This window comes from Cereibacter johrii (assembly GCF_001720585.1).
Lineage (GTDB): Bacteria > Pseudomonadota > Alphaproteobacteria > Rhodobacterales > Rhodobacteraceae > Cereibacter_A > Cereibacter_A johrii.
Genome location: NZ_MABH01000225.1, coordinates 1 through 44,286 on the forward strand (window position 1 = coordinate 1; position 44,286 = coordinate 44,286).

53 protein-coding genes, 1 tRNA gene and 1 pseudogene are annotated in these 44,286 nt (G+C 69.3%); 23 read left to right on the plus strand and 32 right to left on the minus strand.

All coding sequences use genetic code 11. The features are described 5' to 3' along the window. The 3 genes from A9O63_RS18575 to A9O63_RS18585 all read left to right on the plus strand — a co-directional run. The coding region (locus tag A9O63_RS18575) for a methylated-DNA--[protein]-cysteine S-methyltransferase (protein WP_141703126.1) at window positions 1-363 on the plus strand (363 nt) is incomplete at its 5' end. Window positions 364-477: 114 nt separating this feature from the next. Then, a complete protein-coding gene (locus A9O63_RS18580) occupies window positions 478-1,164 on the plus strand; it encodes an OmpA family protein (protein WP_069333247.1) in 687 nt (228 codons plus the stop codon). A gap of 206 nt (window positions 1,165-1,370) precedes the next feature. Further along, entirely contained in the window at window positions 1,371-2,138 is a 768-nt protein-coding gene (locus tag A9O63_RS18585; protein WP_069333248.1) for a FadR/GntR family transcriptional regulator, read from the plus strand. A gap of 126 nt (window positions 2,139-2,264) precedes the next feature. Here the strand turns inward: A9O63_RS18585 and A9O63_RS18590 are convergent, their stop codons facing one another. The 5 genes from A9O63_RS18590 to A9O63_RS18610 form a co-directional block, all read right to left on the minus strand. Next, window positions 2,265-2,819, minus strand: a complete 555-nt coding sequence (locus A9O63_RS18590) for a F0F1 ATP synthase subunit B (protein ID WP_069333249.1) — start codon at window positions 2,817-2,819, stop codon at window positions 2,265-2,267. Window positions 2,820-2,824: 5 nt separating this feature from the next. Next, a complete protein-coding gene (locus tag A9O63_RS18595) occupies window positions 2,825-3,367 on the minus strand; it encodes a F0F1 ATP synthase subunit B' (RefSeq protein ID WP_069333250.1) in 543 nt (180 codons plus the stop codon). A gap of 69 nt (window positions 3,368-3,436) precedes the next feature. After that, complete coding sequence (locus A9O63_RS18600) at window positions 3,437-3,673, minus strand: F0F1 ATP synthase subunit C (RefSeq protein ID WP_002721372.1); 237 nt, start codon at window positions 3,671-3,673, stop codon at window positions 3,437-3,439. A gap of 52 nt (window positions 3,674-3,725) precedes the next feature. Then, complete coding sequence (locus A9O63_RS18605) at window positions 3,726-4,511, minus strand: F0F1 ATP synthase subunit A (RefSeq protein ID WP_009563085.1); 786 nt, start codon at window positions 4,509-4,511, stop codon at window positions 3,726-3,728. Between the two features lie 3 nt (window positions 4,512-4,514). Beyond that, window positions 4,515-4,850 carry an AtpZ/AtpI family protein gene (locus A9O63_RS18610; RefSeq protein WP_002721377.1) on the minus strand — a complete coding sequence of 112 codons (336 nt, stop codon included), beginning with the start codon at window positions 4,848-4,850 and terminating at the stop codon, window positions 4,515-4,517. Window positions 4,851-5,057: 207 nt separating this feature from the next. On the opposite strand from A9O63_RS18610, the gene A9O63_RS18615 reads away from it, so the two are divergent. After that, window positions 5,058-5,411, plus strand: coding sequence for an ArsR/SmtB family transcription factor (locus A9O63_RS18615; RefSeq protein WP_011841832.1), 354 nt, complete (start codon window positions 5,058-5,060; stop codon window positions 5,409-5,411). Between the two features lie 34 nt (window positions 5,412-5,445). On the opposite strand, the gene A9O63_RS18620 is transcribed toward A9O63_RS18615, so the two are convergent. From A9O63_RS18620 to A9O63_RS18685, 14 genes are all read right to left on the minus strand, one after another. Continuing rightward, window positions 5,446-6,951, minus strand: coding sequence for a malonate--CoA ligase (locus tag A9O63_RS18620; protein WP_069333251.1), 1,506 nt, complete (start codon window positions 6,949-6,951; stop codon window positions 5,446-5,448). Between the two features lie 27 nt (window positions 6,952-6,978). Beyond that, a complete protein-coding gene (locus A9O63_RS18625; RefSeq protein ID WP_069333252.1) occupies window positions 6,979-7,788 on the minus strand; it encodes a division plane positioning ATPase MipZ in 810 nt (269 codons plus the stop codon). 212 nt (window positions 7,789-8,000) lie between these two features. Further along, entirely contained in the window at window positions 8,001-8,222 is a 222-nt protein-coding gene (gene rpmE / locus A9O63_RS18630; protein WP_002721385.1) for a 50S ribosomal protein L31, read from the minus strand. A 12-nt stretch (window positions 8,223-8,234) separates the two neighbouring features. Next, window positions 8,235-8,609: a 50S ribosomal protein L19 gene (rplS, locus tag A9O63_RS18635; protein WP_002721387.1), complete on the minus strand. Its 375-nt coding sequence runs from the start codon at window positions 8,607-8,609 to the stop codon at window positions 8,235-8,237. 48 nt (window positions 8,610-8,657) lie between these two features. After that, the gene (gene trmD, locus A9O63_RS18640) at window positions 8,658-9,494 is read right to left on the minus strand and encodes a tRNA (guanosine(37)-N1)-methyltransferase TrmD (RefSeq protein WP_084296052.1); all 837 of its coding nucleotides are present in this window, start codon (window positions 9,492-9,494) and stop codon (window positions 8,658-8,660) included. A 61-nt stretch (window positions 9,495-9,555) separates the two neighbouring features. Beyond that, window positions 9,556-10,422, minus strand: coding sequence for a hypothetical protein (locus A9O63_RS18645; RefSeq protein WP_069333253.1), 867 nt, complete (start codon window positions 10,420-10,422; stop codon window positions 9,556-9,558). Window positions 10,423-10,575: 153 nt separating this feature from the next. Continuing rightward, on the minus strand, window positions 10,576-11,085 hold the full coding sequence (rimM, locus tag A9O63_RS18650) for a ribosome maturation factor RimM (protein WP_002721394.1): 510 nt from the start codon (window positions 11,083-11,085) through the stop codon (window positions 10,576-10,578). 101 nt (window positions 11,086-11,186) lie between these two features. Continuing rightward, complete coding sequence (gene rpsP, locus A9O63_RS18655; RefSeq protein ID WP_009563092.1) at window positions 11,187-11,537, minus strand: 30S ribosomal protein S16; 351 nt, start codon at window positions 11,535-11,537, stop codon at window positions 11,187-11,189. 39 nt (window positions 11,538-11,576) lie between these two features. Then, window positions 11,577-11,876 (minus strand): chorismate mutase, encoded by a 300-nt coding sequence (locus A9O63_RS18660; RefSeq protein WP_009563093.1) that lies wholly within the window; start codon window positions 11,874-11,876, stop codon window positions 11,577-11,579. A gap of 38 nt (window positions 11,877-11,914) precedes the next feature. After that, window positions 11,915-12,475, minus strand: a complete 561-nt coding sequence (locus tag A9O63_RS18665; protein ID WP_069333254.1) for a GNAT family N-acetyltransferase — start codon at window positions 12,473-12,475, stop codon at window positions 11,915-11,917. Further along, the gene (locus A9O63_RS18670; RefSeq protein ID WP_069333255.1) at window positions 12,472-13,002 is read right to left on the minus strand and encodes a GNAT family N-acetyltransferase; all 531 of its coding nucleotides are present in this window, start codon (window positions 13,000-13,002) and stop codon (window positions 12,472-12,474) included. The genes A9O63_RS18665 and A9O63_RS18670 overlap by 4 nt, the downstream gene beginning before the upstream one ends. Continuing rightward, on the minus strand, window positions 12,999-13,535 hold the full coding sequence (locus tag A9O63_RS18675) for a GNAT family N-acetyltransferase (RefSeq protein WP_069333256.1): 537 nt from the start codon (window positions 13,533-13,535) through the stop codon (window positions 12,999-13,001). The genes A9O63_RS18670 and A9O63_RS18675 overlap by 4 nt, the downstream gene beginning before the upstream one ends. Before the next feature lie 76 nt (window positions 13,536-13,611). After that, on the minus strand, window positions 13,612-15,129 hold the full coding sequence (gene ffh, locus A9O63_RS18680; protein WP_009563096.1) for a signal recognition particle protein: 1,518 nt from the start codon (window positions 15,127-15,129) through the stop codon (window positions 13,612-13,614). Between the two features lie 280 nt (window positions 15,130-15,409). Then, window positions 15,410-15,910: a hypothetical protein gene (locus A9O63_RS18685; RefSeq protein WP_069333257.1), complete on the minus strand. Its 501-nt coding sequence runs from the start codon at window positions 15,908-15,910 to the stop codon at window positions 15,410-15,412. Window positions 15,911-16,124: 214 nt separating this feature from the next. On the opposite strand from A9O63_RS18685, the gene A9O63_RS18690 reads away from it, so the two are divergent. Then, window positions 16,125-17,003: a LysR family transcriptional regulator gene (locus A9O63_RS18690; protein WP_069333258.1), complete on the plus strand. Its 879-nt coding sequence runs from the start codon at window positions 16,125-16,127 to the stop codon at window positions 17,001-17,003. Window positions 17,004-17,087: 84 nt separating this feature from the next. Here A9O63_RS18690 and A9O63_RS18695 read toward each other — a convergent pair. From A9O63_RS18695 to A9O63_RS18710, 4 genes are all read right to left on the minus strand, one after another. After that, window positions 17,088-17,164 (minus strand) — tRNA-Arg (locus A9O63_RS18695). 381 nt (window positions 17,165-17,545) lie between these two features. Next, window positions 17,546-18,946 carry a sensor histidine kinase gene (locus A9O63_RS18700; RefSeq protein WP_069333259.1) on the minus strand — a complete coding sequence of 467 codons (1,401 nt, stop codon included), beginning with the start codon at window positions 18,944-18,946 and terminating at the stop codon, window positions 17,546-17,548. A gap of 57 nt (window positions 18,947-19,003) precedes the next feature. Continuing rightward, entirely contained in the window at window positions 19,004-20,416 is a 1,413-nt protein-coding gene (locus A9O63_RS18705; protein ID WP_069333260.1) for a dihydrolipoyl dehydrogenase family protein, read from the minus strand. Next, the gene (locus A9O63_RS18710; RefSeq protein WP_069333261.1) at window positions 20,417-21,145 is read right to left on the minus strand and encodes a TVP38/TMEM64 family protein; all 729 of its coding nucleotides are present in this window, start codon (window positions 21,143-21,145) and stop codon (window positions 20,417-20,419) included. 182 nt (window positions 21,146-21,327) lie between these two features. On the opposite strand from A9O63_RS18710, the gene rpmH reads away from it, so the two are divergent. From rpmH to yihA, 8 genes are all read left to right on the plus strand, one after another. Then, on the plus strand, window positions 21,328-21,462 hold the full coding sequence (rpmH, locus tag A9O63_RS18715) for a 50S ribosomal protein L34 (protein WP_002721419.1): 135 nt from the start codon (window positions 21,328-21,330) through the stop codon (window positions 21,460-21,462). A gap of 22 nt (window positions 21,463-21,484) precedes the next feature. Continuing rightward, window positions 21,485-21,898 (plus strand): ribonuclease P protein component, encoded by a 414-nt coding sequence (gene rnpA / locus A9O63_RS18720; RefSeq protein WP_069333262.1) that lies wholly within the window; start codon window positions 21,485-21,487, stop codon window positions 21,896-21,898. Next, entirely contained in the window at window positions 21,895-22,149 is a 255-nt protein-coding gene (yidD, locus tag A9O63_RS18725) for a membrane protein insertion efficiency factor YidD (RefSeq protein WP_002721423.1), read from the plus strand. Before rnpA ends, yidD begins: the two co-directional genes overlap by 4 nt. A gap of 26 nt (window positions 22,150-22,175) precedes the next feature. Beyond that, a complete protein-coding gene (gene ttcA / locus A9O63_RS18730) occupies window positions 22,176-23,054 on the plus strand; it encodes a tRNA 2-thiocytidine(32) synthetase TtcA (protein WP_069333263.1) in 879 nt (292 codons plus the stop codon). Window positions 23,055-23,123: 69 nt separating this feature from the next. Further along, window positions 23,124-24,650, plus strand: a complete 1,527-nt coding sequence (locus tag A9O63_RS18735; RefSeq protein WP_069333264.1) for a putative bifunctional diguanylate cyclase/phosphodiesterase — start codon at window positions 23,124-23,126, stop codon at window positions 24,648-24,650. Window positions 24,651-24,759: 109 nt separating this feature from the next. After that, window positions 24,760-26,631 carry a membrane protein insertase YidC gene (yidC, locus tag A9O63_RS18740; protein ID WP_069333265.1) on the plus strand — a complete coding sequence of 624 codons (1,872 nt, stop codon included), beginning with the start codon at window positions 24,760-24,762 and terminating at the stop codon, window positions 26,629-26,631. Continuing rightward, a complete protein-coding gene (locus A9O63_RS18745; protein WP_069333266.1) occupies window positions 26,628-27,371 on the plus strand; it encodes an MOSC domain-containing protein in 744 nt (247 codons plus the stop codon). Before yidC ends, A9O63_RS18745 begins: the two co-directional genes overlap by 4 nt. Then, entirely contained in the window at window positions 27,368-28,021 is a 654-nt protein-coding gene (yihA, locus tag A9O63_RS18750; RefSeq protein ID WP_069333267.1) for a ribosome biogenesis GTP-binding protein YihA/YsxC, read from the plus strand. Before A9O63_RS18745 ends, yihA begins: the two co-directional genes overlap by 4 nt. Before the next feature lie 3 nt (window positions 28,022-28,024). Here the strand turns inward: yihA and A9O63_RS18755 are convergent, their stop codons facing one another. After that, window positions 28,025-28,756, minus strand: coding sequence for an SDR family NAD(P)-dependent oxidoreductase (locus A9O63_RS18755; RefSeq protein ID WP_069333268.1), 732 nt, complete (start codon window positions 28,754-28,756; stop codon window positions 28,025-28,027). A 132-nt stretch (window positions 28,757-28,888) separates the two neighbouring features. Here A9O63_RS18755 and argB point away from each other — a divergent pair, with 132 nt between their 5' ends. Genes argB through A9O63_RS18770 form a run of 3 tightly spaced genes read left to right on the plus strand, consistent with a single transcriptional unit; the run spans window position 28,889 to window position 30,917 of the window. Then, complete coding sequence (gene argB, locus A9O63_RS18760; RefSeq protein ID WP_002721433.1) at window positions 28,889-29,770, plus strand: acetylglutamate kinase; 882 nt, start codon at window positions 28,889-28,891, stop codon at window positions 29,768-29,770. Further along, window positions 29,770-30,414 (plus strand): ferredoxin, encoded by a 645-nt coding sequence (locus A9O63_RS18765; RefSeq protein WP_069333269.1) that lies wholly within the window; start codon window positions 29,770-29,772, stop codon window positions 30,412-30,414. The genes argB and A9O63_RS18765 overlap by 1 nt, the downstream gene beginning before the upstream one ends. Further along, window positions 30,411-30,917, plus strand: a complete 507-nt coding sequence (locus A9O63_RS18770; RefSeq protein ID WP_069333270.1) for a SixA phosphatase family protein — start codon at window positions 30,411-30,413, stop codon at window positions 30,915-30,917. Before A9O63_RS18765 ends, A9O63_RS18770 begins: the two co-directional genes overlap by 4 nt. 83 nt (window positions 30,918-31,000) lie before the next feature. Here A9O63_RS18770 and A9O63_RS18775 read toward each other — a convergent pair whose 3' ends face one another. From A9O63_RS18775 to A9O63_RS18805, 7 genes are all read right to left on the minus strand, one after another. Further along, complete coding sequence (locus A9O63_RS18775; RefSeq protein WP_069333271.1) at window positions 31,001-31,441, minus strand: molybdenum cofactor biosynthesis protein MoaE; 441 nt, start codon at window positions 31,439-31,441, stop codon at window positions 31,001-31,003. 1 nt (window position 31,442) lies between these two features. Beyond that, on the minus strand, window positions 31,443-31,691 hold the full coding sequence (gene moaD / locus A9O63_RS18780) for a molybdopterin converting factor subunit 1 (protein WP_069333272.1): 249 nt from the start codon (window positions 31,689-31,691) through the stop codon (window positions 31,443-31,445). After that, window positions 31,688-32,353: a CDP-diacylglycerol--glycerol-3-phosphate 3-phosphatidyltransferase gene (pgsA, locus tag A9O63_RS18785; protein ID WP_069333273.1), complete on the minus strand. Its 666-nt coding sequence runs from the start codon at window positions 32,351-32,353 to the stop codon at window positions 31,688-31,690. The genes moaD and pgsA overlap by 4 nt, the downstream gene beginning before the upstream one ends. Before the next feature lie 80 nt (window positions 32,354-32,433). After that, window positions 32,434-34,305, minus strand: a complete 1,872-nt coding sequence (uvrC, locus tag A9O63_RS18790) for an excinuclease ABC subunit UvrC (RefSeq protein ID WP_069333274.1) — start codon at window positions 34,303-34,305, stop codon at window positions 32,434-32,436. Window positions 34,306-34,607: 302 nt separating this feature from the next. Further along, window positions 34,608-35,381 carry an SDR family oxidoreductase gene (locus A9O63_RS18795; RefSeq protein WP_069333275.1) on the minus strand — a complete coding sequence of 258 codons (774 nt, stop codon included), beginning with the start codon at window positions 35,379-35,381 and terminating at the stop codon, window positions 34,608-34,610. After that, on the minus strand, window positions 35,381-35,563 hold the full coding sequence (locus A9O63_RS18800; protein WP_069333276.1) for a hypothetical protein: 183 nt from the start codon (window positions 35,561-35,563) through the stop codon (window positions 35,381-35,383). Before A9O63_RS18800 ends, A9O63_RS18795 begins: the two co-directional genes overlap by 1 nt. After that, window positions 35,563-36,360: a S49 family peptidase gene (locus tag A9O63_RS18805; protein ID WP_069333277.1), complete on the minus strand. Its 798-nt coding sequence runs from the start codon at window positions 36,358-36,360 to the stop codon at window positions 35,563-35,565. The genes A9O63_RS18800 and A9O63_RS18805 overlap by 1 nt, the downstream gene beginning before the upstream one ends. Before the next feature lie 324 nt (window positions 36,361-36,684). Here A9O63_RS18805 and A9O63_RS18810 point away from each other — a divergent pair, with 324 nt between their 5' ends. The 6 genes from A9O63_RS18810 to A9O63_RS18835 all read left to right on the plus strand — a co-directional run bounded on the left by A9O63_RS18810 (window position 36,685) and on the right by A9O63_RS18835 (window position 43,577). Beyond that, window positions 36,685-37,575 carry a LysR family transcriptional regulator gene (locus A9O63_RS18810; RefSeq protein WP_069333278.1) on the plus strand — a complete coding sequence of 297 codons (891 nt, stop codon included), beginning with the start codon at window positions 36,685-36,687 and terminating at the stop codon, window positions 37,573-37,575. 100 nt (window positions 37,576-37,675) lie between these two features. Next, window positions 37,676-38,149 carry a formate dehydrogenase subunit gamma gene (locus A9O63_RS18815; RefSeq protein ID WP_069333279.1) on the plus strand — a complete coding sequence of 158 codons (474 nt, stop codon included), beginning with the start codon at window positions 37,676-37,678 and terminating at the stop codon, window positions 38,147-38,149. Further along, window positions 38,146-39,675, plus strand: a complete 1,530-nt coding sequence (locus A9O63_RS18820) for a formate dehydrogenase beta subunit (RefSeq protein ID WP_069333280.1) — start codon at window positions 38,146-38,148, stop codon at window positions 39,673-39,675. Before A9O63_RS18815 ends, A9O63_RS18820 begins: the two co-directional genes overlap by 4 nt. Further along, window positions 39,672-42,554 (plus strand): formate dehydrogenase subunit alpha, encoded by a 2,883-nt coding sequence (gene fdhF / locus A9O63_RS18825; protein ID WP_069333281.1) that lies wholly within the window; start codon window positions 39,672-39,674, stop codon window positions 42,552-42,554. The genes A9O63_RS18820 and fdhF overlap by 4 nt, the downstream gene beginning before the upstream one ends. Continuing rightward, window positions 42,551-43,366: a formate dehydrogenase accessory sulfurtransferase FdhD gene (gene fdhD, locus A9O63_RS18830; RefSeq protein WP_069333282.1), complete on the plus strand. Its 816-nt coding sequence runs from the start codon at window positions 42,551-42,553 to the stop codon at window positions 43,364-43,366. The genes fdhF and fdhD overlap by 4 nt, the downstream gene beginning before the upstream one ends. Continuing rightward, the gene (locus A9O63_RS18835) at window positions 43,356-43,577 is read left to right on the plus strand and encodes a formate dehydrogenase subunit delta (protein ID WP_069333283.1); all 222 of its coding nucleotides are present in this window, start codon (window positions 43,356-43,358) and stop codon (window positions 43,575-43,577) included. The genes fdhD and A9O63_RS18835 overlap by 11 nt, the downstream gene beginning before the upstream one ends. A 22-nt stretch (window positions 43,578-43,599) precedes the next feature. On the opposite strand, the gene A9O63_RS18840 is transcribed toward A9O63_RS18835, so the two are convergent. After that, window positions 43,600-43,809: a hypothetical protein gene (locus A9O63_RS18840; protein WP_069333285.1), complete on the minus strand. Its 210-nt coding sequence runs from the start codon at window positions 43,807-43,809 to the stop codon at window positions 43,600-43,602. Window positions 43,810-44,025: 216 nt separating this feature from the next. On the opposite strand from A9O63_RS18840, the pseudogene A9O63_RS18845 reads away from it, so the two are divergent. Next, window positions 44,026-44,286 (plus strand): annotated as a pseudogene (locus A9O63_RS18845) (colanic acid biosynthesis glycosyltransferase WcaL); the annotation flags it as partial.

The following is a 44,286-nucleotide window of genomic DNA, read 5'->3' on the forward strand; positions in this document are numbered from 1 at the left end:
TGGCCGGCCGCGCGGCTGACCGAGGACCGCGACCGCGTGGCCCCGCTCGCCGAGGCGGCCTTCGGCGGCGCGGGGACGGATCTGCATCTGATCGGGGCGCCGTTCCAGATCAAGGTCTGGGAGGCCTTGCTGCGCATCCCCTCGGGCCATGTCACCACCTACTCCGAGATCGCCCAGTCGATCGGCCATCCCACGGCGGTGCGGGCCGTGGGCACGGCGGTGGGGCGCAACCCGATCTCGTTCCTGATCCCCTGCCACCGGGCGCTTCGCAAGTCGGGCGGGCTCGGCGGCTACCACTGGGGCCTGCCCGTCAAGCGCGCCATGCTGGCGTGGGAGGCGGCCCGCGCGGACGCAATCGCGTGATCTCGGCAGCTTTTCGCCATATCCGCCCCCGGAACCCTCTCCCCCGCGCGACGCTTGTGCAATATGCAGGGATGCACCCATCCCCGGGAGCCAAGGACAATTCGTGAGGCGGCAATGAAGATCGTGAAATCCCCCTTTGTGCTGATGACGGCCGGCGTCGTGCTTCTGGCAGGCTGCGACCCTTACGCAACCGGCGGCAACCCCGGCATGGGCGCGCCCGGCAGCTACACCCGTGAAAACCCCCGCGCCTCCACCGGCATCGCCACCGGTGCGATCCTCGGTGGTCTCGTCGGCGCCTCGGCCAGCGACAACAAGCTCGAGAAGGCGGTCGTGGGCGCGGCCGTGGGCGGCATCCTCGGCGGCGCCGTGGGCTCGGCGCTCGACCGTCAGGCGGCCGATCTCCGCAACTCCATCGGCAACAGCCAGGTGAGCGTCACCAACACCGGCTCCGAGCTGGTGGTGACCATGCCGCAGGACATCCTCTTCGCGACCGACAGCGCCAACCTGCGCCCGGACCTGCAGCGCGACCTTGGCGCCGTCGCGCAGAACCTGCTGCGCTACCCGAACTCGAACATCGCGGTCGTCGGCCACACCGACAGCACCGGATCGGCGGCCTACAACCAGGACCTGTCGATGCGCCGCGCCCAGTCGGTGGCGGGCGTGCTGATCGGCAATGGCGTGCCGTCCTACCGCGTCTCGGCCATCGGCCGCGGCGAAGACCAGCCCATCGCCTCGAACCTGACGCCCGAGGGCCGCGCCCAGAACCGTCGCGTGGACATCATCATCCGCCCGACCTCGTGATCCGGACGGGCGGGCCTCTGGCCCGCCCTCCGCCGGAGGCCGCGTGCCGGCCTCCGGCCGCCCCTCTCGGACGACAACCGCCGGGCACAGGACGCACCCTGGCGTAGCGGCTCCGGCCTCCACCGGCGGGCAGGCCCCGCGCCGCCTTTGCCGTTGAGCTTCCGCCCCCGCGGTCATAGATTCTGACCAGTTCGAGGGGAGCTCCGATGCCGTTCCAGAAGATCCAGTCCGAGAAGCTGTCGCAGAGCGTCATGCGGCAGATCGAGCTTCTGATCCTGCGCGGCATCCTGCGGCCGGGAGAGCGGCTGCCCTCCGAGCGCGACCTGTCCGAGCGGCTGGGGGTCTCGCGCCCCTCGCTCCGCGACGCCATTGCCGAGTTGCAGGAGCGCGGGCTTCTCGTCTCGCGGCCGGGCTCGGGCATTTTCGTGGCCGAGGTGCTGGGATCGGCCTTCGCCCCCGCCCTCGTCGAGCTTTTCGCAAGCCACGAAGAGGCGGTGTTCGACTATATCGACTTCCGCCGGGATCTCGAGAGCCTCTCGGCCGAGCGGGCGGCCGTGCGCGCCTCCGACACCGACCTTCAGGTGATCGACACGATCTTCCGCAAGATGGAAGCCGCGCATCTGAAGCGCGATCCCTCCGACGAGGCGGCGCTCGATGCACAGTTCCACATGGCGATCATCGAGGCGAGCCACAATGTCGTCATGCTGCACATGATGCGCTCGATGTTCGACCTGCTGCGGAACGGGGTCTTCTACAATCGACAGATGATGTTCCGGCAGCGCACGACGCGCGAGTCGCTGCTCGACCAGCACCGGCGCATCAATGCGGCGCTGCAGGCGCGCGACCCGCAGGAGGCCCGGGCGGCGGTCGAGACGCATCTGTCCTATGTGGAGAAGGCAGTGACCGAGGGCCTGCGGTCGGAGCGGCACGAAGCCGTCGCGCGCCAGCGGCTGGAGCACGAGCGGAACCGCTGAGGCCTCTCCGGCACCGCGCGGTCCGGGCGCAAGCCTTCGGCGGCCTTCCTCGCCCTAGCGGCCTGCGAGCCATGACAAAGGCCCGGTCCTCGCGGACCGGGCCCTGTCTTTTCTGACGCAAGGCGCTCAGTGGAAGCGGGCTTCCACTTCCTTGATCGACTCGTCGATGGAGGCCGAGGCCGCCGCCGGGGTCATCTGGCGCGAGAGCAGGTCGGCTGCGGCCGCCACGGCCACCGACACGGCCTGCTCGCGGATCGCCCGCACCGCGCCGGCTTCGGCCGAAGCGATCTGGTCCTCGGCCGCGGCGACGCGCCGGGCGATCGAGGCCCGGAGATCGGCCTTGGCCTGTTCGGCCGCCGCCTGCGCCTCGTCCCGTGCCGAAGCGACGATGCGCGCCGCCTGCTCCTGCACTTCCTTCTGCTTGCGGTCGTAGGAGGCGAGGATGGTGCGCGCTTCCTCACGGAGCGCGCGGGCCTCTTCCAGCTCGGTGCGGATCTGCACCGACCGCTTGTCCAGCATCCCGAGGATGCGTCCCGGAACCTTGGCGTAGAGAAGGATCCCCATGAAGAGGAGGAAGGATAGCGTGACGATGAAGTTGGTGTTCGACAGCGACAGGAACGGCCCCGTGGCCGCCATCGCCGGCGACGCGGCCAGCGCCGCGAGGATCGAGAGCTTCTTCATCCCGCTCACCCCTTCATCCGCGCAGCGACAGCCGCATCCACGCCAGCCGGGTCGGACTTGCCGCCCAGAGCCGCCACGAGCGCCTCGGCCGTGTCCTTCGCCACTTCCGTGACGCTCTGCAGCGCACCGGCCCGGATCTCGGCGATACGCGCCTCCGACTCCGCCGATTTGGCAGAGATCTCGGCATCCGCCTTCGCCGTGGCCTCGTCCAGCTCGGCCTGAATGGCCGCGCGGGTTTCGGCAACGATGGCCTGCGCTTCGGCACGGGCCTTCGCCAGCGCCTCGTTATAGGCTTTCTCGGCCAGAACGGCCTTCTGCTTCAGCTCTTCGGCCGCGGCCAGATCGTTGGTGATCGTGCCACGACGTTCGGCGAGAACGGCCCCGATCCGGGGCAGAGCCACCCGCGTCAGCAGGAAATAGATCGCGACCAGCGTGACCAGAAGCCAGAAGATCTGGTTCGGCCAGTAGTCGAAGTTGAGCTGCGGCATGCCGACGGCTTGCCCAGCGTGGCCGGCCGCACCCGCCGCTTCATGCACTTCGGTTTCCATCTCGTTCTCCTGCAGCCCCGATGCTCCGGCCGGAAGGGCACGAGGCCCGCCCGGCCGGGTTCGCCGTCATCAGACGGCGAACATCAGCAGGAGCGCGATCAGGAACGAGAAGATGCCGAGAGCTTCCGCGAAGGCGATGCCGACGAAGAGGTTCGCCATCTGGCCCGGAGCGGCCGACGGGTTGCGGAGGGCGCCGGCGAGGAAGTTGCCAGCAACGTGGCCCACGCCGATCCCAGCGCCGCCGAGGCCGATGGTGGCCAGGCCCGCGCCGATGAATTTGCCCATTTCTGCGATATCGCCTTCCATAGCATTCAGCTCCTTGGTGGAATGGTCAATTGAGGGTTTTCGGGGTCCGACCTCAGTGGTGGGCGTCGCCCACCGCGTCACGAAGATAGACGCAGGTCAGGATGGTGAAGACATAGGCCTGGACGACGGCGACCAGCAGCTCGAGCGCATAGATCGCGGTCACGGCGCCCACGACGACCGGCGAGACCACCACGATCGAGGCGAAGCCCGCGATCACCTTGATCACCGCGTGGCCGGCCATCATGTTGCCGGCAAGTCGGATCGAGTGGCTGACGGGGCGCACGAAGTAGGAGATCACCTCGATCACGGCCAGAACCGGACGGATGGCGAGCGGCGCCGAGGTCACCCAGAACATCTTGAGGAAGCCCGGGCCGTTCTTCATGAAGCCGAGCGCGGTCACGCCGACGAAGACCATGAGCGCGAGCGGCACGGTGACGGCCATGTGGCTCGTGGTGGTGAAGGAGAGCGGCAGCAGGCCCAGCACGTTCCCGCAGAGCACGAAGAGGAACAGCGTCATCACATAGGGGAAGTATTTCACGCCCTCGTGGCCGGTCACTTCCTCGACCATGTTGTGGATGAAGCCGTAGAGAAGCTCGGCGACCGACTGGCTGCGCGAGGGGACGATCGCCCGCCGCCGGGTCCCGAGCACGAGGATCGCCGCGATCACCAGCACCGCGATCGCCATCCACATGGTGACATTGGTGATGTCATACCAGTGGATGTTGGTGGTGCATTCGTTCATCGGGGCGGTGCTCTCCGTGTGGCAGAAGAGCTTCTTCACGATGAACTGGTCCATCGGGTGAATGGCCAACCCGGTGTGCTCGGCTTCCGTTTCCACGCGTCAATCCCCTTTTGCAGACGTGTCTGCCGTTCTGTCCCGATTCGACGCCTGAAGCTGCTGCGCGGTCCGCAGCATCGTCTTCACCCCGGCGACGAACCCCAGCAGGGCGAAGATCATCAGGAAGATGGGCATCGTGCCGAACACCCAGTCCAGCCCGTAGCCGATCGCGAGGCCCAGCAGCATGCCGGAGACCAGCTCGATCACCATCCGCCAGGCGACTTCACCCTGCGAAAATCCCTTGCCTGCGCCGGAACGCTTGATCTGGCGGCCCGAATGCGCCTTCGCGATCCGCTCTTCCAGCGCCCGCAGCCGGTCGGGATCGGGCTCGTCCGCCATTCTGAGCGTCCCTTCAACAGTCCCGGCTTTCCTAAGCAGGGGGGGCAACTGAGTCAAGCAACCATTTACCCAGACTTACCCATTGAATTTACTTCATTTTGTGAGCGGGGCCCGAGGGCCTTCGGCCCGGTTTGGGCGCTAACGGAGGCCTCCGGCACATTCAACCCGGAGGTTGACGATGCCGCGGCCCCGCGTCACATGAAGGTCATGGCCTGCACGCTCGACATCATCTTCTCGGCCCTGGCCGACCCGACGCGGCGGGCGATCCTGACGATGCTGCTCGAGGACGACATGGCCGTGACCGACGTGGCCGAGCCCTTCGACATGTCGCTGGCCGCGATCTCGAAGCATCTTCAGGTGCTGGCCGAGGCGGGGCTCATCACGCAGGAAAAGCGCGGCCGGGTGAAATGGTGCAAGCTCGAGCCGGATGCGCTGAAGGCCGCCTCGGTCTGGATGCAGGGCTTCGGCCAGTTCGAGCCGGTGAACCTCGACGCCTTCGAACGGTTCCTCGCGCGCGAACTGGAGGAGCCGCCGGAGCTGCCCGACGCGGCCGCCTCCTGACGGGCCCCTCGCCGCCGGCTACGGGCTCCGGCCCTCAGGCAAAGAGACCCGCATAGCGCGCACGCAGAAGGGTCTTCTGCACCTTGCCCATCGTGTTCCGCGGCAGCTCCTCGACCAGCACGGCCGCGCGGGGCTGCTTGAACCGCGCGAGCCGGCCCGCGAGCGCCTCCAGAACCGCCTGCGGCTCCAGCGTCACGCCCGGCCGCGGCACCAGCACCGCCAGCGCCGCCTCGCCCAGATCGGGATGGGGCAGCCCCACCACCGCGCTTTCCAGCACGCCCGGCTGTTCGTCGAGCAAAAGCTCCACCTCCTTGGGGTAGATGTTGTAGCCGCCCGAGATGATGAGGTCCTTCTGGCGGCCGACGATCTGCACATACCCTTCGCCGTCGCGGCAGCCGAGATCGCCCGTGAGGAAGAAGCCGTCGGGGCGCAGCTCCTCGGCGGTCTTCTCGGGCATCTGCCAGTAGCCCTGGAAGACGTTGGGCCCCCGCACCTCGATCACGCCGATCTCGCCCGGCGCCACCTCGCGACCCTCGGCGAGGATCCGGAGATCGACCCCCGGCAGCGGGAAGCCCACCGTGCCCGCCCGCCGCTCGCCCTCGTAGGGGTTCGAGGTGGACATGTTGGTCTCGGTCATGCCGTAGCGTTCGAGGATGCGGTGGCCGGTGCGGGCCTCGAATTCGGCATGGGTGTCGGCCAGAAGCGGGGCCGAGCCGGAGACGAAGAGCCTCATGTTGGCTGCAAGCGCGCGCGTCAGACGCGGGTCGCTTAGAAGCCGCGTGTAGAAGGTGGGCACGCCCATCAGCGCCGTGGCCTCGGGCATCCAGCGCAGGATCGCCTCGGGATCGAAGCCCGGCAGGAAGACCATCGAGCCGCCGGTCAGGAGCGTCACGTTCGAGGCGACGAAGAGGCCGTGGGTGTGAAAGATCGGCAGCGCATGGATCAGCACGTCGCGCTCGGTGAAGCGCCAGAGGTGGGCCAGAGTCTCCGCGTTCGACAACAGGTTGCGCTGGCTCAGCATCGCGCCCTTCGAGCGGCCCGTCGTCCCCGACGTATAGAGAAGCGCCGCCAGATCCTCGGCGCCCCGCGGCCGGGCGGCCATCTCTTCGGGCTGGCCCCTCATCCTCTGCGCGAGATCGCCCGATCCGTCCGCGTCGAGCGTGAGGAGCCGCGCCCCGTGCCGCTCGGCCACCGGCGTGAGTTCCGGGGCCTGCGCGCTGTCGCACAGGAAGATCCGCGGCGTGGCATCCCCGAGGAAATAGTCCACCTCGGCCGGCGTATAGGCGGTGTTCAGCGGCAGGAAGACCGCGCCCAGCGCCACCGCCGCGCCATAGACGGCCAGCGCCTCGGGGCTCTTGGCGACCTGCACGGCGATCCGGTCGCCCGGGCCCAGCCCCTCCGCCCGCAGCGCATGGGCCGTCCGGGCGAGGAGGCGGAAGAAGGCGTCGCCGCTCAGCCGCGTGCCGTCCTTCAGGATCATGAGATCGCTCGTCCGCCCTTCCAGCGGGGCGAACAGCGCATCGAACAACGGATTGGCCATTGGGTCCTCCCTCCCTTGGGCCGGGGATCAGAAGTCCGGCTTCACCCCCGGCAGCTTCAGCTCGATCAGCAGGTCACGCACCTCCTGCCGCGCCGCGATGTTGGAGAGGCTAAGCTGCTCCACCCCCGTGTCGCGCAGGTCGAGAAGCGTCAGCCCGCGCGGAAAGAGCTCGCGGAAGATCACCCGCTCGGAGAAGCCCGCGGCCACCCGGAAGCCGATCCGGCGCGAGAGATCCTCGAGCGCCGCCCCCACCTTCTTCTTGTTGTGCATCTGCTGCGCGCCGAGGCGGTTGCGCAGCACGATCCAGTCGATGGGCTTCAGCCCGGCCTGTGCCCGGAACTGGCGCGCGCTCCAGACCATCTCGGCATAGATCGAGGGACCCTTGACCTTGCCGGTCTCGGGATCGATCCGGGCCAGAAGGTCGAAATCGACGAAGCTGTCGTTCAGGGGCGTCACCAGCGTGTCGGCCAGCGAATGGGCCACCTGGCTCAGCCGCGTGTGCGAGCCGGGGCAGTCGATCAGGATGAAGTCCGAGACCGGCTCGAGCGCGGCCATGGCCTTGGCCATCCGCACGTCGAGCGGGTTCTCGCCCTCGGGCACCTCGCTCTCCTCCGCCTCGGGCAGCACGCGATAGTCCGGCATCGGCAGGGAGAGGCCCGAGCTTTCCGCGAAGGCCAGCCGGTTCTCGACATAGCGGCCGAAGCTGCGCTGGCGGAGGTCGAGGTCGAGCGCCCCCACCCGGAAGCCCAGCCGCACCAGCGCGGTCGCCACATGCATGCAGGTGGTGGATTTGCCCGAGCCGCCCTTCTCGTTGCCCACCACGATGATATGCGCCACGGGAAGCCCTCATTCTTGCCCTGTGTCCGCGACTAGCCGCTGTCCGGCATCGGCGCAAGGGCGCCGCGGGACGCGGCCCCATTCCCGCCCGCCGCCATGGCGCGAAGAGCGCAGCGGAGGGGGCAGGATCCGGGCGCGGCCCCGCCCGATGCCCCCCAATGCAAAAGGGCGCGCCCGAGGCGCGCCCTTCGCGAAAAAACTGGGATCCGGGCTCAGAAGCCGAGGCCCGCGTATTTGTTCTTGAACTTCGACACGCGGCCCCCGGTGTCCATCAGCTTGGCGGTGCCGCCGGTCCAGGCCGGGTGGGCGAGCGGGTCGATCTCGAGCGCCATCTGTTCGCCTTCCTTGCCCCAGGTGGAGCGGATCTGGAACACGGTGCCGTCCGTCATCTTGACGTCGATCATGTGGTAGTCGGGGTGGATGCCCTTTTTCATGTCCGCCGCTCCTTACTCGGATTTTTCTTTGTAGTTGGTGACTTCCGCGATCCGGGCCGACTTGCCGCGGCGCGAGCGGAGGTAATAGAGCTTCGCCCGGCGGACGCGGCCGCGGCGGACGACCTCGATCGAGTCGATGTTGGTCGAGTAGAGCGGGAACACGCGTTCCACGCCTTCGCCGAAGGAGATTTTGCGCACGGTGAACGAGGCGGAGATCGTGTTGCCGCCCTTGCGGCCGATCACGACGCCTTCGTAGTTCTGCACGCGCGAGCGGGTGCCTTCGGTCACCTTGTAGCCGACGCGGACGGTGTCGCCGGCCTTGAAGTCCGGGATGGTCTTGCCGAGAGCAGCGATCTGCTCGGCCTCGAGTTGCGCGATCAGGTTCATCGCAAGTCCTTTCCAATGCTCGCGGTTGCCCCGCGAAGTGATGCCGCCTCAGAGCTCTCGGTCTTCATCCGGGTCCCTACCGCGCGCCGCGCAGTAAGCCCGCCAGAGATCAGGCCTGCGTTCCTTCGTCAGCCTCTCGGCCTCGGCTCTCCGCCAGCGGGCGATCTTCGCGTGATGGCCGGAGAGAAGAACCTCCGGGATCGCGCGATCCTGCCAGACGGTCGGCCGTGTATACTGCGGAAATTCAAGAAGTCCCTCCGAAAAGGATTCCTCTTCGGTGGACGCATGATTCCCGAGCACGCGGGGTATAAGGCGCACGGTGGCGTCGATCAAGGCCTGAGCCGCGATCTCGCCCCCCGTCAGGACGAAATCGCCGAGGCTGACCTCCTCGACCGCATAGGCATCGAGAACCCGCTGGTCGACGCCCTCGAACCGACCGCAGAGTAGGGTCAGGCCCTCGGCCCCGGCCCAGTCCCGCGCCATGGCCTGGCTGAAGGGCTTACCGCGCGGCGAGAGATAGACCACCGGCCAGCGCGACCGCTCGGGCGGGGTGCCCACGGACGCGGCATCGAGCGCGCGGGCCACGATGTCGGCGCGCAACACCATGCCCGCCCCGCCGCCCGCGGGATTGTCGTCGACATTGCGGTGCCGGCCCTCGCCGAAGGGGCGCAGGTCGATGGTCTCGAGCGACCAGAGCCCCATCTCGAGCGCCTTGCCGGTCAGCGACAGGCCCAGCGTGCCGGGAAAGGCCTCGGGGAAGAGGGTGACGATCCGTGCCTGCCAGGCACCCTTCAGCACCGGCGGCCCGCCCAGCTCGCGCGGCTGCAGCGAGGGGCGGATGGACAGCCGTCCATGGGATCGGGGGGCATCGGTCGGGTCGCTCATGGCGCGCGGTATGAGCGAAACCGGCCTTGCGGGCAAGGGCGCGGATCGGGGGGAGCGCGCTTCAGGCCGCGCGCGACGCTCCGCGGCGCAGCCCCATGCGGTCGAGCGCCGTGGCATGGGTCGCCGCGGCCCGGAGCGCGGCGATCGAGGGGCAGTCCGGCTCGGCCTGGGGACGCTGCTCGAGCAGGTCCTGCAGGCGCAGGGTCAGCAGATGGAGGAGACCCCGGTCGCTGCCCGCCACGCGCAGGGCGCGCACCGGCTCGGCCCGGCCGGGACAGGTGTCGGCAGCGGCGACCGAGGTGGCCTGCAGGATCAGCGCCCGCCGCGCGGCAAGGCTGCCGTCCCGTGTCTCCCCCAGCCCCCGGTCGAGCGCATCGAGGAGGGCCGCGCTGGTCAGCGCGGGCGCCAGCGCCACGAGGCGCGCCATCAGGTCCGCCTCGTCCGTCTCGTCGGGCAGCCGGAAGAAGGGAGCGACCAGCCGATCCGCCCGCTGCCCCTCGAGCTCGACCGCGAGCTCCTCGGGCACCTCGTCGATGTAGCCATGGGCGAAGGCCAGCCGCTCGGGCTCGAGCGTGAGACGCGAGAAGGGGATGGAGAGCAGCGCGAGGGTGAGCGGCAGGGAGATCTCGATCGCCACGGGACCGGGCAGGAGGCCGGCCGCGCCGCGCCCGACGGCGAGGAGGAGGAGCACGAGACCGCCCTGCAGGACCACCGTCGCCGCCGCGCGGACCAGGGCCTGCGGTTCGCGCCATCCCGAGGGATCGGCCGGCCAGTGCGCGGGCCGCATCACCATGGTCCAGAGGGTGAAGAGCGCAACGAAGGGCGGCACGACGGGCCAGGGATGTCCGCCGAGCCCTGCGAGGAGCGGCCCGAGATAGAGAAAGGCCGTGAAGAGCAGCGAGAGGCGGAGCTGAAGCCCGAGCGGCATGGGATCACCTTTTGCGGTCCTGCGGGAAGGATCGGGCGCAAAAGTGGTGAAGGTTGGGCGAGGACGGGCTGAATTCGGGACGCGGGCCGGCCGCCGGGGGCTGTCTGCCCCCGGACCCCCGAGGATATTTGGGCAGAGTGAAAGGGCTGACGCTCAGTCGAGCCCTTCGGGCGGGTCGGCCACGATGCGGCCTGCAGCCAGATCGACCGTCGGCACCACGGCGCGGGTGAAGGGCAGAAGGAGCCCCTCGCGCCCGGCCGCGCCGGCGACCTCGAGAATGTCGCCGGCCCCGTGGTTGTGCACGGCATGGACACGGCCCAGAAGCGCGCCCCCGGTGTCGCGCACCTCGAGCCCGATCAGGTCGGCGTGATAGAATTCGTCGTCGCCGAGCGAGGGGAGCCGCGCGCGGTCGACATAGAGCCCCACGCCGCGCAGGGCGTCGGCCTCTTCCTTCGTCGTGACGTCCGACAGACGCGCGCCGAGCCCGCCCGCCACCGGCCGGGTGAGCGTCACGCGGAAGCTGCGGTCGCCCTTCTCGGTCGAGAGCGGGCCGTAGGAGGCGATGTCGGTCGGCTCGGTGCAGAAGGACTTCAGCCGCACTTCGCCCTTCACGCCGAAAGCTCCGGCGATGGCACCCACGCAGACGCGGTCGGTCTTGGTCATCTTCGGCCCCGGAAGAATGCGAAGGGTCGGCGGGACGCGCCCGGAGGCCGCCCCGCCGTCCGTGGATCCGGGCGGCCCGCCGAACGGGCCGCCCGTGGGGATCACTCGGCCGAAGCCGCGGCCCGGTCGGCCTTCTTCTTGGCCAGCTCGGCCATGCGCTTGCCCGGCACGGCGGCCTTGGGGTTGTTGCGCACGGCCTTTTCCTTCAGGCCCGCGGCCTCGAGGAAGCGGGCCACGCGGTCGGTCGGCTGCGCGCCCTGGGCGAGCCAGTACTGCACGCGCTCGAGGTTCATCTTGATGCGGTCCTCGCTGTCCTTGGCGAGAAGCGGGTTGTAGGTGCCGAGCTTCTCGAGGAAGCGGCCATCGCGCGGCATCCGGCTGTCGGAGGCGACGATGGAATAGTGCGGACGCTTCTTCGAACCGCCACGGGCGAGACGGATTTTCATAGCCATGGGTTTTCTCCTGTCTTGGCTGTCACCGGGCGGGCCCGGTCATTTCTGCAGTTTCTCGTGATGCCTGATGACTTCGGAAATGATGAAGTTCAGGAATTTCTTGGCGAACTCCGGATCCAGGTCGGCCTCCTTCGAGAGCCATTCCAGCCGCTCGATCTGGCGCGCCTCGCGCGCGGGATCGGAGGGAGGAAGATCGTGCTCGGCCTTCAGCCGCCCGACCGCCTGGGTCTGCTTGAACCGTTCCGCGAGCGTATAGACCAGGATCGCATCCAGCCGGTCAATGCTGTCGCGGTGGTCGCGGAGCAGGCCTTGGGCGCGGGCGGCGGCAGCATCGGTCATGGGGACGGGATCCTCCGGATGTTCAGGACGCGGGGCACTCATACGGACAATTCCGGCACGGGGTGACGGTAGACGAGCACGCCGTCGAGCGTGCCCGGATCGGGACGGGCCCCGAGCCGCTCGGCCAGCCGGCGCGAGCGGAAATTCTCGGGGGCGATGCAGGAGACGAGACCGGGCAGGCCCAGCGCGCCGAAGGCATGGGCGCGGGCGGCCTCGGCCGCTTCCTGCGCATGGCCCTGACCCTCGGCCTCGGCGGTGAAGAGGAACCCCAGTTCCGGCTCGCGGTCACCGGGCTCCATGCCGATCAGCACGAAGCCCAGAAGCTCGCCCCGGCGCTCGACCGACCAGAGGCCGTGGCCGCGCAGGAGCCAGGTGGCCACCATGCGGCAGAAATCGTTCCAGGCCTCGGAGGGCCCCATCGGTCCGCCTATGCCGAGCCCGCGGTCGGAGCCCACGATCTCGGCATAGGTGGCGAAATCCTCGAGCCGGGGGGCGCGGAGCCGCAGCCGCGGGGTCGCGAGCTCGGGCACCGCGGCCGCGAGGCTCGCGGCCTGCATCGCCGCGGAGCGTGTCAGGGGATGGGTCCAGGGCTCGCTCATCCGCGCGCCTCGGGGCCGGGGTGGCGGAAGACGAACGTCGGCCCGTCGCCCGGGAAGGCCGCCGCCGCGTCGCGCACGGCCCCCAGGCGCTCGGCCAGGGCGATCGAGCGGACATTGTGGGGATGGATGTAGCTGACGGCGGTCTTCCAGCCCAGGTTCTGGAAGGCATGGCGCCGGGCGGCCTCGGCCGCCTCGCGGGCAAGGCCCTGCCCCTCGGCCGCGTCGGTGAAGACCGACCAGCCGATCTCGTGCTCGGGCCAGCCTTCGGGGAACCAGGGGCCGACCATGCCCAGCGCCTCGTCGCTGCCGCGGCGGGTGAAGACGAACATGCCGTAGCCGCGCAGCACCCAGTGGCCGACCATGTGGCCGAAGGCGCGCCAGGCCTTGTCGCGCGGCAGCGCCCCGCCGATGAAGCGGGCCCGCTCGCCGGTGAGGAAGGCCGCGATCGGCTCCCAGTCGCGCGCCGCGGGCATCCGCAGCGTCAGCCGTTCGGTGGTGAGGGCGGGGCTTCCCGTGACCGAGATCATGCGTAGGCCTCGATCCCGCCGTCCTCGTCGGACGGGTGGCGGTAGATATGGATGAGCCGGCCGCCCTCCTCGAAGGCGCGTTCGAGCTTGGCACCGAGGCGCCGGACCAGCGAGAGGCTGCGGGAGTTCTCGGCATCGATCATGGAGATGAGCGGCCCCATGCCGAGGCGGACCTGCATGTGGTCGCGCACCGCGAGCGCCGCCTCCCGGGCGTAGCCCTTGCCTTCATGGCCCTCGTAGAGGTGCCAGCCGAGTTCGGGCTCGGGCCAGCCGATGTGGTTGATGACCCCGACACGCCCCACGAAGGCGCCCTCGTGCGTATCGACAGACCACATGCCGTAGCCGCGCAGCGCCCAGTGGCCGATGCCGGCGAGAAAGATCCGCCAGGTGCCGAAACTGTCCTGCCGCCCGCCGATGAAGCGCGTGCGGTCGCTCTCGCCGAAGGCGATCATCGCGGGCAGGTCGCTCTCGCGCGGGCCGCGCAGGACGAGGCGGTCGGTCCGCAGGACCGGGATCTCGAACGGCAGGCTCATGCGCGCCCCTCCGGGCCACGCGCCTCCGGCCGCCGGATGGCGGGGAGGCTCGCGGAGGTGGGGCGCACGGCCTGCCTCATTTCTTCTTGCCCATGCCGAGGCCCGACAGGCCCGGCGGCAGCTTCATGCCGCCCGGCATCCCGGGAAATCCGCCCATGCCGCCCATGCCCGGCGGCAGCTTGCCCTTCATGGCGGCGGCCGCCGCCTGCATCTCCTCGGGGCTGACGCCGGACATGTCCGGCATGCCGCCGCCCTTGCCCATCATCTGTTTCAGGGCCTGCTTCATCATGCCGCCCTTGCCCATCTTCTTCATCATGTCGGCCATCTGCCGGTGCTGCTTCAGCAGCCGGTTCAGCTCCTGCACCTCGAGCCCCGCGCCGGCGGCGATCCGCTTCTTGCGGCTAGCCTGAAGAAGGTCGGGGTTCGCCCGCTCCTTCTTGGTCATCGAGTTGATGAGGGCGACCTGACGGCGGATGAACCTGTCGTCGAAGCCCGCTTCCTCGGCGGCCTTCGACATCTTGCCCATGCCGGGCAACATGCCCATCATGCTCTGGATGCCGCCCATCTTGAGCATCTGCTCGAGCTGCATCTTGAGGTCGTTCATGTTGAAGAGGCCCTTCTGGAACCGCTTCATCATCTTGGCGGCCTGCTCGGCCTCGAAGGTCTCCTGCGCCTTCTCGACGAGGGCCACGATGTCGCCCATGCCGAGGATGCGGCCGGCGATCCGCTCGGGCTCGAAGGTCTCGAGCGCGTCCATCTTCTCGCCGAGACCCACGAAGCGGATCGGCTTGCCGGTCACGGCGCGCATCGAGAGCGCGGCGCCGCCGCGTCCGTCGCCGTCCATCCGGGTCAGAACCACGCCCGAGATGCCCACCTTGCCGTCGAACTCGGCCGCGACATTCACCGCGTCCTGCCCCGTGAGGCCGTCGACGACGAGCAGCGTCTCGCGCGGCTGCGCGAGGTCGCGCACCGCCTGAACCTCGTCCATCAGCACTTCGTCGATGTGCAGCCGGCCCGCGGTGTCGAGCATGATGACGTCGTAGCCGCCCATCGCCCCTTGCGTCTTGGCGCGCTTGGCGATCTGGACGGCGCTCTCGCCCTTGACGATGGGCAGCGTGTCCACGCCGATCTGCGCCCCGAGGATCTGGAGCTGCTCCATCGCCGCCGGGCGGTTGGTGTCGAGCGAGGCCATCAGCACCCGCTTGCCCTGCCGCTCGGCCAGCCGTTTGGCGAGCTTGGCCGTCGTCGTCGTCTTGCCCGAGCCCTGAAGGCCCACCATCAGGATGGTGGCGGGCGGGTTGTCGATCTTGAGCGCGTCGGCCTCGCCCTCGCCGCGCAGGACGGACACGAGTTCGTCATGGACGATCTTCACGACCTGCTGGCCCGGCGTCACCGACTTGGTGACGCCCTGGCCCGTGGCCTTTTCCTGAACCTTCTTGACGAAATCCCGCGCCACGGGCAGCGACACGTCGGCTTCGAGCAGGGCGACGCGCACCTCGCGCAGCGCGGTCGCCACGTCGTCCTCGGTCAGCGCCCCCTGCTTGGTGAGCCGCTCGAACACGCCGCCTAGGCGTTCGGACAGACTTTCGAACATCGCGGTCTCCCCCGACCTGTTGAACTCTGCCCCGACCTAGGACGGGACGGCGAAAATCACAACGGCACCCATGGGCGCATCGCGCTGATGGGTGGCGATCCCGGTCGTGCACCGGGACCGGAGGCTCCAACGGAACTCCGGAAATCTTCGCGGCGATACGCTTCCTCGGGCGCGGAGTCAACCCATGCAGGGGATCCGGGCCCGGCCCAAGCAAAAGGCGCGTCCCTTGCGGGGCGCGCCTTTCCTCCGGCGGGAGCGGCCGGAGCGCGGCAACGGGAGGTCAGCCGTTGCTGCGGTCGACCGGTTGCAGCGCGATCAGCTCCGACAGGGTGTAGTCGGCCGGGTTGACGCCCAGCGACCGGGCGAGCTGCGCCTTGGCCACGATGGAGTCCGCCTGCACCGTGTTGCCGGTCTCACCCTTCAGGATGAAGGCCTCGGTCGCGCGGTTGCCCGACTCGATGGCGCCATAGAGCTTCACGAGCTCGGTGGGGCTGTATTGTCCGTGCGGAACCCCGAGCGCGAGCTCGAGCTGACGCACCGAAGCGGCATCCATCGCCTGCGTCGCTTCCGCGCCTTTCGGGTGGGCGAGGATCCATTGCACCAGCGCGGGCTTGTGCGCGGCGCGCGCGGCCTTCAGGCTGACGATCTGGCCGAGGCTGTAGTTTTCGGCCGAAACGCCCGCGCCGGCCGCGAACTGCGCCGTGCTCGTGTCGGCGAAGGCAGCGCCGGTCGAGCCGGCGATGGCGAGGACGAGGGCGGCGGGAATGAACTTGAACGACATCTCATGTCTCCTGCTAGGCCGTCCGCCCCTGCGGATCGGCCGATTATCCTTTGCGGGCCGTGGCTTGCGCTCCCTCCGTATCCGGCTTGGGGGCTGTCTCCGCAGCTCGTGACGAAGATGTAGCCTCTGAGCGTTAGCTGTGTAAGTTCCCGGCTCGGCCAGTATACTGTGCACAGACGCACATCACTTCCACGCGATTCGGACGGGGGCAGACATGGGATTCGAGAACTGGGACGAGGTGCGGACCGCCTTTCAGGTGGCGCGGCTCGGCACCGTGTCGGGAGCGGCCGAGGTGCTCGGCGTGCATCATGCGACCGTCATCCGGCATATCGACGCGCTCGAGCGGCGGCTCGGCGCGCGGCTCTTCCAGCGCCATGCGCGCGGCTACACGCCGACCGAAGCGGGCCGCGACCTCCTCCTCGTGGCCCAGACCACCGAGGAGCAGTTCTCGCAGCTGTCGAGCCGCATCAAGGGCAACGGCGAGACGGTGGCGGGCGAGCTGGTGGTGACGTCGGTCCCGGGCTTCTCGAGCCTCATCACACCGGTCCTCACCAGCTTTCAGGACCGCCATCCCGCGGTCGTGGTGCGCTACCTGACCGACCTGCGCCTCTTCCGTCTCGAATATGGCGAGGCGCATGTGGCGATCCGCGCGGGCGCGACCCCGGAAGAGCCCGACAATGTGGTCCAGCCGCTCGCGCGTCTGCGCACCGCGCTTTATGCCGCGCCCGCCTATGCGGCGGCGCATGGCCTGCCCGCGGGCCCCGAGGAGTTCGAGCGGCACCGGTTCGTCGGCGCCGACATTCCCCGCGCGCCCTATCATCGCTGGCTGCGCGATCAGGTCTCGCCCGACCGGATCACCTTCCGCGGCACGGAATCGGCCGCGCTCGCGGATGCGGTGCGGCAGGGCGCGGGGCTCGGCTTCCTGCCGGTGCGGGAGGCCAAGGGCACCGACCTGATCGAGATCCTGCCGCCTCGTCCGGAATGGGAGGCCCCGATCTGGATCGTCACCCATGTCGATCTGCACCGCACGCTGAAGGTGCAGAACTTCCTCTCCCATCTGAAGGAAGCCGCGAAGGACTGGGTGGACGTCTGAAACCCGGCGGCTGCCGTGGGCAAGGGCATAGGCGCCATTGCTCACGGGCGGTGGCCCGATCGTAGACTGACAGGAAAGGGGAAGTGGCGCACCCGGAGCGATTCGAACGCCCGACCCTCAGATTCGTAGTCTGATGCTCTATCCAGCTGAGCTACGGGTGCGTGGTGACGGCGATTTAGCCGGGGCCGCCGGACAATGCAAGGGCCGATCCGAAGATTTCTTCCGGTCCCGGACGCTGTGCCGGCCGGGGGGGGCCTGCCGGACGGGGCCGCGGCCCTTCTGCGAAAGGCGCCGGCGCCTTGCCGGGGCTCGATGATTTTCTGACGCGGCTGTGCAGAGGGGAGCGCCCGCTCAGCCGCAGGGCTCGCCGGACCTTGCCCATGGGGAGGGCATGGCCCGCAGGTCGGACAGGCGGCGCGCGCGGAAGAGCTTGCTCAGCCCCCGGCCCCGCCGGGCCTTCAAGAAGGGAGAGGGCCTGGCATGCAGGATGGTCGGGCTATGCAGGCAGCGCGCAAGGACGGCCCCGAGGGACCAAGGAGGAATCAGACGAGGGCGGTGAGGCCTGCGCCCTTCGGCAGGCGGATGATGAACTCCGTCCCGTCGCTGTCGCTCCGCAGCAGGTCAAGCCGCCCGCCGTGGCCCCGCACCAGCTCGGCCGAGATTGCCAGCCCGAGGCCCGATCCCCCCTTGCGCGCCCCGCCCTGAAAGGCGGTGAAAAGATGCTCGCGCGCCTTGGGCGGCAGGCCCGGCCCGGTGTCGCCCACCTTGATCCACCACTCCTCCTCGCCCTCGCCCGCCGAGAGCTCGATGGTGCCGGGTCGGCCCGCCGTCTCGAGCGCCTGACGCGCATTGCGCACGAGGTTGCCCAGCACGCGATAGAGCTGCTCGCCGTCGGCGCGGATCACCATGTTCGGTGCCACGTCGATCAGGCAGCCCACGCTGGCATCCGCGACCAGCGATTCGGCCTCGGCCACCTCTTCCATCAGCCGGCGCAGCGGCACCCGCGTGATCTGGGGCGGCGGCTCCTCGGCGCGCCCGAAGGTCAGCGTCGATTCGCACAGCGAGACCGCGCGCCGGATCGACCCCACGAGCTTCGGCGCCGCCCGGGCCACCGCCGGATCCTCGGAGGCCGACAGCCGGTCGGCAAACAGTTGCGCCGTCGTCAGGATGTTGCGCAGATCGTGGCTGATCTTGGCCACCGCCCCGCCGAGCTGCGCCAGACGTTCCTTCTGGCGCAGCGCGCCGATGAGCTGGGTCTGCATCATCTGCAGCGCCTCCTCGGCCTCGCGCAGCTCGCGGATGCCGGCGGTGGGCGAGATCACCCGGCGCGCATCCTCGGGCGCTTCGGCATAGGCGGTCATGTGGGTGACGACGCGCCGGATCGGCACCACCAGCAGCCGCCGCACCGCGAGGAACAGCAGAAGCGCCGTCACCATCGAGATCAGCGCCGAGAAGACGAGCACCCGCGCCCCATGCTCGAGCATGGCCTTGCGCATCGGGCCGCGTTCGAGCGCGACCTCGATCTGCTGGCCGCCGCTCTCGACCGGCTCGCTGATCACGCGAATCACGCCCTGCTTGTCGAGCACATCCATGAAGGCGTCGCGGATCAGCCCCAGAGGCCCCGCGAGGCGCAGGTCGTAGGTCTGCTCCACCGGCACGGGGATGGGCGAGGACAGCACAAGTTGGCGCACCTCGTCGCGGCGCAGGACCACGTTGTAGACGCCCGCATTGGCCAGAAGCTCCGCCTCGAGGTCGGGCGCGATCATGTCGTCCGCCGCAAGCAGGGCCAGCGAGGCGATCTGCGCCTTCTCCAGCCGGAGGAGCAGGTAATCCTCGCGGAAACGCGCCACCGACGGCACGAGGATCAGCACCTCCGCCAGCATGACGAAGGCGGCGGTCAGCATCAGGAACCGCCCGGAGAGCGTGTTCAGGAACCGCCGCAAGATCTTGTCCTTCCGACTCTACCGGTTACCAACGCGCCCATCGGTTCCACGGATCCGTCAGGGCAACAGGCGTTGCAGGGTGCGCACCGCCGTCCTGACCACCCGACTATCAAAGAGCTTCGGGGAAAAATAGGCTCCTGCCGCGCGTTTCGACAGTTCGTTGAGCGTGGGATAGGGCAGCACCAGACCGGCCACCGTCGAGAGCTTCGCGCCCGAGGCCAGCGCCATGGCCCAGAGGCCGATCATCTCGCCCGCATGAGGGGCGGCGATCGAGACCCCCACCGGCCGGCCGCGCGCCACCATGAGCTTCACGAGCCCCTCCGTCGCGGCTTCCGCCTGCGCCCGGTCGCTGCCCGCAACCGGCACGCGCAGCACCTCCAGCCGGTCGCCGTGGATCTCGCGCGCCTGCGCCTCGGTCAGGCCGATCTGCGCCAGTTCCGGCTCCGTATAGGTGACATGCGGAATGAGCGCCGTGGCCTTCGAGGGCAGCCCGAACAGGATCGAGCGGATCACGACCGAGGCGTGATAGCCCGCAAGGTGGGTGAACTGCAGCCCGCCCGCCGCATCGCCCACCGCATAGATCCGCCGGTTCGAGGAGCGCAGATCGGGCCCGACCTTCACGCCCTTCCCGGTCACCTCCACCCCCGCGGCCGCCGGATCGAGCGCGTCCAGCGCGGGCTTCCGGCCCGCGGCCACCAGAAGATGCGAGCCCGCGATGCGCCGGTCTCCGGCCGTCACCTCGAGGCCCTGGCCCAGAGGCTGCACCGCCTCGGCCCGGACGCCCTCGACGATCTCCACCCCTTCGGCCCGCAGCCGGTCGAGCAGGACGGCCGCCAGTTCGGGATCGTCCTTGGGCAGCGCCTTTTCCCCCGCGATCACCGTCACGCGAGAGCCCAGACGCCGGTGCGCCTGCGCCATCTCGATGCCCACCGGCCCGCCGCCGATCACGATCAGATGCTCCGGCCGTTCGCGAAGCGCGAAAATCGTCTCGTTCGTCAGGGCCTTGACCCGGTCGAGCCCCGGGATCGGCGGCACGAGGGGCCGCGAGCCGGTGGCGATCACGAAGCGGCGCGCCACCACCGTCCGCGCGCCCACGCGCAACTCGGTGGGCGAGACGAAGCGGCCCCAGTCGCGCAGGACGCGCACGCCCAGCCCCTCGAACCGCTCCTGACTGTCGTGCGGAGCGATGGAAGCGATGGTGCGGGCCACATGGTCCTTGACCGCCGCGAAGTCGATCTCGGGCTCGACCGGGCGGATCCCGAAGGCCCCGGCCGTCCGCATCGCCTGCGCGGCCTTGCCCGCGGCGAGCAGTGCCTTCGAGGGCACGCAGCCCGCGTTCAGGCAGTCGCCGCCCATCTCGCCCGCCTCGACCAGCACCACCCGCGCGCCCATCTGCACCGCCCCGGCCGCGACCGACAGCCCGCCCGAGCCCGCGCCGATCACGCAGAGATCCGTCTCGATCCGCTCCATTCACCGCCCCTTCCGTGCGAGTTTCAGGACGATAGGCAGCGCCGAGAGCGCGGCAAGGCCGAGAAGCGGCCCGAGCACCTGCGGCGTGAAGATGATGCCCAGATCCGGCGCTTCTCCGCGCGCGAGCACGGCGCCGAGGCCGGTGCCGACCGAGGTATAGACGAGCGCACCGGGCAGGATGCCCAGCACCGTGGTCACGGCGAAGCGGTGGAGCGGGACGTTCAGGAAGGCCGGCAGCAGGTTCGCCACGAAGAAGGGCACGACGGGCACCAGCCGCATGAGAAACAGCACCGACCATTCGCTCTCGCGGATCCCGGCCTGAAGGCGTGCGACCGCCCCGCCCTGCGCCTCGATCCGCTGCGAGAGCCGGGCGCCGAAGCCCGCCCGCGCCGCGAGGAACAGGAGCACCGCCCCCACCGACGCGGCCGCGACATTGTAGAGCGCCCCCGGAAAGAGCCCGAAGAGAAAGCCCCCCGTCAGGGTGCAGAGAAGCGAGCCCGGCAGGCTGAAGGTGACGACGGCCACATAGGCCGCCAGAAAGGCCAGCACGGAGGCGCCGTAATGGGCATCGCGGAAGGCCAGAAGCGCCTCGCGGTGCTGCGCCAGCGCCTCGAAGGACAGCCGGTCGTGCAGCAGCACCGCCCCTCCCGCGGCCACGAGGAGAATCACGAGGATCGGCAGGCGGCGGAGAAGGTCGGCGGATCGGCGCGTCTGCAAGGGCGGCTCCATGCGGGGTCGCGGTGAAGATGGGGGCTTGCCCGCGCGACGGCCAGTGTCACAGCGCCGGAGGCCGGGATTTTCTTGAACCGGACGAATTGACTTGGCTCCGCGTCGCCACTATGAGGCGGGCTTCAAAGGAACGTGGCCTGCGAATCCGCGGGGGTTCCGGCTGCATACCTAGGAGATCCGCGATGAAGCGCACTTTTCAACCGTCGAACCTGGTCCGCGCGCGTCGCCACGGCTTCCGCGCGCGCATGGCCACCAAGGGCGGCCGCCTCGTGCTGAACGCCCGCCGCGCCAAGGGCCGCAAGAAGCTCTCGGCCTGAGCGACCGCAAGGGCCCAGTGACATGACGCCGCCGGAGGCCGGAGGGACAGGCAGCGATGCCGCGCCCGCCGGATCTCCGGCGGCGTCGCCACATCCCGCCCCCGAGATCCTGAGGAAGCGCGCCGACTTCCTGCGCGCGGCCCAGGCGCGCCGGCAGGGCACGCCCGGCTTCCTTCTGCAGGCCCGCCGCCGCGAGGCGGAAGGCGGCATCCGGGTGGGTTTCACCTGCTCGAAGAAGGTGGGCAACGCCGTCCTCCGCAACCGCGCCAAGCGGCGGCTCAGGGCGATTGCACGCGAGGTGCTGACGCTGCAGGGCCATGCCGGCTGGGATTATGTCCTCGTCGGCCGCCCCGGCGCCACGGTCGAGCGCCCCTATGCCGCGCTCCTCGCCGATCTCGAGCGCGCGATCCGCCAGATCCACGGCGAGCGGGGATGAGCCCGCTGGCGCAGGTCCTGGCCCTGCCGGTGCGGGCCTACCGCCTGCTCCTCAGTCCCTGGGTCGGCCATGGCTGCCGTTACCAGCCCACCTGCTCGGTCTATGCGCTCGACGCGCTGGAACGGCACGGGGCGCTGAAGGGCGGCTGGCTGGCCGCCCGCCGCATTCTGAGCTGTCATCCCTGGGGCGGATCGGGCTACGATCCCGTGCCGGGCGCCGATCCCGAGCACGACCGGCGCCCCCGCGGCTGAGCGCCCCCATCCCGCCGGAGACCCGCATGTTCGACGATCAGGACGAGATCCATCCGCTGCTCGCCGGCGCCCCGCAGACGACCGAGTTCCGCAAGCTGCGCAAGCGGATCGTGCGCGAGGTGCGCGAGGCCATCGAGACCTACGGCATGATCGAGCGCGGGGCGCGCTGGCTCGTCTGCCTCTCGGGCGGCAAGGACAGCTACACCCTGCTTGCGGTGCTCCACGAGCTGAAATGGCGCGGCCTCCTGCCGGTGGATCTGCTGGCCTGCAACCTCGATCAGGGTCAACCGGGCTTTCCCGCCACGGTCCTGCCCGAGTTCCTGAGCCGGATGGGGGTCCCGCACCGGATCGAATATCAGGACACCTATTCCATCGTCATGGACAAGATCCCGCAGGGGCGCACCTATTGCGCGCTCTGCTCGCGGCTCCGGCGCGGCAACCTCTACCGGATCGCGCGCGAGGAAGGCTGCTCGGCCGTGGTGCTGGGCCACCACCGCGACGACATCCTCGAGACCTTCTTCATGAACCTCTTCCACGGCGGCAGGCTGGCCACCATGCCGCCCAAGCTCGTGAACGAGGACGGCGATCTGTTCGTCTACCGCCCGCTGGCCTTCGTGGCCGAGGCCGATTGCGAGAAATTCGCCCGCGACATGGCCTATCCGATCATTCCCTGCGACCTCTGCGGCTCGCAGGAGGGCCTGCAACGCCAGCAGGTCAAGCAGATCCTCGACGGCTGGGAGGCGCGGAGCCCCGGCCGGCGACAGGTGATGTTCCGCGCCCTGATGAATGCCCGCCCTTCGCACCTGCTCGACCCCGGCCTGTTCGACTTCCTGGGTCTTGCCACCGGCTCGCGCGCGGCAGAGGAGAGACAGGACGAGCCGCCGCAACTTCGGGGCGAAACTTAACCTTCTACTGAGATTCCTTTCGTAAGGTGTGCAGTCGGGGCCATGCCCGCCACCACGAAAGGGGTCGCAATGCAGCTCTCGGGCCGATCATCCTCCGGTTTCGGACGCGCGGGACAGCTGCTGCGCCGGCCCGAGGTCCTGGCCTTCCTGCCCGCCTTGTCGCTGCTCGCCTACTGGCTCGGGGGCGAGCGGTCCCTCGTCTGGATGGCGCTGGGCCTGCCGCTCTTCTATGCGACGATGGGCGCCTTCCGCCCGGCCGCGCCGTCCGTTCCGCCCGACGGGTTGGCGCTGCGCCCGCAGGTGATCGCGGCGCTCGACCGGGTGCTTCAGGACCGCGAAAGCACGGGACGGACAACGGCCTGCCTCGTGCTGCAGTTCGACGGGATGGACAAGCTTCTCGACCGGCACGGGCGCGCCGCGCAGTCGGAGGTGCTGGCCCGCTGCTGTGACCGGCTCTGCAGCGCCCTGCGCGAAGGCGACACGGTGGCTCGGCTGGAAGGCGGCGGCCTCGCCGTGGCCCTGCATCCGGTGCGCAGGCTCGACCTTCAGTCGGTGGTGCTGCTGGCGGGCCGTCTGCAGACCGCGATCGCGGCCCCGATCAGCGTGGAAGGCACGCGAATCTATGTGACCTGCTCGATCGGCTTCTGCCTGGCAGAGCGCACGCCCGCGCCCACGGGGCGGGCGCTGCTCGATGCGGCGCAGGTGGCGGCAGACGAGGCCAGCCGGAACGGCCCCGGCTCCGTGCGCGCCTATGCCCTCGGCATGAGCCGCAACCGGGCCGACAGGGACGCCTATCGGGGGCTTCTGGAGACCGCGCTCGACACGGGCCAGTTCGCGGGCTGGTTCCAGCCGCAGATCCGCACGCAGGACGGCGCCGTCGGCGGGTTCGAGGTCCTCTCGCGCTGGCAGCATCCCGAGCGCGGGCTGCTCCTCCCGCAGGATTTCCTGCCCGCCATCGAGCGGGCGGGCCTCTCCGAGCGGCTGGGCGAGGTCATGCTCTTCCAGGCGCTCACCGCCCTGCGCCACTGGGACCGCGCCGGTCTCTGCGTCCCCAGCGTCGCGGTGAACTTCTCGGCCACCGATCTGCGCAACCCGCGCCTCGTCGACAGGCTGAAATGGGAGCTCGACCGATTCGAACTGACGCCCGCGCGCCTCTCGGTCGAGATCCTCGAGACGGTGGTCGCCGAGGGCGCGAGCGACGTCGTCGTTCACAACATCGCGGGCCTCTCCTCCTTCGGCTGCGGGGTCGATCTCGACGACTTCGGCACCGGCCACGCCTCGATCACCACGATCCGCCGCTTCGCCCTCCGGCGGCTGAAGATCGACCGCAGCTTCGTGACGCGGGCCGATTCCGACCCGGCCCAGCGGACGATGCTGGCCGCGATCATTTCCATGGCGCGGCAACTCGGGCTCGAGACACTGGCCGAAGGCGTGGAAACACCGGGAGAACTGGCCACACTCACCGCACTCGGCTGCGGCTACCTGCAGGGCTATGCCATCGCCCGCCCGATGGCGCTTTCGGACGCCACCGCCTGGCTCGCGGACCGGCAGGCGCGCACGCCCCCTGCCGCCCGGTGCGCGACGCCCGGTTCCTGACGCCCGGGCCGCGCGGCGACCCCCGGTCGCTCGCGGGGAAAAGCGCTTGACCTTTGCCCCCCCCTTCTGTTGAACGGCCGCACCCCTGAACAGGAACCGCGTGTCTTTCATGGACGATCAGAACAAGAACCTCATCCTGGCGACCGGACTCAGCTTCCTCGTGATCATGGTCTGGTTCTTCCTGTTCCCGCCCCCGGAGGCGGTGACGGAAGGCGAGCCCACGGTCGCGACGCAGCAAACCGCCGTGGCCCCCTCGGCCACCCCGGATGCTCCGACGACCGCCGTGCCGCCGGACGCGGACCTGCCCGAGACCCGGCGTGTCGCCATCGACACGCCGCGGCTGCAGGGGTCGATCTCCATGCTGGGCGGGCGGCTCGACGACCTGTCGCTCAAGTCCTATCACGAGACGCTGGATCCGCAGTCGCAGATCGTCCGCCTGCTCTCGCCCGTGGGCCAGCCCAACGCCTATTACGCCCTCTACGGCTGGACCCCCGCCGGGGCGCTCGGCTACGAGGACGTGCCCGGCGCCAACACGACCTGGACCCAGGTCGGCAGCGGCGCGCTCGGCGTGGGCCAGCCTGTGACGCTGCAGTGGGACAACGGGAAGGGTCTCGTCTTCACGCGGACGATCTCGGTCGATGACCATTACATGTTCAGCGTGGCGCAGTCGGTCGAGAACAACTCCGGCCAGGCCGTCCAGCTCGCGCCTTACGGCATCGTCGCCCGTCACGGCAAACCCCTGAACCTGCAGAACTTCTTCGTTCTTCACGAGGGGGTCGTCGGCCGCGCCGACGGCAAGCTCACCGAAACGAAATACGACAAGGTGGCCGAGCTGCCGCAGGTCGCGCGCGAAGGCGCGCAGGCCGAGGTGATCGACGCGCAGCAGGACGGCTGGATCGGCTTCACCGACAAATACTGGATGACGACGCTGATCCCGCAGCAGGGCCAGCCCTTCACCAGCGTCACGAAATACGTCCCCGGCGCCGACATCTACCAGGCCGAGACGCGCGAACAGCTCGTCACGGTCGCGCCCGGCGCCACGGCCGAAGTGAGCTCGCGCCTCTTCGCCGGCGCGAAGGAATGGGAGACGATCCGGGCCTACCAGAACGAAGGCGCGATAGAGCCCACCGAGGGGGCCGAGCCGATCCCGGGCTTCATCGACTCGATCGACTGGGGCTGGTTCTTCTTCCTGACCAAGCCGATCTTCACGGTGCTGCACTGGCTCAACCACATGATCGGCAACATGGGCCTTGCCATCATCGCGCTGACCTTCCTGCTCAAGGCGCTGGTGCTGCCGCTGGCCTACAAGTCCTACGTCTCGATGGCCCGCATGAAGGAGCTGCAGCCCGAGCTCGAGGCGCTGCGCGAGCGCGCCGGCGACGACAAGATGCTCATGCAGCGCGAGATGATGCGGCTCTACAAGGAAAAGCAGGTGAACCCGGCCGCGGGCTGCCTGCCGATCCTGATCCAGATCCCGATCTTCTTCTCGCTCTACAAGGTGATCTTCGTCACGATCGAGCTGCGCCATGCCCCCTTCTTCGGCTGGCTGAAGGACCTGTCGGCGCCCGATCCGTCCTCGATCTTCAACTTCTTCGGCCTCGCCCCCTGGGCCGCGCCGACCCCCGGCTCGACGATGGCGCTGATCTTCATCGGCATCCTGCCGATCCTGCTCGGCGTCTCGATGTGGCTGCAGCAGAAGCTGAACCCGGCTCCCGCGGACAAGGCGCAGGCGATGATCTTCGCCTGGATGCCCTGGGTCTTCATGTTCATGCTCGGCCACTTCGCCTCGGGCCTGGTGCTCTACTGGATCGTGAACAACCTGATCACCTTCACCCAGCAGTATGTCATCATGCGCAGCCACGGCCATCACCCGGACATCTTCGGCAACATCAGGGCGAGCTTCAGCCGCAAGCCCGCGGCGCAGCCCGCCGGCAAGGCCGCGAACGACAGTGCGGCGCCGGCGAAGAAGCGGAAACCATGACGGCGCGGCTCCGCCACATCTGCCGTCACCCGATCAAGGCCCACGGACGCGAGGAACTCGCGTCCGTTCTGCTTTCGCCGGGGGCCTGCCTGCCGTGGGATCGCCACTGGGCCGTCGCGCATGAGGGGGCGCGCCTCGACGGCGGCTGGGCGCCCTGCCAGAATTTCACCCGCGGCGCCAAGGCGCCGGGGCTGATGGCGATCACGGCCGCGCTCGACGAGGCCACGGCCTGCGTCCGGCTTTCGCACCCGGATCTGCCCCCCCTCGCCTTCCGCCCCGACGATCCGGCCGAGGCGGCACGCTTCCTCGACTGGGTGGCACCCCTCATGCCCGAGGGCCGCGCACGGCCCGCCCGCATCGTCTCGGCCGGCCGCGGCATGACCGACAGCGCCTTCCCCTCGGTCGCGATCCTCTCGCTGTCGAGCCTGACCGACCTGTCGGAACGAATGGGCCGGCCGCTCTCGATCCACCGCTGGCGCGGGAACCTCTGGATCGAGGGCTGGGAGCCCTGGGCCGAATTCGACCTGATCGGGCGCGAGATCCGCGTGGGCCCCACGCTTCTGCGCGTCGAGGAGCGGATCACCCGCTGCCGCGCCACCATGGCCGATCCCGAGACCGGCGTGGTCGATGCCGACACGCTCGGCGCGCTCGAGACCCATTATGGCCACCGCGACTTCGGCATTTATGCGACCGTCCTCGAGGGCGGCCCCCTGACCATCGGCGACGAGGTGAGACCGTGACATCCCTGCCCTTCCCCCTCACCCCCGAGCCCGACGAGGCGAGCCGCGAGGCCGGCCGGCTGCTCTTCGCCGGCCCCTGCGACTTCGTGAAGGGCGTGACCACGATGGAGGCGCTGCCGCCCGCCGACCGGATCGAGGTCTGTTTCGCCGGCCGTTCGAACGTGGGCAAGTCGAGCCTCATCAACGCGCTGACCGGCCGCAAGGCTCTGGCGCGGGCCTCGAACACGCCGGGCCGGACGCAGGAGATCAACTATTTCGCGCTCGGCCCCAGCCGCTATCTCGTCGACCTGCCGGGCTACGGCTATGCCGAGGCGCCGAAGCCGATCGTCGAACGCTGGCAACGGCTGCTGAAAGGTTATCTCGCCGGCCGCCAGACGCTGCGGCGCGCCTTCGTGCTGATCGACACCCGGCACGGGGTGAAATCGGTGGATGAGGAGATCCTGACCCTGCTCGACCGCTCGGCCGTGACCTTCCAGGTGGTGATGACCAAGGCCGACAAGGTGAGCCAGGCCGAGCGCGAGGCGGTGCTGGATCAGGTGCGGGGCGCCCTCAAGAAGCACCCGGCCGCCTACCCCGAACTCGTGATGACGAGCTCGGAGAAGGGGATGGGGATCGAGACGCTGCGGACGATCGTGGCCACGCTCGGCTGATGCTCAGACGTGCTGGGCGCCGTTGACCTCGATCTCGGCGCCCGAGATGTAGCTCGACTGGTCCGAGCAAAGGAACCAGATCGCATCCGCGACCTCGCTCGGCTGGCCGAGCCGCTGCAGCGGCAGCTTCTCGACGATCTTGTCGGTGCCGGGCGAGAGGATCGCGGTCTCGACCTCGCCCGGCGCAATGGCATTGACCCGCACGCCGAGCGGCCCGAAATCATGCGCCATCTCGCGCGTGAGCGCGGCCAGCGCCGCCTTCGAGGTGGCATAGGCCGCCCCCGCGAACGGATGCACCCGGCTGCCCGCGATCGAGGTCACGTTGACGATCGAGCCCTTGCCGGCTGTCAACTCTTCCTGCAGGCCGCGGGCCAGAACGACACAGGCGAAGAAGTTGACGTGGAACACCTGCCCCCAGGTGCGCAGGTCCGTGGTGATCGTGCTCAGCCGCTCGCCCTTCGGCCCCTTCGGCGACACGCCCGCATTGTTCACGAGCGCATGGAGCCGGCCGTCGATCTTGCCCTTGATCGCCTCGATGGCCCGGATGGTCATGTCGGGATTGGCGAGATCGACTTGGATATGGTTCTCCTCGCCGCCGGGCCAGGGGCAGCGCGGATCGAACGGCTGGCGCGAGCAGGTCAGCACCCGCCAGCCCTCGCGCGAGAACCTCTTCACCGTTGCGTGGCCGATGCCGCGGCTGGCGCCGGTCAGCACCATCGTCTTCTGTTCGCCCATGATCGCCGTTCCCCTTTTCGGCGAAGCTACGCGAGCGGGGCGCATTTGCAAGGCACCGCCGCTTGGCAGGCCCCTGCAAAGGCGCTACCAGAGGCGCGACCCCGACAACCGCCCGCAGATGAGGCCGCCGTCATGACGCGAGATCCGATCGCCACCGCCCGCACCCTGTCGGAGGCCCTGCCCTATCTTCAGCGCTATGCGGGCGCCGTGGTGGTGGTGAAATTCGGCGGCAACGCCATGGGCGACGAGGCCGCCATGGCCGAATTCGCGCGCGACATCGTGCTGATGCGGCAGGTGGGCGTGAACCCGGTCGTGGTGCACGGCGGCGGCCCCATGATCAACGAGCTTCTGGGTAAGCTCGGCATCAAGTCCGAATTCGTGCGCGGCAAGCGCGTGACCGACAAGGCCACCGTCGAGGTGGTCGAGATGGTGCTCTCGGGCCTCGTGAACAAGCGGATCGTGCAGGCGATCAACGATCAGGGCGGCCGTGCGGTGGGCATCTCGGGCAAGGACGACGACCTGATGGTCTGCGTGGCCGACGACCCGGATCTCGGCTTCGTGGGCAAGCCCGTCGAGATGAACGTGCAGGTGCTGCGCGATCTCTACAATGCGGGCATCATCCCCGTCGTGGCGCCGGTCGCGACCGGCATGGCCGACAACGAGACCTTCAACGTGAACGGCGACACGGCCGCGGGCGCCATCGCGGGCGCCCTTCAGGCCGACCGCCTGCTCCTGCTGACCGATGTGGCCGGCGTGAAGGATGCCAGCGGCGAGGTCCTGAGCCAGCTCACCCCGAGCCAGGTGCGCGAGATGGTGGCCTCCGGCACGATCTCGGGCGGCATGATTCCCAAGACCGAGACGGCGCTCGCCGCCCTCGACGAGGGCGTGCGCGCGGTGGTGATCCTCGACGGCCGCACCCCCAACGCCTGCCTGATCGAGATCTTCACCGACGAGGGCGCGGGCACCATCATCCGCTCGACCGAGCCCCGGGTGAAGCCGCGCGTGCGGCGCTGATGCTCGAGCGGATCGCGGAGCGGGCGGCGGCCGAGCGGCTCACGATCCTCGGCGGATGTGCGACCGACCCCGGCGACGGGCTGCCCGAGGGCACGCAGAGCCTCCTCCTCCTCGGTCCGCGCGAGCCGGGCTTCTGGCCGCACCTCACCGCCCAGCCCGAATGGCAGGACGGACGCCCGGACCCGGTCGACCGCTGGTCCGAGCGGGTGATCACGCGCCTCGCCCACGAGATCGGCGCCCTGCCGGTCTTTCCCTTCGGCGGCCCGCCCTGGTGGCCCTTCTACGGCTGGGCCCTGCGCACGGGCCGCGCCTTCGCCTCGCCGGTGCGGCTGATCGTCCATGACGAGGCCGGGCTCTTCTTCTCCTGCCGCGGGGCGCTCGCGCTTCGCGAACGGCTGGAGCCGCCCCAGGGGGTCTCGCCCTGCTCCGATTGCGCCAGCCGGCCCTGCCTCACGGCCTGTCCGGCGGGGGCGCTCGGCGCCGGGGGCTATGACGTCCCGGCCTGCCATGCCTTCCTCGAGCGCCCCGAAGGCACCCCCTGCCTCGACCGCGGCTGCGCGGTTCGCCGCGCTTGCCCCCGCTCGCAGGGCCATGCAAGGATGGAGATCCAATCCGCCTACCACATGAGGCAGTTCCACCGATGACCAAGCGCCTGATCCTGATCCGCCATGCGAAGTCGGCCTGGGACGATCCGCTGCTCCCGGACCACGACCGTCCGCTCAATCCCCGCGGCGAGGGCGCGGCCCGCGACCTCGGCCAGTGGCTCGCCTCGCGCGGCTATGTGCCGGGCGAAGTGCTCTGCTCCGACGCGCTGCGCACCCGCGCGACCTGGGAGGGCATCGCCCCCTTCCTCCCCGACGCGCCGGAGCCCACGCTGAAGCCCGCGCTCTACCATGCCGGCGCCGACGTGATGCTGGCCGTCCTGCGCCATGCCACCGCCGACACGGTCTGCCTGCTCGGCCACAACCCGGGCATCGCCGAATTCGCCCATCGGCTGGTCAAGCATCCGCCGCTCAGCCCCGACTTCCAGAAATATCCGACCGGCGCGACGCTGGTCGCCGATTTCGGCGACATCGACTGGGCGGATGCGGGCTATGGCATGGCCGAGCCTGCAGACTTCATCGTGCCGCGCGAACTGGTGACCTGAGCCGCAACCGGCCCCTTCATTCTGGCGGAAATATCCTCGGGGGAGCCGCCCCTCCGGGGCGGCCGGGGGCAGACAGCCCCCGCCTACCAGCGCCCGAGCGCGGCCTCGTCCGCGTCCCTGGCCGCCACCCAATCGGCGCCTTGGGCCGTGACTTCCTTCTTCCAGAAGGGCGCCCGCGACTTCAGGTAATCCATCAGGAACTCGGCCGCGGCGAAGGCCTCGGCCCGGTGAACCGCGGCGGTCGCCACCATCATGATGGGCTCCGCGGGCCGAAGCCGGCCGTGCCGGTGGATCGCCAGCGCATCGATCAGGTGCCAGCGCTGCCGAGCCTCCTCGGCGATGGCCGCGATGGCGCGTTCGGTCATGCCCGGATAATGTTCGATCTCCATGGCGGTCAGCGCACCCGACAGGTCGCGCACCAGCCCGGTGAAGGTCACGATGGCCCCCGCCCCTGCGGCGCCGTCCGCGAAGGCCTGCGCCTCGGCGCCGAAGTCGAAGGGCGCGGCCTGAACCAGGACACGCATCTCAGCCCCCGGTCATCGGCGGGAAGAAGGCCACCTCGCGCACCCCCGCGAGCGGGGCATCGAACTCGGCCAGCTCCTGATCGAGAGCGACCCGCAGGCTCGAGAGATCGGCGAAGGCCAGCGCATAGCGCTCCTCGCGCGCCCGGAGCTCCTCCACCAGCTCCGCCACGGTGGCGGCCCCGGTCTCCACCCGCTCGCGCGGCAGCCCGATCCGCTCGCGGACCCAGGCGAAATAGAGCAGATCGATCATTTCTCGTCCTTCAGGTAGGGAAGCGCCTTCCTGAAATAGTCCCAGCCGGTGATGAAGGTAAGGGCGGCCGCGATCCAGATCAGCGCGAGCCCGAGCCAGGTCGCGTAGGACGAGCAGCCGTGCATCCCGCAGCTGCGGATCGGATCGGCCTCGCCGGCACTGACCGCCCGGGCATATTGCTCCCAGGTCATGCCCTGCCGCGCGATCCCTTCGAGATGCTCGAGCCCGGTGCCGAGGAACAGGATGGCGATCGCCACCATCTGCGCCGTCGTCTTCCACTTGGCGAGCTTCGTGACTTTCAGGAGACTCGCCTTGGCGCCGAGGAATTCGCGCAGACCCGAGACGAAGACCTCGCGGAAGAGGATCATCGTCACCGGAAGGATGAGCCAGGGGTTCATGCCGGAATAGCCGGTGATGATGACGAGCGCGATCACCACCATCGCCTTGTCGGCGATGGGATCGAGCATGGCGCCGAACTTCGATTCCTGCTTCCACAGCCGGGCGAGATAGCCGTCGAAGAAGTCCGTCACCGCCGCCAGGATGAAGAGCGTGAGCGCGAACCAGTCGGCCCAGGGCCTATGGAAATAGAGGAACATCACCGCCACGCCGGGCGCGGCCAGCAGGCGCAGAACGGTGAGAATATTCGGGATCGACCAGTTCATGCCGCAGGTCTAGCCATTCGCTGCCGCCGGGGGAAGAGGGTTGGAGAGCGGCGCCCCGCCTCAGGGGCCGCGAACCGGCCTCAGCTCCCGTGAAAAAAGTCGTGGATGGACTGCGCCATCGTCTCCGAGATGCCCTCGACCGCGCAGAGATCGGGCACGCCCGCCCGGGCCACCGCCTTGGCCGAGCCGAAATGCGCCAGCAGCGCGCGCTTGCGCGCGGCCCCCACGCCCGGGATCTCGTCGAGCGGCGTGGCGCTGACGGCCTTGGCGCGCTTCGCCCGGTGGGCGCCGATGGCCCAGCGGTGGGCCTCGTCGCGCAGGCGCTGCACGAAATAGAGCACCGGATCGTTCATGCGCAGCGCGAAGGGCGGCTCGCCGGGGCGGTGGAATTCCTCCTTGCCCGCGTCGCGGTCGATGCCCTTGGCCACGCCGATGAAGGGCACGTCATCCACCCCCAGCTCCTGCAGGATCTCCTGCACGGCCGAGACCTGCCCCGCGCCGCCGTCGATCAGCAGCAGGTCCGGCCAGGCGTCGGTCTTGCGCTCGGGATCCTCCTTCAGCAGGCGCTCGAAGCGGCGGGTCAGCACCTCCTTCATCATGCCGAAGTCGTCGCCCTGCGCCCCTGCCGCGCCGCGGATGTTGAACTTGCGATACTGGCTTTTCAGGAAGCCCTCGGGTCCGGCCACGATCATGCCGCCCACCGCATTGGTGCCCTGGATGTGCGAGTTGTCGTAGACCTCGATCCGCTTCGGGGCCGCGTCGAGCTCGAAGGCCTCGGCAAGCCCCGCGAGCAGCCTGTTCTGCGTGGCGCTCTCGGCCATGCGGCGGGCAAGGCTTTCGCGCGCGTTGCGCGCCGCATTCTCGACCAGCTCGGCCTTCTCGCCCCGCTGCGGCACCCCGAGCGTCACCTTGCGCCCCGCCCTCTCGGACAGGAGCTGCCCCACGAGGTCGGGATTGTCCACCGGATGCGAGAGCAGGATCATCCGCGGCGGCTCCTTGTCGTCGTAGAACTGCGCGAGGAAGGCCTCGAGGATCTCCGGCTCCTCCGCTCCGGCGCCGGTGCGCGGGTAGAAGTCGCGGTTGCCCCAGCTCTGGTTCGCCCGGATGAAGAAGACCTGCACGCAGGCCTGACCGCCCTCCAGATGGACGGCGATCACGTCGGCCTCGGCCACACCCCTCGGGTTGATCCCTTGCGAGGATTGCACCTGCGTCAGCGCCTTGATCCGGTCGCGAAGCGCCGCCGCGCGCTCGAATTCCATGGCCTCCGAGGCCGCCTGCATCTGCTCGGCGAGGTTCGCCTGCACCTTCGTCGTCCGCCCCTGCAGGAAACGTTCGGCATCGCCGATCAGCGCGGCATAATCCTCGGCCGGCACCCGGCCCACGCAGGGCGCCGAGCAGCGCTTGATCTGGAAGAGCAGGCAGGGCCGCGTGCGGCTTTCGAAGGTGGCATCCGAGCAGGTGCGCAGAAGGAAGACCCGCTGAAGCTGGTTCAGCGTCCGGTTCACGGCGCCCGCACTGGCGAAGGGGCCGAAGTAGCTGCCCTTCTCGGACTTCCTGCCCCGGTGCTTCTTGAGCATCGGGAACGGGTGGTCCTTGGCGATCAGGATGTTCGGGAAGCTCTTGTCGTCGCGCAGAAGCACGTTGTAGCGCGGCTTGAGCTGCTTGATGAGGTTCTGTTCGAGCAGGAGCGCCTCGGTCTCCGTTCTCGTTGTGAGAAACATCATCGAGGCGGTCTCGCGGATCATCCGGGCGATGCGGCCGGAATGGCCCGAGGGGCGTGCATAGTTCGACACCCTCGCCCTGAGGTTGCGCGCCTTGCCCACATAGAGCACCTGGCTCTGGGCATCGAGCATCCGGTAGACGCCCGGCGAGCCGTCGAGCGTCCTCAGGTAGCCCTGGATCACCGCATGTCCGGTCGGCACATCGCGGCCTTCCGTCTCGTTATCCTGCACGTCCGACTCCGTCTTCCTCGCGCTTTGGCGATTCCCCCTCTCGCTGCAACGATAACGGGGGGTCTACAAGAGGAAACCTGTCCACCGTTTCTGTGGATAAGTCTGAGGGAAAGCTTGGAGCAGCGCCGATTTTCCCTTGTTCCATGGCAGCTTCCCTCATTTGCGCAAAAATTAAGCTACTTTTTAAGACGCTGAATAGACGTGAAAATTTCCTGCGCGTTACCGCAATGTCATGAAAGGTTTGGGAATTTCATGTCTTTGAGCCACCTCTTTGCGGACAGTGGACAACTCCGCGTGAGGCCCTAGAAGCCGAAGCCCCGCGGGCCCTCGGCGCCCAGATGCTGGCCTCCGTCCACGCAGATCATCTGCCCGGTCACCGCCGGCGCATCGAGGAGAAATCCAAGCGCCGCAGTGATGTCGGACGGATTGGCGCCGCGTCCGAGAACCGTTCCGGCGCGCTCGTCCGCAAAGTCCTCGGGCGACTGGTGCGCCCCCTGCAGGGTGGGCCCCGGGCCGATGCCGTTGACGCGCACGCGCGGCCCCAGCTCCTGCGCGGCAAGGCGCGTCAGGGTCCAGAGGCCGACTTTTGCGAGCGTATAGGTTGCGAAATCCGGCGTCGGATGCAGCACCCGCTGATCGATCATGTTGACGACGAGCGCCTGCGCCACCGGCTCATCCTGAGCATCCCGCACCGGCGCGGGCGCCTGGGCCGCAAAGGTCTGGATCAGGACGAACGGCGCCCGGAGGTTCGATTCCATATGCCGGTCCCAGCTCTCGCGGGTGGCCCCCGAAATCGTGTCCCTTTCGAAGATCGAGGCGTTGTTCACGAGCAGATCGAGCGGTCCGCCCAGAGCCTCGGCCGCCCGCGCCACGAGGGCCTGCGTCTCCGCCTCGACCAGAAGATCGGCCCGGAGGGCCACGGCGCGGCGTCCAAGCGCCGCGATCTCCCGCGCCACCGCCTCGGCTTCCCCGGCCGAGCCGGCGTAATGCACCGCCACATCCGCGCCGCGCCGCCCGAGCCAGAGAGCCATCTCGCGCCCGAGCCGCCGGCCGGCTCCCGTGACCAGCGCCCGCATCAGACCTTGCCCTTCCGGCAGGGGCACGGCTCCTTGCCGACGATGAACCGTCCGCAATGGCCGCAGAGCGTCGGCGGCGGCACCTCGGCGCGGCGCCGCGGAAGGCGCGGCGTCCGGAACCGCCCGATCATCGCGATGGCCGCCATGCCGAGCAGGAAGAGCGTGATGATCTTGAGGAGCATCAGAGACCGTAGCGCGCCCAGAGGGCACGGTTCTCGACCTCGGCCAGCGCCTGCCCCGCGAGGCTCATGCCCAGCCGCTGCAACAGCGGCCGGCGCTGGCCGTAGGGCAGGAGCCGCACCTTGTCGCCGTAGATCTCCTGCAGCTTGGGCACCAGATGGGCCACGCCGTCGGCGAGCCCCAGACGCACCGCCTCCTGCCCGGTCCAGACGTCCGCGTTGAAGAGATCGGCGTTCAGGTCGAGGCGCGCGCCGCGGTTGCGCTTCACATGTTCGATGAAGGCGCGATGGATGGGCTCCTGCAGGGCCCTCAGCCGCTCCACATCCTCGGGCTTCTCGGGCAGGAACGGATCGGCCAAGGATTTCGAACGTCCCGCCGTATGGACGCGCCGCTCGATCCCGTTGCGGGCCATGAATTCGTGGAAGCCGAAGCTCGAGAAGATGACCCCGATCGAGCCCACGAGCGAGCTTTCGTCCACCCAGATCTCGTCGCCCGCGCAGGCGAGCCAGTAGCCGCCCGAGGCCGCCACATCCTCGACGAAGGCATGGACGCGCACGCCCTTTTCGGAGGCGAGGCGACGGATGCGGGCGGCGATGAGGCTCGACTGCACCGGCGAGCCGCCGGGCGAGTTGATGACGAGCGCCACGCCGGCGGGTTTCCCGCGCCGGAAGGCCTTCTCGATCACCGAAGCGAGGCCCTGATCCGACAGGCCTCCGCGCGGCCCGGAGGCGATCACACCCTGAAGCCGGATCACCGGAACAACCGGGTCCTTCCTGATGAACGGGATATACTGTTTCATGTGCCCGATGTAGGCCGAGGCCGGGTGCCGAACAAGAAGAGAGGGGGCCGCGCCGGGGAAATCTTGCCATGGTTCAGCAGGGTCTCTCGAGGAGGCGGGCTGCGCGAGGCGGACCCGCCGCCAACGCCGGGCTGCCGTGCTCGGGACTGGGACCGGCGGGCAGGCACGAGCTGCTGGATCGTGCCCTTGGGCACCGGCTCGGGGGGAGGGTCCGGCAGCGAAAGGCGCCGGCTCCGGGCGGTCCCGGCAGCGAGGGACGCCGGGGCGGAGGCTCGGGAACGGCAGGCCCCGCCCAGGGGGCGAACGGGAGAGGAAGGCCGCGCGGTGATCGACAAGCTGGAGATGTTCATAGCGCTCGCGCGCGAGCGGCACTTCGGACGCGCGGCCGAGGCCTGCGGGGTGGCGCAGCCCACGCTGTCCTCGGCGATCCGCCAGCTCGAGGACCAGCTCGGCGTGCAGCTCGTCTTCCGCGGCTCGCGCTTTCAGGGTCTGACGCCGGAAGGCGCGCGCGTGCTCGACTGGGCGCGGCGGATCGTGGGGGATGCGCGCGCGCTCCGCGACGAGATGCGTTCGGCCCGCTCGGGCCTCTCGGGCAACCTGACGCTCGGGGTCATCCCGACGGCGGTGCCCATGGTGGCCGACCTCACCGCGCCGTTCCTCGAGCGCCATCCGGCCGTGCATATCCGCATCCTGTCGCGCACCTCGATCGAGATCCTCTCCGGCATCGAGAGCCTCGAGTTCGACGCGGGCATCACCTATCTCGACAACGAGCCGCTGGGGCGGGTGACGCAGGTGCCGCTTTATGCCGAAAGCTACCGGCTGGTCTGTGCCCCGGCCTTCGCGCTGCCCGAGACCGGGAGCCTCGGATGGGATGAGGTCGCGCGCCTGCCGCTCTGCCTCCTCACCGCCGACATGCAGAACCGACGGATCGTGAACCAGCATCTCGCGGGCACCGGCGCGCCGGCCTCGCCTTCCGTCGAGTCGAACTCGACCCTCACGCTCTTCGCCCATGTGATGACCGGCCGCTGGGCCAGCGTCCTGCCGAAGAAGCTCGCCGATCTCTTCGCAGGGACCGGCCGGCTGCGCGCCATCCCCATCGTCGGGCCCGAAGTGTCGCATCAGGTGGGGTTGATCGCCGCCTACCGCGAGCCGCACACCCCGATCCTCACCGCCCTGATCGAGGTGGCGCGACGGCTGGAGGAGCCGGCAGGCTGAGCCAATCGATAGGCATTCCCTATCGATCCACGGTTTGTTGATATTGATATACCTATCGGGGTGCGTATTTTTGTCGCTCATCCAGGGAGGGAGGGGCCGCATGCGTCTGGACGAAGCGGAGGTTCACGCGCGCGTCGATGACATTCTCGACGCGCACGAGGGGTTGGAGGGGCCGCTCCTGCCGATCCTTCATGCCGTGCAGGATGCCTTCGGCCACGTTCCGCTCGACTCGCTGCCCCGGATCGCCGCGCGGCTGAACCTCTCGCGCGCGGAAGTGCACGGGGTGATGAGCTTCTATCACGATTTCCGCACCCGGCCGCACGGGCGACATGTCCTGAAGCTCTGCCGGGCCGAGGCCTGTCAGGCGATGGGCGGCGACCGGCTGGCCGAGGCGACGCAGGCGCGGCTCGGGATCGGCTGGCACCAGACGACGGCCGACGGCGGCGTGACGCTGGAGCCCGTCTTCTGCCTCGGCCTCTGCGCCTGTGCGCCTGCCGCGCTGGTCGATGGGCGCGTGGTGGGCCGGGTGGACGAGGCCCGGCTCGAGCGGATCCTCGAAGAGGTGCGCGCATGAAGATCTACGTTCCCCGCGACGCGGCGGCCAAGGCGCTCGGCGCCGACGAGGTGGCTGCCGCCATCGAAGCCGAAGCCGCGCGGCGCGGCCTGCCGCTGACGCTCGTGCGCAACGGCTCGCGCGGGATGGTCTGGCTGGAACCGCTGGTCGAGCTTCAGACCGAGGCCGGCCGCGTGGCCTTCGGCCCGGTCACGGCCGCCGATGTGCCGGGCCTGTTCGAGGCGGACTGGAAGCGGCATCCGCTGGCGCTGGGTCTGACGGAAGAGCTGCCGTGGCTCATGATGCAGACGCGCCTGACCTTCGCCCGCTGCGGGATCACCGATCCGCTCTGCCTCGAGGACTATGAGGCGCATGGCGGGTTCGAGGGGCTCCACCGCGCCATCGCCATGAGCCGCGCCGAGATCCTGCAGGAGGTGATCGACTCGGGCCTGCGTGGGCGGGGCGGCGCGGGCTTTCCCACCGGCATCAAGTGGAAAACCGTTTCCGAGGCGGAGGCCTCGCAGAAATACATCGTCTGCAACGCGGACGAAGGCGACAGCGGCACCTTCGCCGACCGGATGATCATGGAGGGCGACCCCTTCACCCTGATCGAGGGCATGACCATCGCCGGCCTCGCGACCGGGGCCACGCGCGGCTATGTCTACATGCGTTCGGAATATCCCGACGCGGTCGAGGTGATGGTCGAGGCCGTGCGCATTGCCCGCGCCCACGGGCTGCTCGGGCCGTCGGTCATGGGCTCGGGCCGCGCCTTCGACATGGAGATCCGCGTCGGCGCCGGGGCCTATGTCTGCGGCGAGGAGACCTCGCTTCTGAACTCGCTCGAGGGCAAGCGCGGCGTGGTGCGGGCAAAGCCGCCGCTGCCCGCGCTCGAGGGCTTCCTCGGCAAGCCCACGGTCGTCAACAACGTGATCTCGCTCGCCTCGATCCCGGTGATCTTCCAGAAGGGCGCGGCCTACTACCGCGACTTCGGCCTCGGCCGCTCGCGCGGCACCATCCCCCTGCAGATCGCGGGCAATGTGAAGCGCGGCGGCCTGTTCGAGATCGCCTTCGGCATGAGCCTCAGCCAGATCGTCGATGACATCGCGGGCGGCACGGCCTCGGGGCGGCCGGTCAAGGCGGTGCAGGTGGGCGGGCCGCTCGGCGCCTACTTCCCGCGCGCCCTGTTCGACACGCCCTTCTGCTACGAGGAATTCGCCGGGGCCGAAGGCCTCGTGGGCCATGCGGGCATCGTCGTCTTCGACGACACGGCCGACATGCTGAAGCAGGCGCGCTTCGCGATGGAGTTCTGTGCCATCGAGAGCTGCGGGAAATGCACCCCCTGCCGCATCGGCGCGGTGCGCGGCATGGAGACGGTCGACCGCATCGCCCGCGGCGACACGGCCGCGATCCCGCTGCTCACGGATCTGTGCGCCACGATGAAATCGGGATCGCTTTGCGCTCTGGGCGGTTTCACCCCCTACCCGGTGATGAGCGCCCTCACCCACTTCCCGGACGATTTCGCCCCGATGAAGGAGGCAGCAGAATGAAGGACTTCATCCTTCCCGACGACCGCGACTTCGGCACGCCCCGCTCGCGCGCGACCGAGACGGTGACGCTCGAGATCGACGGCTTCCCGGTGACCGTGCCTGCGGGCACGTCGGTAATGCGCGCCGCGGCCGAAGCGGGCATTTCGGTGCCGAAGCTCTGCGCGAGCGACAATCTCGACGCCTTCGGCTCCTGCCGGCTCTGCCTCGTCGAGATCGAGGGCCGTGCGGGCACGCCCGCCTCCTGCACCACGCCGGTGACGCCCGGCATGAAGGTGCGGACCCAGACGCCGAAGCTGAAGCAGCTGCGCCGCGGGGTGATGGAGCTCTATATCTCGGATCACCCGCTCGACTGCCTGACCTGCGCCGCCAACGGCGATTGCGAATTGCAGGACATGGCGGGCGCGGTGGGCCTGCGCGATGTGCGCTACGAAGCCGTGGAAAATCATTTCACGCCCCGCAATGCAGGCGGCGACCTCAATCCGCAATGGATGGCCAAAGACGAGTCGAACCCCTATTTCACCTACGACCCGTCGAAATGCATCGTCTGCTCGCGCTGCGTGCGGGCCTGCGAGGAGGTGCAGGGCACCTTCGCGCTGACCATCGAGGGCCGCGGCTTCGACAGCCGCGTCTCGGCCGGCATGGCGAGCGACAGTTTCCTCACCTCCGACTGCGTGAGCTGCGGCGCCTGCGTGCAGGCCTGCCCGACCGCCACGCTGCAGGAGAAGTCGATCATCGAGATCGGCACGCCCGAGCGTGCCGTCGTGACCACCTGCGCCTATTGCGGCGTCGGCTGCTCGTTCAAGGCCGAGATGCGCGGCGACGAGCTGGTGCGGATGGTCCCCTACAAGGGCGGCAAGGCCAACCGCGGCCATTCCTGCGTCAAGGGGCGCTTCGCCTACGGCTATGCGGCCCACAAGGACCGGATCCTGAAGCCCATGGTGCGCGAATCGATCCACGATCCCTGGCAGGAGGTGACCTGGGACGAGGCCCTGGGCTTCGCCGCGCGCCGCCTGAAGGCGATCCAGGAGAAGCACGGCCGCCAGTCCGTCGGCGTCATCACCTCGTCGCGCTGCACGAACGAGGAGACCTACCTCGTCCAGAAGCTGACCCGCGCCGTCTTCCGCAACAACAACACCGACACCTGCGCCCGTGTCTGCCACTCGCCCACCGGCTACGGCCTCGGCCAGACCTTCGGCACCTCGGCCGGCACGCAGGATTTCGACTCGGTCGAGGCTGCGGACGTGGTGATGGTGATCGGCGCAAATCCGACCGACGGCCATCCGGTCTTCGCGAGCCGCCTGAAGAAGCGGCTGCGCAAGGGGGCGAAACTGATCGTGGTCGACCCGCGGCGGATCGATCTGGTGAAGAGCCCCCATATCGCGGCGGCCCACCATCTGGCGCTCAGGCCCGGCACCAACGTGGCCGTGGTGACGGCCATGGCCCATGTGATCGTGACCGAGGGGCTGGTGGATGAAAAATTCGTCCGCGAGCGCTGCGACTGGGACGAATTCCAGGATTTCGCCGAATTCGCCGCCGATCCGCGTCACGCGCCCGAGGCCATCGAGAGCCTGACCGGCGTGCCCGCGGCCGAGCTGCGCGCGGCGGCCCGCCTCTATGCCACCGGCGGGAATGCCGCGATCTACTACGGGCTGGGCGTGACCGAGCACAGCCAGGGCTCGACCACCGTCATCGGCATCGCCAACCTCGCCATGCTCACCGGCAACATCGGCCGGCCCGGCGTGGGCGTGAACCCGCTGCGGGGCCAGAACAATGTGCAGGGCTCCTGCGACATGGGCTCGTTCCCGCACGAGCTGCCGGGCTACCGGCATGTGAAGAGCGATGCGGCGCGCGAGGTGTTCGAGCGTCTCTGGGGCGTCGAGATCGACCCCGAGCCGGGCCTGCGCATCCCCAACATGCTCGATGCGGCAGTCGAGGGCACCTTCAAGGGCCTCTACTGCCAGGGCGAGGACATCCTGCAATCGGATCCCGACACGCGTCATGTCGCGGCGGGCCTTGCGGCGATGGAATGCGTGATCGTCCACGACCTCTTCCTGAACGAGACCGCCAACTATGCCCATGTCTTCCTTCCGGGCTCCTCCTTCCTCGAGAAGGACGGCACCTTCACCAACGCCGAGCGGCGCATCAACCGCGTGCGCAAGGTCATGGCGCCGAAAAACGGCTTCGCCGACTGGGAAGTGACGCAGATGCTGGCCAACGCGCTGGGCGCGGGCTGGGGCTACACGCATCCGAGCCAGATCATGGACGAGATCGCGGCCACCACCCCTTCCTTCGCCGGCGTCTCCTACGAGCGGCTGGAAGAGGCGGGCTCGATCCAGTGGCCCTGCAACGAGGAGCATCCGCTGGGCACGCCGCTCATGCATGTCGAGGGCTTCGTCCGCGGCCGCGGAAAACTCATCCGCACGGAATATGTGGCGACCGACGAGAAGACCGGCCCGCGCTTCCCGCTGCTGCTCACCACCGGGCGGATCCTCTCGCAATATAACGTGGGCGCCCAGACGCGGCGGACGGCGAACAGCGTCTGGCATCCCGAGGACGTGCTCGAGATCCATCCGCACGATGCCGAGGTGCGCGGCGTGGCCGAGGGCGACTGGGTGCGCCTGGCCTCGCGGGCGGGCGAGACGACGCTCCGGGCGCGGCTGACGGATCGCGTCTCGCCGGGCGTGGTCTACACGACCTTCCACCATCCCACGACGCAGGCCAACGTCATCACCACCGACTTCTCGGACTGGGCGACGAACTGCCCGGAATACAAGGTGACGGCGGTGCAGGTTGCGCCCTCGAACGGGCCGTCGGACTGGCAGGAGGATTACCGCGCCCAGGCGGAACTCGCGCGGCGCATCCTGCCGGCGGCCGAATGAAGGAGACCCGGCATCTCCTGCCGCGTCTCGCCCTCTCGCCGGGGCGAGCCGAACAGGGCGCGCGCTGCCTGCCCGAAGAGGTGGCGGTGGCGCTCAGCTTCAACGGCACGACGCAGGCGGTCATGATGGCAAGCCCCTCGGATCTCGAGGATTTTGCCACGGGCTTCGCGCTGACCGAGGGGTTCGCGCGCCCGGAGGACATCGAGAGCCTGACGCCCGTCGAGACCCCGCGCGGCATCGACCTGCAGATCTGGCTTCGCCCCGAGGCCGAGGCCCGGCTGGCTGCGCGCAGGCGGCGGATGGCGGGCCCGGTGGGCTGCGGCCTCTGCGGCATCGACAGTCTCGAGGAGGCGCTGCGCCCCCCGCCTCCGGTCGAGGGCGGACTGCGCCTTGCCGCAGGCGACTGCCTCGCGGCCGTCGCCGGTCTGACCGACCATCAGCCGCTGCACGATGCGACGCGCGCCGTCCATGCGGCCGGGTTCTGGATGCCCGGACAGGGCCTCGTGACCGTGCGCGAGGATGTGGGCCGGCACAATGCGCTCGACAAGCTCGCAGGCGCGCTGCTGCGCCAAGGCGTGGCTGCGGATCGCGGCGCCGTGGTGCTGACCTCGCGGGTCTCCATCGACATGGTGCAGAAATGCACGCGCCTCGGCGCTCCGATCCTGATCGCGGTCTCCGCCCCCACCGCTCATGCGGTGCGGATGGCCGACGAGGCCGGGCTCACGCTGGTGGGGCTGGCCCGCGGCGAGCGGTGCGAGGTCTTCACCCATCCCCACCGCATCACCCCAGACGAGGCCGCGCATGTCGCCTGACAAGCTGATCTACATGGCGAATCAGATTGCCACCTTCTTCGAGTCGAAGCCCCATGCCGAGGGCGTGGCGGGCACGGCTGCCCACATCAACGACTTCTGGGAACCTCGGATGCGCCGTCAGCTGCTGGCGGCGATCGAGGAGGGGCGCCCCGGCCTGCGCCCCCTCGTGCTCGATGCGGCGCAGGAGATCCGGCGTCCTGCGGACGCCTGACCCTTTCGGCCGGAGAGGGCACTCAGGGCGCCGACCGTTCCTTGGCGGAGCTGAACTCCTGCCGGGTCAGGTTGGGGCGGATCGTGGCGAAGGCCAGGAAGACGACGGCGCCGACGCTTCCTCCCAGCATGTGCATCAGGATGGCGGCGGGGATCGAGTAGCCCTGCCAAAGCCCCCAGACCGCGAGCGACAGCCCTGCGAGGATGCTGGAAAAGATAAGTCCGAATGCCATGTTTGCCTCCCTGAGGTGATAATTGTCACCTTGAGAGCGGAAGATGGACAGCGATTCGCGCAGAAAGACGAAGGCTTTGCGGCGCAAAGGTGGCACTTCGGACGCGCGCCCTCCTCCTTCTGATCGGGGACCGCCACGCTTCGGCCGGACGGAGGGCTAGGCAGGGCTGCGCGGCGCGCCTATGCAGGACGCATTGCTTTCGCCGGTTTTCAGCACATGCGCCTTGGCTATCTGGTCAATACCTATCCACGCGCGTCCTACAGCTTCATCCGCCGCGAGATCCGTGCGCTGGAGCGCGCGGGCCACTGCATCCACCGTTTCGCGATCCGCAGCGAGAGGCCCTCGCTGGCCGAGGCCGCCGATCTCGACGAGGATCGCGCAACCGAGCATCTGCTGGAGGTGCCTCCCCTGCGGCTCGCCCTCTCGGCGCTCGGCTGGATGCTGCGCCGCCCCCGGAGGGCCTGGCGCGGCGGCCGG

Bases quoted from the DNA above. Each gene is read 5' to 3' on its own strand.
- A9O63_RS18580 (WP_069333247.1), top strand. From the start codon at position 478: ATGAAGATCGTGAAATCCCCCTTTGTGCTGATGACGGCCGGCGTCGTG.
- A9O63_RS18585 (WP_069333248.1), top strand. From the start codon at position 1,371: ATGCCGTTCCAGAAGATCCAGTCCGAGAAGCTGTCGCAGAGCGTCATG.
- A9O63_RS18590 (WP_069333249.1), bottom strand. From the start codon at position 2,819: ATGAAGAAGCTCTCGATCCTCGCGGCGCTGGCCGCGTCGCCGGCGATG.
- A9O63_RS18595 (WP_069333250.1), bottom strand. From the start codon at position 3,367: ATGGAAACCGAAGTGCATGAAGCGGCGGGTGCGGCCGGCCACGCTGGG.
- A9O63_RS18600 (WP_002721372.1), bottom strand. From the start codon at position 3,673: ATGGAAGGCGATATCGCAGAAATGGGCAAATTCATCGGCGCGGGCCTG.
- A9O63_RS18610 (WP_002721377.1), bottom strand. From the start codon at position 4,850: ATGGCGGACGAGCCCGATCCCGACCGGCTGCGGGCGCTGGAAGAGCGG.
- A9O63_RS18615 (WP_011841832.1), top strand. From the start codon at position 5,058: ATGGCCTGCACGCTCGACATCATCTTCTCGGCCCTGGCCGACCCGACG.
- A9O63_RS18620 (WP_069333251.1), bottom strand. From the start codon at position 6,951: ATGGCCAATCCGTTGTTCGATGCGCTGTTCGCCCCGCTGGAAGGGCGG.
- rpmE (WP_002721385.1), bottom strand. From the start codon at position 8,222: ATGAAAAAGGGCATCCACCCCGACTACCACATGATCGACGTCAAGATG.
- rplS (WP_002721387.1), bottom strand. From the start codon at position 8,609: ATGAACCTGATCGCGCAACTCGAGGCCGAGCAGATCGCTGCTCTCGGC.
- trmD (WP_084296052.1), bottom strand. From the start codon at position 9,494: ATGAGCGACCCGACCGATGCCCCCCGATCCCATGGACGGCTGTCCATC.
- A9O63_RS18645 (WP_069333253.1), bottom strand. From the start codon at position 10,422: ATGCCGCTCGGGCTTCAGCTCCGCCTCTCGCTGCTCTTCACGGCCTTT.
- rimM (WP_002721394.1), bottom strand. From the start codon at position 11,085: ATGACCAAGACCGACCGCGTCTGCGTGGGTGCCATCGCCGGAGCTTTC.
- rpsP (WP_009563092.1), bottom strand. From the start codon at position 11,537: ATGGCTATGAAAATCCGTCTCGCCCGTGGCGGTTCGAAGAAGCGTCCG.
- A9O63_RS18660 (WP_009563093.1), bottom strand. From the start codon at position 11,876: ATGACCGATGCTGCCGCCGCCCGCGCCCAAGGCCTGCTCCGCGACCAC.
- A9O63_RS18665 (WP_069333254.1), bottom strand. From the start codon at position 12,475: ATGAGCGAGCCCTGGACCCATCCCCTGACACGCTCCGCGGCGATGCAG.
- A9O63_RS18670 (WP_069333255.1), bottom strand. From the start codon at position 13,002: ATGATCTCGGTCACGGGAAGCCCCGCCCTCACCACCGAACGGCTGACG.
- A9O63_RS18675 (WP_069333256.1), bottom strand. From the start codon at position 13,535: ATGAGCCTGCCGTTCGAGATCCCGGTCCTGCGGACCGACCGCCTCGTC.
- ffh (WP_009563096.1), bottom strand. From the start codon at position 15,129: ATGTTCGAAAGTCTGTCCGAACGCCTAGGCGGCGTGTTCGAGCGGCTC.
- A9O63_RS18685 (WP_069333257.1), bottom strand. From the start codon at position 15,910: ATGTCGTTCAAGTTCATTCCCGCCGCCCTCGTCCTCGCCATCGCCGGC.
- A9O63_RS18690 (WP_069333258.1), top strand. From the start codon at position 16,125: ATGGGATTCGAGAACTGGGACGAGGTGCGGACCGCCTTTCAGGTGGCG.
- A9O63_RS18705 (WP_069333260.1), bottom strand. From the start codon at position 20,416: ATGGAGCGGATCGAGACGGATCTCTGCGTGATCGGCGCGGGCTCGGGC.
- A9O63_RS18710 (WP_069333261.1), bottom strand. From the start codon at position 21,145: ATGGAGCCGCCCTTGCAGACGCGCCGATCCGCCGACCTTCTCCGCCGC.
- rpmH (WP_002721419.1), top strand. From the start codon at position 21,328: ATGAAGCGCACTTTTCAACCGTCGAACCTGGTCCGCGCGCGTCGCCAC.
- rnpA (WP_069333262.1), top strand. From the start codon at position 21,485: ATGACGCCGCCGGAGGCCGGAGGGACAGGCAGCGATGCCGCGCCCGCC.
- yidD (WP_002721423.1), top strand. From the start codon at position 21,895: ATGAGCCCGCTGGCGCAGGTCCTGGCCCTGCCGGTGCGGGCCTACCGC.
- ttcA (WP_069333263.1), top strand. From the start codon at position 22,176: ATGTTCGACGATCAGGACGAGATCCATCCGCTGCTCGCCGGCGCCCCG.
- A9O63_RS18735 (WP_069333264.1), top strand. From the start codon at position 23,124: ATGCAGCTCTCGGGCCGATCATCCTCCGGTTTCGGACGCGCGGGACAG.
- yidC (WP_069333265.1), top strand. From the start codon at position 24,760: ATGGACGATCAGAACAAGAACCTCATCCTGGCGACCGGACTCAGCTTC.
- A9O63_RS18745 (WP_069333266.1), top strand. From the start codon at position 26,628: ATGACGGCGCGGCTCCGCCACATCTGCCGTCACCCGATCAAGGCCCAC.
- A9O63_RS18755 (WP_069333268.1), bottom strand. From the start codon at position 28,756: ATGGGCGAACAGAAGACGATGGTGCTGACCGGCGCCAGCCGCGGCATC.
- argB (WP_002721433.1), top strand. From the start codon at position 28,889: ATGACGCGAGATCCGATCGCCACCGCCCGCACCCTGTCGGAGGCCCTG.
- A9O63_RS18765 (WP_069333269.1), top strand. From the start codon at position 29,770: ATGCTCGAGCGGATCGCGGAGCGGGCGGCGGCCGAGCGGCTCACGATC.
- A9O63_RS18770 (WP_069333270.1), top strand. From the start codon at position 30,411: ATGACCAAGCGCCTGATCCTGATCCGCCATGCGAAGTCGGCCTGGGAC.
- A9O63_RS18775 (WP_069333271.1), bottom strand. From the start codon at position 31,441: ATGCGTGTCCTGGTTCAGGCCGCGCCCTTCGACTTCGGCGCCGAGGCG.
- moaD (WP_069333272.1), bottom strand. From the start codon at position 31,691: ATGATCGATCTGCTCTATTTCGCCTGGGTCCGCGAGCGGATCGGGCTG.
- pgsA (WP_069333273.1), bottom strand. From the start codon at position 32,353: ATGAACTGGTCGATCCCGAATATTCTCACCGTTCTGCGCCTGCTGGCC.
- A9O63_RS18795 (WP_069333275.1), bottom strand. From the start codon at position 35,381: ATGCGGGCGCTGGTCACGGGAGCCGGCCGGCGGCTCGGGCGCGAGATG.
- A9O63_RS18800 (WP_069333276.1), bottom strand. From the start codon at position 35,563: ATGCTCCTCAAGATCATCACGCTCTTCCTGCTCGGCATGGCGGCCATC.
- A9O63_RS18805 (WP_069333277.1), bottom strand. From the start codon at position 36,360: ATGAAACAGTATATCCCGTTCATCAGGAAGGACCCGGTTGTTCCGGTG.
- A9O63_RS18815 (WP_069333279.1), top strand. From the start codon at position 37,676: ATGCGTCTGGACGAAGCGGAGGTTCACGCGCGCGTCGATGACATTCTC.
- A9O63_RS18820 (WP_069333280.1), top strand. From the start codon at position 38,146: ATGAAGATCTACGTTCCCCGCGACGCGGCGGCCAAGGCGCTCGGCGCC.
- fdhF (WP_069333281.1), top strand. From the start codon at position 39,672: ATGAAGGACTTCATCCTTCCCGACGACCGCGACTTCGGCACGCCCCGC.
- fdhD (WP_069333282.1), top strand. From the start codon at position 42,551: ATGAAGGAGACCCGGCATCTCCTGCCGCGTCTCGCCCTCTCGCCGGGG.
- A9O63_RS18835 (WP_069333283.1), top strand. From the start codon at position 43,356: ATGTCGCCTGACAAGCTGATCTACATGGCGAATCAGATTGCCACCTTC.
- A9O63_RS18840 (WP_069333285.1), bottom strand. From the start codon at position 43,809: ATGGCATTCGGACTTATCTTTTCCAGCATCCTCGCAGGGCTGTCGCTC.